The organism is Rhizobium sp. UFLA01-1127, from assembly GCF_059803845.1.
Window position 1 is genome coordinate 1 of record NZ_JAUQTZ010000011.1, and the last position, 57,671, is coordinate 57,671.

Genomic DNA, 57,671 nt, shown 5'->3' on the forward strand with positions numbered 1-57,671 from the left:
GCCATTGTCGTCGGGCTGGCTGCTGGAAATGCTGAAATTGCCATGCTCATTGTCGAGTGCCGCATCGCCCTCTATGCGCCACGGTCCGGCAAGCGACCTCGCCGACATTTGAGCATTCAGATCGGCGACATGTCGCGTGCGGCCTGTTTGCTCGTCGATAAAGAGGATATCGCCGTCTTCGACATGAATGCTTTCGAGCACCACGGACTTAGCGGGAATTTCCGGCTGGCTGCCGCGCATCCAGTCCAGCGTGCCGTCCTTCAGCAGCCGCAGCCGCACCTTGGGTTTCGAGACGCGCATATCGAAGATCAACGCTTCGCCGGAAAGGAAAGGCGCAAGTTCGGCGTCCATGGAGAATTCGGCGATCTGCACCAGCGGCTTGCCATCAGGCTCTTGACCGACGCGGACATCGTGCAGCGTCACAGACGGAAACGGTAGAAGACGAGCATCGACGGTACCGTGAACGGTCACCTTCTTGCCGATGATGCGGCTCGCCTGATCTTCGAAATTCTTGCGAAAATCGGTCCAGTCTATGAAGAGCGGAGCGAGCAGCGCCACGAACAGCACCACCACGAGCAATCCACCCAGAAAAACCAGGACCCTACCTAACAACGCGTATCGTCTCCAATCTTCATTCCCGATATACGCATGTGTCGCCTGTCAGAGCGCATACACGGCATACCTTAGAATATGCACAGTTCTACCTGATCCCTGCCTGCCACAGCAGCTCTTTTTAAGAGGTATGCCACCCATCTAGCGCATACATGCAGCTTTTCATGACAAAAACCGGAAAAGAACGGCTGCAGCCTAGCGCTATTCGCGCATGTAGCAAGCCAAGATCATGAAAATATTCCATCTTTCAGTGTCTGCGGAATATTTTTCCGGGATTGAAAATGGCATCCGGATCGAGCGAATCCTTGATCTGACGCATCAGATCGACGGCGCCGCCGAGTTCCTGCTCCAGAAACGCCATCTTTCCCTGCCCTATGCCGTGCTCGCCGGTGCATGTGCCGTCCATGGCAAGCGCTCGGGCGTTGAGGCGGGCGACAAAATCCTCGACCATGGTGATCCCTTCCGGGGTCTTGTCGTCGAACAGGACAAGTACATGGAAATTGCCGTCGCCCGCATGGCCGACGATCGGCGCCAGCAGATCATGTGCCTCGATATCGGCTTGGGTTTCCGCAACGCATTCGGCAAGCCGCGAGATCGGTACGCAGACATCCGTCGACAGGGCAGCCAGTTCCGGCGCCAGTGCGCGGCAAGCCCAATAGGCGTCGTGGCGGGCCTTCCAGAGCTTGTTGCGCTCCTCCGCATTGCTTGTCCAAAGGAATTCGCCGCCACCGCATTCGGCCGCAATCTCGGCAAATTGCGCCGATTGCAGTGCGACGGTCTCATCGGTGCCGTGGAACTCGAGGAAAAGCGTAGGCTTCTCGTCATATGTCAGGCCTGAATAGCGATTGCAGGCCCGCATCTGCACGGTATCCAGCAATTCGATACGCGCAACGGGCACACCCATCTGGATCGTCATGATGACGGCATCGCAAGCCGCCTTGATATCCGCAAAGGCACAGGCGCCGCCGGCGATCTTCTGCGGAATGCCCTGCAGGCGCAGCGTGATCGAGGTCAGCACGCCGAGCGTGCCCTCGGCGCCGACGAAAAGCCGCGTCAAATCGTAACCGGCCGACGATTTCTTGGCGCGGCGGGCGGTACGGATTTCCTCGCCGTTGGCGGTCACCACGGTCACGGACAGCACATTGTCCTTCATCGTGCCATAACGCACGGCATTCGTGCCCGATGCACGCGTCGATGCCATGCCGCCGATCGAGGCATTGGCGCCCGGATCGATCGGAAAGAACAGGCCGGTGTCGCGCAGATAGGTATTGAGCTGTTCGCGCGTGACCCCAGGCTCTACCGTGCAATCGAGATCCTCCGCATTGACTTCGAGAATGCGGTTCATGCGGCTGAAATCGATGGAAATGCCGCCTTGCGGCGCATTGACCTGCCCTTCAAGCGAGGAACCCGTGCCGAAGGGAATGACCGGAACCTTGTGTTCGGCACATGCCTTGACGACAGTCCTCACATCCTCACTCGTTTCGGCAAAGACCACGCCGTCCGGCAGCTGCGATGGGATATAAGTGGTGGTATGGGCGTGCTGGGCGCGAAAACTTTCGCCGGTCTGGAAACGCTCGCCCAAAGCCTGTTTCAGAACACCGAGAACGGCTAATATCCCAGCCTCGTTGCGTGTTCCCGCCTTTGCATCAGCCAGAACCATAATCCGAATCTCCCATCGCGGCCATCGAAGGACGTTAACCCTTTGGTCGGTTCTATGGGACATCGGCGCGGCGCTGTCCAGTGATGAAAGTCGACCGCAGCTATCGCACCCTCTCACCTCTCAATCTTTGATCTGGATCGTTCTGGGCGACACAGCCTGACGAATTGCCCATTTTTTCAGCAGCGCGCGTCATAAAGCGATCATCGGCAACGAACATCCCCTAGGTCTGGATCGGCAATCGGCGGAGCACCGGCATTGCCGCGGCGACTGGCACGCGTCTTGCGTTTTGCCTTCCAGCTTTCACACAGCCCGATTGGAAGGATATTCGATGAAGCGCAGACAAATGCTCATGGCACTCGGCATCGCGATGCTGGCGATGGGGTCGGTTTCCACCCCACACGCAGCTCGGGCGGATGCCCTGAGCGACATAGCCTCCCGCGGCACGCTCCGCGTCGCCGTTCCGCAGGACTTCCCGCCCTTCGGCAGCGTCGGCACGGACATGGCGCCGATGGGCTATGATATCGACATGGCCAATCTGATCGGCGAAAAGCTTGGCGTGAAGACGGAGCTTGTTCCGGTCACCAGCGCCAACCGCATTCCCTATCTGCAGACGAACAAGGTCGATCTGGTGATCTCAAGCCTCGGCAAGAATCCGGATCGCGAAAAGGTCATCGATTTCTCCGACGCCTATGCGCCCTTCTTCAACGGCGTCTTCGGCCCCGGCGATGTGGCGGCGGCCAAGCCGGAAGACCTTTCCGGGAAAACGATCGGCGTCACCCGCGGCGCGATCGAGGATCTCGCGCTCACCAAGGTCGCGCCGCAGGACGCGACGATCAAGCGCTACGAGGACAATAACGGCACCATTTCGGCCTTCCTGTCCGGGCAGGTCCAGCTGGTTGCGACCGGCAACGTCGTCGCGGCGGCCATTCTCGCCAAGAACCCGCCGAAGAAACCCGAGATGAAATTCCTCATCACCAACTCCCCCTGCTTCATCGGCCTGAACAAGAACGAAGCGGCACTGCAGAAGAAAGTCGACGACATCATTGCTGCCGCCAAGGCGGACGGAACGCTGAACAAGATGTCGCAGAAGTGGCTGAGCGCCGACCTGCCGGCCGGCTTCTGATCAACGCGGGACCGATCGTACCGTCATTCGGCGGCGTGATCGGTCCAAGCGAGGCTTTCTCCCATGCGCTATCACTTCGATTTCGGCTGGCTCGCCGAATACTATCCCACGCTGATCAAAGGCGTTCTCGTCACGGTGGAGCTCACCCTAATCGGCGCTGTACTCGGCATCGTCCTCGGAATTGCCTGCGCCTGGGCGCGCGCGCTCGGACCGGGCTGGCTCAAACCCTTCGTCGCGGCCTATGTCGAGCTGATCCGCAACACGCCGTTTCTGATCCAGCTCTTCTTCATCTTCTTCGGCCTGCCCGGTATCGGCGTTCAGATGAACGAGATGACGGCTGCCAATCTCGCGATGATCATCAATCTCGGCGCCTATAGCTGCGAGATCATCCGCGCCGGCATCCAGGCGACGCCGCGCGGCCAGTTCGAAGCCGGCGCCAGCCTTGCCATGACCCGGTTCGAGACCTTCCGGCATGTCGTCCTCGTTCCGTCCCTGCAGCGCATCTGGCCGGCACTGTCATCGCAAGTCGTCATCGTGATGCTCGGCTCCTCGGTCGTCTCGCAGATCGCCGCCGAGGACCTGACCTTCGCGGCAAACTTCATCCAATCGCGCTCTTTCCGCGCCTTCGAAGCCTATTTCGTCTCCACGGCGATCTACCTCGTGCTGGCGATCCTGCTTCGGCAAGTGCTCGCGGCCGTGGGCAAGCTGATCTTTCCACGCAGGGTCCGCCAATGATCCAGTTCACCACTTGGGATATTCTGCGCGGCCTGCTTCTGGCAGCGCGCTGGACGATATTGCTGTCGCTCGTCTCCTTCGCCGGCGGCGCCATCGTCGGTGCGATCCTGCTGTTCCTGCGCATCGGAAAGGCCAAGGCCGGGCGCATCGCCGTCAGATATTTTGTGGAATTGTTCCAGGGCACGCCACTGCTGATGCAGCTCTTTCTGGCCTTCTTCGGCCTGGGGCTCTTCGGCATCGACGTGCCGGCCTGGCTCGCGGCCGGCGTCGCGCTCACCCTCTGGTCATCAGCCTTTCTGACCGAAATCTGGCGCGGCTGCGTCGAGGCTGTAGCCAAAGGCCAGTGGGAAGCATCGGCAAGTCTCGGCATGGGCTATCTGCAGCAGATGCGCTACGTCATCCTGCCCCAGGCGCTGCGCATCGCCGTGCCGCCGACGGTCGGTTTCTCCGTGCAGGTCGTCAAGGGCACGGCCCTGACCTCAATCATCGGCTTCGTCGAGCTATCGAAGGCCGGCACCGTCATCACCAACGCGACCTTCCAGCCATTCACCGTCTACGGCTTTGTCGCGCTCATCTATTTCGCCCTGTGCTGGCCGCTGTCGAAAAGCAGCCAGATCCTGGAGAGGAAGCTCAATGTCGCTCATCGAAATCACTGAAGTCCGCAAGAGCTTCGGCGCTAACGAAGTCCTGAAGGGCATCAACCTCGATGTCGAGCCCGGCGAAGTCATCGCCATCATCGGCAAGAGCGGTTCCGGAAAATCGACCCTGCTGCGCTGCATCAACGGGCTGGAGACGATCAATGACGGCTCGATCTCCGTCGCCGGCGCCCAGCTTCTGCCCGACGAGCTCCATCTGAAGACGCTCCGGCTGAAGGTCGGCATGATTTTCCAGCAGTTCAATCTCTTCCCGCATCTGAGCGCGGGACGCAACGTCATGCTCTCGCAGATGGTTGTCAAGAAGACCAGCAAGGGCGAAGCCGAGGCAATGGCGCGGCGCATGCTCGACCGTGTCGGCCTCGGACACAAGTTCGACGCCTATCCGGACGAGCTCTCCGGCGGGCAGCAGCAGCGCGTCGCCATCGCAAGAGCGCTCGCCATGCAGCCGATTGCGCTTCTCTGCGATGAAATCACCTCGGCGCTGGACCCGGAACTGGTTGCGGAAGTTCTCGCCGTCGTGCGCGAACTGGCAAGCGAAGGCATGACGCTGCTGATGGTGACCCACGAGATGAAATTCGCCCGGGACGTCTGCTCGCGCGTCGTCTTCATGCATCAGGGCCGCGTGCACGAAATCGGACCGCCCGGCGAAGTCTTTGCCAACCCGCAGACACCGGAACTCAGGCAGTTCCTCGGACTTCATTGAGAGCCCGCAGGCCCCGCTAACTGGCTCTCCGAACCATGGTGTTCCAGGCGCCCGGCGCCATGCCGAACGCCTTCTTGAAATGCCGGGTCAGATGGCTCTGATCGGCAAAGCCGGTTGCGGCGGCCACCTCCGCGATCGGCTCGCCGGCGCCGATCATCGCCTTTGCTTGCTGCAGACGCCGCATCAGCAGAAAGCGATGCGGGCTTGTGGCGAAGGCGGCACGGAAATGCCGCGCCAGCGCAAAGCGATCGAGGCCGGTGATGCGCTCCAGCTCCTGCGAACGCACCCCGTGCGTGACATGCGCCTCGAGATAGTCCCGCGCAGTCTTTACCTGCCCCCACGCAATGCTGCTCAAAGGCCGTTGCGGCAGACGGGCATGCTGGACAAGTCCGTCGGTGAGCCGCGAGACGAAATCATCGACAAAGAGCTCATCCAGCTCGCGATCGAGCTCGCCAAGCGCAGCCAGCAACAAGCCGGCGAGACGATTGTCTTCCACCACGGGGTTATCGACGAAAGGCAGGCCGACACGCGCCGCTTCAAGGCATTGAAACATCACCGATGGCTCCAGGTACAGCATGCGGTAGACAAGGCCGTCCTCGGTCGCCGCCCCGCCGTCATGCAGCTCGTCCGGATGAAGAATGATCACCCTCCCCGGCAGGCTGTAACGCTGTTCGCCGCGATAGCGGAACGTCTGTACGCCCCGTATGGTGACGCCGAGCGCATAGGTGTCGTGCCGGTGCAGCTCGAAGGCATCGCCGCGAAACTGCGCCTGAATGCGCTCGATGCCCGGATAGGCCGGTGCGGACAGGATACGGTTGGCCTCCGGCGTCACGCACAAACGTTCAAGACCCTCGAAGATCTGTCCGGCTACATCCTCGTGCAATGTCCCATTTCCAGACTGCATGAAAGTGACCATCGATGTTCGACACCAAAATCGCGATCGTTCTGCGAAACGACCTTCAATCCTGGCAAAAGCTGAATGTGACGGCCTTCCTGTCGACAGGCATAGCCGGACAACATCCCGATATCATCGGAGAAGCCTATCGCGACCGCACCGGCAACGTCTACAATGCTTTGTCGATCCAGCCCATCATCGTGCTCTCGGCCGACAAGGAGAGCATCGCCGCCATCCACCGCCGCTCGCTGGAGCGTGGTGTCATTTCCTCCATCTTCATCGAGGAAATGTTTTCAACCGGCCACGATGTGGCCAACCGCGCCGTCTTCTCCGAATTCGCGCCCGGAGACGCCAAAGTCGTCGGCATCGCCTTGCGCGCCGACAAGAAAATCGTCGACAAGATCACCAAGGGCGCAAGCATGCATGCGTGATCGGAAGCATAAAAAAACGGCCGGATCGTGAGACCCGGCCGTTTTTGATGAGAAGACTTAACCGTTCTGCGTGATCGGCGCGATCTGGATCTCGACGCGGCGGTTCTGCGCGCGGCCAGCCTCGCTCGCATTCGATGCGACCGGCTGCGACGGGCCGAAGCCGATGGCCGACATGCGGCGCTGATCGATACCCTGGCTGCCCAGGTAGGAGGCAACCGATCCGGCGCGGCGTTCGGACAGATCCTGGTTATGCTGAAGGCTGCCGGTCGAATCCGTATGGCCGTTGACGTCGATCAGCGTACGGTTGAATTTGCGCAGAACGATCGCGACGGAATTCAGCGTCGGGAAGAATTCCGGCTTGATCGCATCCTGGTCGATGTCGAAGGTGATCGCCGAAGGCATGTTCAGGATGATGCGGTCGCCGACGCGGGTCACCGAAACGCCAGTGCCCTGCAGTTGCGCACGCAGCTCGGATTCCTGCTGGTCCATGTAATTGCCGATGCCGGCACCCGCGAGCGCCCCGACGCCGGCGCCGATCAGCGCGGCATTGCGGCGCGAAGCCGGCGAATGACCGATCAGAAGACCGGCAACGGCGCCGACGCCGGCACCGATCGCCGCACCGCCTGCGGTATTCGATACCTTCTGCTCACCCGTGTAAGGGTCGGTGGTCGTGCAGGCGTTCAAAAAGGCTGCCGCTAGGGCAAGAATGGCAATTTTCTTGATCATAGAATCGTCGCTCTCCGGTTCGATGGCCGCAGCAGATATGAAGCATTGCGGCAATATCATGAAGAGAAATCTTATCCGCGCCTTTGTTCCCTGTGCATATCGCGCATATGAAGCTTTGACGACATGACGTCACATCCGGATGCGCGGGAGCCGTGCACCCGCCGCGGTCCCGATGCTTCGTCCTGCGCCGCCCTGCCTGCAATCAGAGGTTCTGGAAGAGCTGCAAAACCGTGTTGTAGCTCGCATTGGCGATCGCCAGGGATTGCAACCCGAGCTGCTGCTGGGTCTGCAGCGCCAGAACCTTGCTCGATTGCTGCTCCATATCGGCATCCACAAGCTTGCCGACGCCGCTGGTCAGCGAGTCGCTCAGATTTTTGGCAAACTCGGTCTGAAGATCGATGCGTGATTCGAGAGAGCCGAAAGCCGACCCGATCGTCTTGAGCTGGTTCAGCATCGCCGTCACGGTGTTGACCATGTCGACGATCGCACCCCGCGTCGTATTCGCATCAAGCGAGATTTCCACCTGTCCGTTCGTGTTGCCGTTCTTGCTGCCGAGCAGCACGTAGTTTTTCGCGGAACCGGCTTCGGTCGCAAAGGCCGTCGAGGTCAGCACGCCATACCCGCCGGTCCCGCTCGATTGATCGTCTATCAGATAGCGGGCATCGCGGGAGGTGATCGGGCCGGTTGTCGAGCTTGCGCCCGCATAGTTCAGCATGCCGATCGTGACGGTTCCGTTGCTGCCGCGGATCAGGGCACCTGGAATTTCATGCGGCGCGGTCGGATCTGCGCCGTTCCGTAGCACAGTCCAGTTGACGCCATTGAAGGTCGCCGACTCCGCCGTGCTGCGCAGCTGTTGCTTGAGTTCCGTGATCTCGTCGTTGAGCTTCGTCTTGTCGACGCTGGTTTCATAGGCGCTGACAAGCTTCGTCCTGATCTCGGTCACGACGTCGATCGCGCTGCTGACACCTGTGGAGGCGGTGCTGACCGTCGAGGCGGCAAGACCGAGCGCATCCTGAACCGCCGAAATCGCGCCGATGTCGGCATGCGTCAGCGTCGAGATTTTCCAGTATGTGGCATCGTCCTTGACTGTCTGCACCCGTAGCCCCGACGACATTTGCCGTTCGGCATTGCCCAATTTGGCCTGGGTGTCCCTCAGCACTTCCAACGCCGAATTCACGGAAGGGCTGACCCTGATGAAGGTCGAAAAAATACTCACGGCACACGAACTCCGGACGCAACGATACGCAACAAATACAAGGAAACATTGGAACCTTGCCGCGGGCGCTCATGCGCGCGGGCCGAGAGTGTCGGCAACAGGCAGCGAGGCAAAAACGACGCCTGCGCTCCAGCGGTCACATGTCGCCATGATTAGCAAACATGCTTAAGAAAGCGCTAAGCGAAATACATAATTCACCATAAATGACCGCAAAGCTGACAGCGAACTCGGCATGATCCTGCCGCCCATTCCGCTGCCAGCAGATTGGCGGGCAGCGGGCGCAGTGCCGCGTCCGATATCCCGTCATGCAGGCGCTGCTCTTGGCGCGTTTGTGGCCTTCCTACGACCGCAGCGCCTGTGAATGTGCGCTTTTTGTTCTAGTTTCGGCCCGTTTCTTTTGCCTTTCGGGGTAGAATCATTACATTGGGCCGCATGACCATTGGACATGACGATATTCCCTTCTTTGACGAGGAGCCGGAGCACATTGCACCGCGCCGCCCTGCGCCGGCAGCCGGCGGCATTGGCGGCGGTATTGCCGCTCGTGCCATGGCGGCGCGCGATAGCGGCCGCCGGCCCGATTATCTTTCGGGACTCAATCCCGAGCAGGCCGAAGCCGTGGAAACGCTTGACGGCCCCGTTCTGGTGCTTGCGGGTGCAGGCACCGGCAAGACGCGCGTGCTGACGACCCGCATCGCCCATATTCTCTCCACCAACCGCGCCTTTCCGAGTCAGATCCTCGCCGTGACTTTCACCAACAAAGCGGCACGCGAGATGAAGGAACGTATCGCGCTGCTCGTTGGCGGTGCGGTCGAAGGCATGCCCTGGCTCGGCACATTCCACTCGATCGGCGTCAAGCTGTTGCGCCGCCATGCCGAGCTGGTCGGCCTCACCTCCAGCTTCACCATTCTCGACACGGACGACGTCATCCGCCTGATCAAGCAACTGATCCAGGCGGAAGGGCTCGACGACAAGCGCTGGCCGGCCAAGCAGTTTGCCGGCATGATCGATACCTGGAAGAACAAGGGCCTCAGCCCCGCCGATATTCCGGAAGGCGATGCGCGCGCCTTTGCCAATGGCAAGGGCCGCGAGCTCTATGCCGCCTACCAGAACCGCCTGAAGACGCTGAACGCCTGCGACTTCGGCGATCTCCTGCTGCATCCGATCAATATGCTCAGGCAGAATCCCGATATCCTCAAGGATTATCACCAGCGCTTCCGCTACATCCTGGTCGACGAGTATCAGGACACCAACACGGCGCAGTACATGTGGCTTCGCCTGCTGGCACAGCGGCAGAAGGGCGAGCCGCAGAACGTCTGCTGCGTCGGCGACGACGACCAGTCGATCTATGGCTGGCGCGGCGCGGAGGTGGACAACATCCTGTGTTTCGAGAAGGATTTTCCAGGCGCCAGGGTCATCAAGCTCGAGCGCAACTATCGCTCCACCGAACATATTCTCGGTGCCGCCGCGCATCTGATCGCCCACAATGAGGGCCGGCTCGGCAAGACGCTGTTCACTGAACGCTCAGATCCGAACGACATCAAGGTGCAGGTGCATGCCTCCTGGGATTCCGAGGAAGAAGCCCGCGCGATCGGCGAAGAGATCGAGCAGCTGCAGCGCAACAAGCATAATCTCAACGACATCGCGATCCTCGTGCGCGCCTCCTTCCAGATGCGCGAATTCGAAGATCGCTTCGTCACGCTCGGCCTGAACTATCGCGTCGTCGGTGGCCCTCGCTTTTACGAGCGCCTCGAAATCCGCGATGCCATGGCTTATTTCCGCCTCGTCTGCCAGCCGGCGGACGATCTTGCCTTCGAGCGCATCATCAACACGCCGAAGCGCGGTCTCGGCGATACGACCGTCCGCGCCCTGCATGATTACGCCCGCGTGCGCGATATCCCGATGCTGGCGGCCGCCGCCGATATCATCGAGACGGACGAGATGAAGCCGAAGGCACGCAAAGCGCTGTTCGACGTCGTGCAGTCCTTCCGCCGCTGGCAGGGCCTGCTCGAAAATACGCCGCACACCGATCTTGCCGAACAGATTCTCGAAGAGTCCGGCTATACGGACATGTGGAAGAATGACAAATCGGCGGAAGCGCCGGGACGCTTGGAAAACCTGAAAGAACTCATCCGCTCCATGGATAGTTTCGAATCCATGCGCGGCTTCCTCGAACATGTCGCCCTCGTCATGGATGCCGAGCAGAACGAAAATCTCGACGCCGTCTCCATCATGACGCTGCACTCCGCCAAGGGCCTGGAATTCGACACCGTGTTCCTTCCCGGCTGGGAGGAAGGCCTGTTTCCGCATCAGCGCTCGCTCGACGAAAGCGGGCGCGCCGGACTCGAGGAAGAGCGCCGCCTCGCCTATGTCGGCATCACCCGCGCCAAGCGCCGCTGCCACATCTGGTTCGTCTCCAACCGCCGCATCCACGGCCTATGGCAATCCACAATCCCCTCCCGCTTCCTCGACGAACTGCCGGAAACGCATGTTCAGGTTGCCGAAGTCGAGCAATCCTATGGCGGATATGGCCGAGGCGGCTACGGCCAGTCGCGCTTCGACAAGGCCGATCCTTTCGCCAACACCTATTCCACACCGGGCTGGAAGCGTGCCCAGGCAAACCGCAATGACGCGACACGCGACAATTGGGGCAGCCGCTCCGGCCACGCCGTCGAGCGCATCGGCTACGGCGAAAGCGGCCCCAAGGTGCGCACCATCGACGGCGAACTGGTGGCCAAATCCACCTCCACCGAACCCTCAAAATTCGCCATCGGCGACCGCGTCTTCCACATCAAGTTCGGCAACGGCAATGTCTCCGAGATCGAGGGCAACAAGCTGACGATCGAATTCGACCGCGCCGGGCAGAAGCGCGTGTTGGATGGGTTTGTGGAGAGGGTGTGATTAGGAACCGACATATGACTGGATGACCGCTTGAATTTGCGCTTTGGCTTTAAAGATATCCGTAGTCTGCGTTATGTCGAATCGAGACCCAGCTTTTTCCGCATCGAAGATCGTTAGAAACTTGGTCTTCGAGTTAAAATGCAATCTGACGATTGGCTTACGATTATTGTCATCGAAATTAATGCCGCAGTAGGATTTCTGATCGCGCATCACAATTCGCGAGACATCTGCGAACTCCGCTCCGATCGCTCGCACTATATTAAACCCGTCGATCTCCTCTTGAGTCGTTTCAATGCCATCCCCATCGTCGTTGATTTGGGTGACCGAATCTACGTCCTTTATCGTCGGAATATTCACGTTCTCATTGAATGCCGCACTCAATTTCCTTTGAATTTTTTGACGAACAAGATCTTCAAAGGCACGCTTGATTATCGGTTTGAACTCAGCAACAACAGCTGCTGTTAGCTTGCCATCATGTATTTCCTTAGAGATGAGCCGCACGAATTCGTCATCAGGATCATTAAACTGTGCTTCTATACAGCCGATTGTCGCCTTCATTCGCTTTAGCGTGCTGGCGGAACTCTTAATATCTTCAATAGAAAACTTTTCTTTGTGGAATTTTTCTAACTCTTTCAGATCATTGTCATCGTAATCAAAAAGATCAAACTTAAAGAACGGGTTACTATCAAGCTTGTTCGGTGCATCAAGATCAGTGAAAAACCAGATTTGCACGCCATTTGTTAAAATCGCAATCGAGCAATCAGTGGTAGAAAAATACCGATAAAGTTGACTGTATTGAGCCTGCGAGAGATTCGCACTGACAGCCTTTGCCTCCAGAATAAATTCGATCCTGTCGTTTATTTTGACAGCATAATCGACTTTCTCTCCCTTTTTCAAACCGACATCGGCTGTAAACTCAGGAACAATCTGCGTTGGATCAAAAATATCAAAACCAAGAGTACGCAAAAATGGCATAACAAGCGCGTTCTTTGTCGCCTCTTCAGTAAGAGCAATATTTTGCGCAGCAATTGCGCGCTTCGATAGTTCAGCAACTTGTTCCTTGAACGACATAATTAGCCCCCAAATCGATCTCCAAGCAAACAATATTATATTCGCCGCCGGATGCAATCGATGCGAGTGCATATTTTTGATTGAGTTTAGCTTTAGCGACTCGCCCTGCCCCGTGAGCTAATATGCCGGGAAAAATCGCAGAACCACTGGTGTCGACAATGGAAAATCGACCTACTTGAAAAGACAAATCCCGATTAGCGGGACTTATGCTAGCAGCTTTGGTAACGCCTCACGCATCGCGATGCCGCGCATTACGTCTCCTATTTCTGGGGCGGCGCCATGATCGGCCGCTTCGTCGGTTCGCTGATCATGCGCCACATCGATGACGGCAAGGCGCTCGCCTTCAATGCTGGTGCGGTCATCATCCTGTTTGTGGTCACCGTGCTGACAACAGGCCACGCCGCCATGTGGTCCGTGCTGGCGATCGGCCTGTTCAACTCGATCATGTTCCCTACGATCTTCAGCCTGGCGCTTCATGGCCTCGGCAAATATACGAGCCAGGGTTCGGGCATCCTATGCCTCGCCATCGTCGGCGGCGCCATCCTGCCGATCATCCAGGGCGGCCTTGCCGACACCATCGGCATCCACCTCGCCTTCTTGATGCCGATCATCTGCTACCTCTACATCGCCTTCTATGGCCTCAAAGGCCACAAGCCTGCTTGAGACTGACATAGCCGTTGCGCCTCGCCGGATTTCCGGTGCGGCGCAAAGGGCTTGATCCCAAGCGCGCCGCTTGGCATCGTGCGGCGCAACAAACCGGAAGGACGGCCTCATGAAAGCGCTGCTGCTCATCGACATCCAGAATGGCTTCTGCCCTGGCGGCAATCTCCCTGTTCCCGAAGGAGATCTGGTGGTGCCTGTTGCCAACAGGCTGATCGACAGCGGCAGATACGACCTGATCGTTGCGTCACAGGACTGGCATCCAGCCGGCCACGGCAGCTTCGCCTCCTCCCATCCCGGCAAGAAGCCCTTTGAAATCGGCATGCTCTCGGGCAAGCCGCAGATGATGTGGCCAGACCATTGCGTGCAGAACAGCGAAGATGCCGAGTTTCACCCGGATCTCCACATCGGCGCCGTCGATTTCGTCCAGCAAAAGGGCCAGAACCCCGCAGTCGATAGCTATTCCGCCTTCCGCGACAACGACCAGGCAGCCCTCACCGGCCTTGCCGCCTATCTGCGCAGCAAGCATGTCACCGAGCTCGATCTGTGCGGACTGGCGACCGACTACTGCGTAAAATTCTCCGCCCTCGATGCCGTCGAAATGCTGCCTGGCGTCAGTGTGCGTTTTATCGAGGATGCGAGCCGAGGAATCGACCCTGCCGGCGTCAAGGCGGCGATTGACGACATGCGAGCCCGAGGCGTTACGGTGATCGGCAGCAAGGACGCACTTGCGTAAAATCGCGCAAGTCCAGCTAAACCTTCTCTAAACAAAATGATGCAAGCTGTATCCGATCAATGAAATATCGGGTTTTTCGCGTGCAATCTATTGTCATCAATGGGCGTTTTCTCGGCCAGCCCTTGTCCGGCGTGCAGCGCTTCGCGCGCGAGCTGACGCTGGCACTCGACCGAAAGATCTCCGCAGGCGACCTGCCCGCTTCGCTGAAAGGCGCGCGCTGGCGTCTGGCCGTACCGCGAAATACGCCCATCGATATCAGGCTCTCGGCAATAGAAATCGATAGTTTCGGTTCCGCGCCCGGTCATGTGTGGGAACAGACATCATTGCTTTCCCGCGCGCGCGGCAGCCGCCTGATCGGCTTCGGCGGCAGCGGCCCCCTTCTGCATCGCCGCCAGGCCGTCGTCATTCACGACGTGACGATCTTCCGCCATCCGCAATCCTTCAAGCGCAGCTACCGGCTGCTGCACGGTGCGCTCGGTACCGTGCTGACCCGCACCGCCAAGATCGGCACCGTTTCCGCATTCTCGCGGCAGGAGCTTTCCTCCGTTTTCCGGGTTCCCTCGGCCTGTATCGATGTCGTCTACAATGCCGTCGATCATTTCGCCGCTATCGAACCGGACGATACGGTCATGCAGCGGCTTGGCCTGAAGACGCAAAGCTTCTTCCTGCTTGTGGGAACCATGAAGCCCAACAAGAATCTTGCCTTCGCCATCCGCGCTTTCGAAACATTGAAGGCTGAAGATCAGAAGCTCGTGGTCGTCGGTGGCTCCGCGCCGACCGTCTTCAAATCGGACAACCAGCAATCCGCCGGCAGCCTGCTCTTCCCGGGCCGGCTCAGCGATGCGGAAATCGCCGCCCTGGAACGTCATGCCACCGCATTCATCTTCCCCAGCCTCTACGAGGGTTTCGGCATTCCGCCGCTGGAAGCGATGACTCAGGGCTGCCCGGTACTCGCAGCCGATATTCCCGCCGTGCGCGAAGCATCGGGCGATGCCGCGCTCTACTTCGATCCCCTCCGGCAGGATGAACTCGTTTCCGCAATGCGGCGGATTGCGACGGACGAGGCCTTGCGCCAGGATCTGCGCCGGCGCGGCCATGAGAACGTCGCCCGCTTCTCCTGGGACGACAGCGCCGACTGCGTGCTCTCTATTCTCGAGGATCTCTGAGAGACTTCAGGACCGGGCTTGTGGCCGGAACATGGTGATGAAGTAGCTGTAGAGGCCGAGCAGGCAGAAGAGCGCGCCACCGACAACTCCAACCAATACCGATATCCAGAGCGAATAGCCGAAACCTGCGGTCGCCAGCACGGGTACGACGAGACCAATGGCGGAAAAGACGACGGGCGGCCAGACGAAATCGAAGGCAAGGGACATCATGACCTTCACGCCGATCGCCAGCGCGCACAAGGTGCCGATCATGCCGCCGGCCATAAGGGCGGCATCGTTGTAAGAGCCTAGATACCCCCCAGCCAATACGCCGGCATTCAACAACGCGCAATCCACAACGGCGAGCATGAAGATAGCCAGCAACCGATGCTGCAGATGCGCCGGCGTCGGCAGCATGTTGAACGTCAGCGCCCGACATGCCGCAAGACCGATGACGAAAGGCGCTGCCGCAAGAAATCCATCGCGCAGGCTGACGGCAATAACGAACTCTCCGACAGGCTGCAGCAGTGCAAAAATACCGGCCGCCGTCATCAACGTGAGACCTGTCAGCAGCGAATAATACTCTCCAAGCTGCCTTCTGAAGACCGGCGTTGCTCCTTCGCGATCATAGGTCGAAACGACATCGGGATATTGGATCGCCTGCAGGGCGGAAACGATCAGCACGAATGGCCGCTGCAAGAGATCGAGCGCCAGCAATGCTCCGGCCGCCGGCCCTGCTCCGAGGATGGCGGTCAGGATCGATTTCAATCCCAATGGCGACAAAATGCCGATGACGGATGCCGAGGCGGCAACACTGCCGTAAACGAAATGCTTGCGCACCAGCTGCGGCTCGAAGGATGCTGCCTCGCGCAAGCTGTTGCGGGTCAGAAACGCGGCCAGGAGGCCATAAGCGACATAACCGGCCATGAGGCCGATGACGGTGCAAGTAAAGGTCGGAGCGACGGCGGCGCCCGCAAGCGTGCCGATTGCGAGAATGGTGGCGCGCGAACCCTGCAGCCGGGAGAAGATGCGAAACTCCTGACGGAAGCGAAGCATGGTGAGATGCAAGTCGCTGCCGCCCTGCAGGATGGCAACCAGGCCGCCAAGGATGGCAATCTCTGCCGATACCGAAAAAAGGATCGAAACCGAGGCAGCGACCATACAAACCGCTGCACATGCTGCAAATTCGATCGTCAGCGCCTTGCGCTCCAGAGCTTCGCTTCCGGGGCCGTGTCCGGGATAGAAACGGCTGCAGGCAAAGCGAATCCATTCGAAACAGAATATGGAGCCGAATTGACTGATGGAGATGAACAGCGAATAGGCGGCGTAATCCGCCGGCGTCAGCAGACGCGCCACCGCGATCAGCAGCCCGAAAGCCACTGCCGCCTGATAGAAATATGCAGCCAATGCCACGATCTTCGCCATGGCGGCAGCTAACAGCAAAAGATTGAGGAAAGCGCTAACCCCGACGGGATATTTATAGAACAGGCTCGAAAACGGGTGCCATCGGTGGCCGAGGGCGCTCCATGTGCTTATGCACAGGCAGCATTTGTCTGGAGATTTCCGATCGCGTCTGGTGGCTTACGGGCAAGACTGATGCGATGCTTGCATCGCGAGCTGATGCGCAGATGCTCTTGCCGCGAAGACAAGCGGCCTTGAATTGCCTTTTTGCACCGCACACGCTAGAAGACCCCGCAAAACTCAAGGGATGGAGGCGGGCGGCGTGGGAAGGCGTTGCTTGCCGAGGGAGTGCCACAATGGAGATCGTCCACACGATAGCTGCCCTGCGCGAATGGCTCGGCGCACAGCGCAAGGCAGGCAGGAGAATCGGCCTGGTGCCGACCATGGGCTATCTGCATGCCGGCCATATGGAACTGGTCTCCCGTGCAAAAGCCGAGAACGACATCGTCGTTACCTCTATTTTCGTCAATCCGCTGCAGTTCGGCGCCAATGAAGATCTGGCGAAATATCCCCGCGATCTCGAGCGCGACAGCGCCATGCTGCGCGACGCTGGCGTCGATTTTCTCTTCGCACCCGGTGTGACCGACATGTATCCGCGCCCGATGGAAACGGTGGTCGACGTGCCGAAGCTCGGTGCGGAGCTGGAAGGCGCTGTTCGCCCGGGCCACTTCGCCGGAGTTGCCACCGTCGTCACCAAGCTCTTCAACATCGTCCAGCCCGACAGCGCCTATTTCGGCGAAAAGGACTATCAGCAAGTGACGATCATCCGCCGCATGGTCGAGGATCTGGCCCAGCCTGTCCGGGTCGTGCCGGTGCCGACCGTTCGGGATGCGGATGGCCTGGCGCTCTCCTCGCGCAACGTCTATCTCTCGAAGGAAGAGCGGACCGCCGCCGCCATTGTCCCGAATACGCTTGCGGAAGCCGAAAGGCTCTATGCCCTGGGCGCCGACGATCCTTCCGCATTCGAGGAGGCGCTGCGGACCTTCATCGAAAAGGAGCCGCTTGCCACCGCCGAGGTCGCCGCCGTCCGCCACCCTGAGACACTGGAAACACTGACGAAACTGCAAGGCCAGCCGGTGCTCGTCGCCCTGTTCGTGCGCATCGGCACCACACGCCTGCTTGACAACCGGGTCATTGGACACAGATCGTCCGCCGATGAAAGGGCCGCATAAATGAGCACCGTCGGACACGTCAAGCGCAACACGCCCGCCGCCATCGCGGCCATGAAAGGCACGCGCCCCATCGTCAGCCTGACGGCCTATACGACGCCGATTGCCCGCCTGCTCGATCCGCATTGCGACCTGCTGCTGGTCGGCGATTCCCTCGGCATGGTGCTCTACGGCATGGAAACGACCGTCGGCGTCACGATGGAAATGATGATCGGCCACGGCCAGGCCGTCATGCGCGGCGCGAAACATGCCTGCGTCATCGTCGACATGCCCTTCGGGTCCTACCAGGAATCGAAGGAACAGGCGTTTCGCAATGCCGCGCGCATCCTGAAAGAAACCGGCTGCGACGGCGTGAAGCTGGAGGGCGGGGAGGAAATGCGAGAAACAGTCTCCTTCCTCACCTCCCGCGGTATTCCGGTCTTCGGCCATGTCGGGCTCATGCCGCAGCAGGTGAACACGACCGGCGGCTATCGTTCGCTTGGGCGCTCGGACAGTGAAGCCGACAAGATCCGGCGCGATGCGAAGGCGATCTCGGAGGCCGGAGCCTTCGCCATGGTGATCGAAGGCACGATCGAGCCGCTCGCCCGCGAGATTACCGCCGCAGTCGCCATCCCCACCGTCGGCATCGGCGCTTCTGCCGCCTGCGACGGGCAGATCCTCGTTTCCGACGACATGCTCGGCCTGTTCAACGATTTCAAGCCACGCTTCGTCAAGCATTTCGCAGAACTGGCGCCGGCGATTTCCAAAGCGGCGGCGTCCTATGCCGAAGAGGTGAAGGCCCGCACCTTCCCGGCCTTGGAGCATACGTTCCAGCCGAAGAAGTGACGGTCCATCAATCCTTGGCAGGTTCCTTTTCCAGCAGATAGATCGCCTCGCCGAAATCCTCCATCTTGCTCATCAATGCGGCATGGGCGTCGCGCAGGCCCTGATTGTAATAGTACGGCCCAATCTCCGCGGTGAAGAAATCGAGCAGGAATTCGGCCGGCAGCGTACCGAGCGTCTGATCCAGTTCATCGGCGAAATAGCGCTTGACGCGAGCGACCATGGCCGCCTTCTCCTCTTTCGCAAAGGTGATCTTCTTCATCTTCGCTATCTCCCATTTTGCGAGCGAGCCCAAAGCTCTGGATCAAGGAAATCAATTGATCCATCAAGGAAATTCAATTGCTGGCTCCAAAGGCACGGCTTACACCTCCCGCCATTGAACAGCGCGGCAACAAATGCGCAAGGGTGCAACTATCGTTGTTTCCATGCGTGATCCGCGTCCCCGATACTTTCTCCGAGGCAATGCGGGTTTTCCACAAAGGACAAAGCGGACCATGAGTCGCGCGGAATTTCTTGAAGGCTTGAAGGGTGGCATTCCCGTCGGCCTCGCTGCAGCGCCCTTCGGCGCACTCTTCGGCGCGCTGGCGCGCGATCAGGGCATGTCCCTTGGCGAGCTGACCCTGATGAGCGGCACCGTCTATGCCGGCGCCAGCCAGATGGTGGGCATCGACCTCTTCGGCCATAATGTTCAGGCTTGGCTTATCGTGCTATCGATTCTCGCCGTGAACTTTCGCCATGTTCTCTATTCCGCGGCGATCGCGCGCTATATCAGGCACTTTTCCGCGGTGCAGAAGTTCTTTACCTTCTTCCTGCTGGTCGATCCGCAATTTGCTGAGACGATCAAGCGTCACGAAAGCGGCAAGCCCGTAACCTTCTCCTGGTACATCGGCTTTGCGGCGGTGATCTATATTCCCTGGGTGGTGGTGAGCCTGATCGGCGGTCTTCTCGGCAGTTTCATCGGTGATCCGAAAGCCATCGGCCTCGATATTCTGCTGCCGGTCTATTTCCTCGGCATCGTCATGGGCTTCCGCACGCGCGACAACTTTCTGCCGGTCGTGGCCGTCAGTGCAGTCGCATCAGCCATCGCTTATCGCTATGTCGGCTCGCCCTGGCATGTCAGTATCGGTGCATTGGCAGGCGTCGCGCTTGCCGCGATGCTGCCGCCGATAAAGGCGAATCGGAAACCCGATATCGCACATGAAAGCCACGAGGTCTGACCATGTTCGATTTCAATCCGCACATGGTTCTGCTGATTGCGGCTGCCGCCGTGGTGACCTTCCTGACGCGCATTGGCGGCTATATCCTGATCGTCAAGATGACCCGCATCCCGCCGCGCGTCGAGGCCGCACTTAATGCCGTGCCCGCCGCTGTCCTTACGACCCTCGTCGCACCCGCCTTCTTCATCGGCGGCTGGGATATCAAGGCGGCGATGCTTGCTGCCCTTCTCGTCTGCTTGCGCTATCCCTCGACTTATATGCTCGTGGCGGGATGGATCGCCGTCATGGCATGGCGCCATTCCATCGGCGCTTGAGATAATAAAAGACCCCATCCCACCTTCGCAGCAGGATGGGGCTCGTATTTCTCAATAGCTGACCTCAATGGCTGAGTTCGAGCGTGGCATTTTCCAGCCACGCCCGGACGTCATGATCATGAATCAGCGGCATCAGCGCCTCGCGAGTCTGGGCGTGATATTTGTTCAGCCAATGCAGCTCGTCATGCGTCAGCAGTTCCACGAGCACCAGGCTCCGATCGATCGGGCAGAAGGTCAGCGTCTCAAAGCCCAGCATCGGCATGTCGCCGCCCGAGATCTCCTCCGGATCGCGGATATAGATCAGGTTTTCGATGCGGATGCCGAAATGACCCGGACGATAGTAGCCAGGCTCATTGGAAAGGATCATGCCGGGAAGCAGTTCCTGCACGGCAAGCCGCGCAATACGTTGCGGCCCCTCATGTACGGAAAGATAGGATCCGACGCCGTGGCCGGTGCCATGGGCAAAATCGACGCCAGCCTTCCAGAGCGCGATACGCGCCAGCGGATCGAGATCGCAGCCGCGCGTCCCCTTCGGGAAACGCGCCGTGCTAATGGCGATCATTCCCTTCAGTACCAGCGTGAAGAGACGCTTCTGCTCTTCGGAAACAACACCGATGCCGACGGTGCGGGTAATATCCGTCGTGCCGTTGATGTATTGCGCGCCCGAATCGATGAGGAACAGCTCGCCCGCCTGGATCAGACGGTCGCTCGCCGTCGTTACACGGTAATGCATGATGGCCGCATGCTCGCCAGCGCCCGCGATCGTATCGAATGAGATGTCCTTCAGTGGGTTCTGCATGCTCTCGCCGACACGGGCGCGGCAAGCTTCCAGCCTTTCTGCGGCGGCGATTTCCGTTACCGTGCCCGGCTTGCTCGTCTCCAGCCAGTGGAGGAATTCGACCATGGCGGCGCCATCCTGCAGATGGGCAGCAGCGGAGCCGTTGATCTCAGCGGCATTCTTGCAGGCGCGCGGCAGCTTGGCGGGATCATTGCCCTCCACGACCTCTCCGCCTTCGCGGCGGATGATGTCGGTCAGGGCGTAGGAAACGAGATCTGGATCGACCAGGATCCGCCCACCATTCGCAGCCGCAGCGGCCAGGCGCTCGGTAAGTTCGGAAGGCGGCAGCTGCTTGCAGATCTGCGCTAGATAGGCTTCGGCCTCGACCTTGGTCTTGCGCTTGTCGAGGAAGAGTGCCGCTTCCCCTTCTGCGTAGATGATGGCGCGGGCCAAGGGGTGCGGCGTGTGCGGCACGTCGCTGCCGCGGATATTGAAGATCCAGGCGACAGACGATGGATCGGTAATCAGTGCCGCCTTGAGATTCTTTTCCTTGAGGCCGTTCGCGATCGCCGCAAGCTTGTCCTTGGCGAGGACGCCGGCCTGGGCGATGTCCTGAATGATAACGTTGCCCAGCGGCTCGGCCGGCCTGTCCGTCCAGAGCCTGTCGAGCAGATTGTGAGGCAGAAAGACGAGCTTGCCGTCTATCTCGGCCAATGCCTTTTCCAGACGGCGCACTTCCGCACCCGTATGCAGCCACGGATCGATGCCAAGCCGGAAACCTTTCTTCGCGTGACGCGGCAGCCAGACATGCGGCGGCTCGTTGACCAGATCGCCGCCGGTGAAGACGCTGCGGTCCACCTGCTCGGCAAGTTGCGTGACATAACGGCCATCCACGAAAACCATGGCCTGAGAGTGTGTCACAAGCGCAACACCTGCCGATCCCGTGAAGCCCGTAAGCCATGCGAGCCGCTCCGAGCATTTAGGCACATACTCTCCCTGATATTCGTCGGCACGCGGTACCAGGAAGCCGTCAATGCCGAGATCGCCGAAGGCGGCGCGCAAACCGGCAACACGCTCGCGCCCGAATTGCGGGGTGGAAGTGACGTCGAAAGACTGAAACATGAGTTGATCCGAGACTGGTGGAGAATCCGTGAAATTGAGTTGTGCCAGTATGTTAGAGCATGATTGCCGGAAGTGCGACGTGATTTTCGGCAGCAGGCGAAAACTGTCTGCGGGATGGTTGCTCGGGCTTGCCGGCTTGCCGGCTTGCCGAATTCAGCCATGATGCCGTTAACGAATCCGCCCATTTCATGAGCATCGCTTTTCAAATATGACAACTTCACGGCACAATGCATGCATGCTGCGCATAGCTCCCATGAAGCCTCCCCCCTGCCACGCCAGCCGGCGAGTCGCTATATCGCAGCCATCAAACGGGTTCACGAAGAACCAGCTCAAAACCAAGGACTGAAGACAATGCCTATCACTCGCTCCGCATATGTTAGCCCGGCGCTGGCTGGCGAGCGTCGTACCGTACGCCACTCCGTCGGCTCGCTTCGTCAGCTCGAAGTCGAAACCTCGCGGGCAATCGGCGCAAGCCGCGGCGGTCACCGCTAAGAAGTTTCCAAGCTACGCGTTCCAAATAGGTCGCGGTCCGGTTCTCCTCCTCCCATCCGGACCATGATCAGAACGCTAGAGCCTGCTCGAGCACTCCTCCTCCACACGCTCGCGGGCAAGATCGGCGAAAGCCGGTCTCAAGACGGTGCCTCGGCACCGTCTTTTTTTGTTTTTGCAATCGTAGATGCAGGAAGTGAGCGGCTCAGGGCCGGTCGAGGTGGATGGTAACCCAGCCGTTGCGCCAGATCGTGCGCACATGGCGCAGATTGACGCCGTTATAGGCTGCAAGCACCTTCCAGCGCTGTTCGGCCAGAATACCCGAAAGGATGACCGAGCCACCAGGCGCCAGATGAGCCACGAGCTGCGGCGCCATCTTGATCAGCGGGCGCGCAAGGATATTAGCGATGATAAGGTCGAAGGGGCCATGCTTGGAAAAGGCGGTCGAGTGAAATCCCGGCGCCGTCTCCAAGGCGATTCCGGAAGCGATCCCATTGCTGCGGACATTGTCGCGTGCAACGCGGACGGCGACCGGATCGATATCCGTCGCCAAAACCGGAATGTTGCGCAGCTTGCGCACGGCAATCGCTAGGACACCGCTGCCGGTGCCGAGATCGAGCGCATTGCGCACGCGGCGGCTGGCAAGAACCTTTTCGATCGTCTCGAGGCAGCCCGCCGTCGTGCCATGATGACCGGTGCCGAAAGCCTGCCCGGCCTCGATTTCGATGGCGATGTCGCTGGCGCCGACCTTGTCGCGGTCATGCGAACCGTGAACGAGGAAGCGGCCGGCACGCACCGGCTTCAAGCCCTCCAGCGACTTGGCGATCCAGTCGATATCGGGGAGCACTTCCCTTTGAACGGCGAGTTCGGCGAAAGCCGGCTTCAAAAGCGCCTCGAAACGATCGCGAACCTCATCTTCATCCACGGCATACAGATAGATCGACGCTTCCCAGAGATCGTTCTTCTCGTCGATCTCAGTCGTTGCGATCGGAAACTCCTCGTCCTCGAACACCGGTGTCATCAGATCCAGGATCTGCCCGGCCTTCTTCTCGGTCGTCGTCACATAAAGGCGAATTTCACTCAACTCGTCGCTCTTTCTCGTTCTTATTCGGCCCAATCGATCCAGGGCGGTCTTGGCGTGTCATAGCCGGCCACATTCTGAAGCAATATCCGGCGGGCTGGGCCGAAGCGCAGCAACAGCGGCGCAAACAGATTGCGCGCCGCTATTGCCAGCGGATTTGTCATGGTGATCAGTCGCGTCAGGGCATATGTCTGCTTCAACACCTGCTTCACGGCGGGAATTCTCAAGGCCGAATACTCCTGTTCTCGGCCTTCCGCAATGAGCCAGGCAAGCCAGCAGGCATCTTCGACGCCGAGATTCATGCCTCGTGCGCCGGCCGGCGAATGAATATGCGCGGCATCGCCGGCAAGAAAGACATTGCCCTTGGCCATGGGTTCGACATGCCGGAAGTTGATGCGGAACTGGGAGGCCCACGTCTTTTCAGCAATGGCGGCCGGATGAACGATGCGGCTTTCGAAATTCTCCAGCGTCGAAATATAGCGAATGATATCAGCCGTCACAGGCAGCCGCCCAACCATGCCGGGATCGAAAAGCGATATCTCGCCGAAATGCGTATCGACCGGCTCCGCATAACGGAAATCGGCAAGATAGAAATAAGCCTCCAGTGCCTCACCCGGGAAGCCGGCGCCGAGCGCCTTGCGCACCGCAGAATGAGCGCCATCGGAACCGATCAATATGTCCGGCCGCACCGTCTCCGACGTACCGTCAGTCCGGCGCAGCGTGACCTCCGGCTTTCGAGGGTCCGACATGGCTTCCGCGACCACGGCCGTCTGCCATTCAGGCGAGATGCCATAGACCGAAAGCGCCTCCATCAGCAGGCGCTCGGTACTGCCCTGCGGCAGAGCGCAAACAGCGCTGAAGCGGCCTTTTACCTCTCGAGTATCCAACTGGATGAGAATTTTCTTATCCGAGCGGACGCGAAAGCGCTCGATCGGCTGGGCAGCAGCGAGGATGTGGTTTGCAACGCCGGAAGGAGACAGAAGCGTCAGCGTGCGGGCGTTGACGCCTAGCGCACGACTCTCTTCCATAGGTGTCGGCCCACTGCCGTCATCGACGATACGTGGCAAGAAGCCGCGACGGGCGAGCTCGAGTGCAGCGGCAAGACCAACCGGCCCAGCCCCCGCGATTAGAATGGATCTGGATTTTCCCTGTTCGCCAATCCGCTCGCTCATCCAGCCATTACCCCTTCTTGATCAGGTTCTCCAGCTTCTTCACCGCCACGTCGGGATTCTCTTCATAAGCGATGGTCCCGGCAAAACGGCCTGCCGAATCCAGCAGGAAGACGGAAGCCGTGTGATCCATCGTATAGTCGCCGTTCGGCTGCTTCTCGTCCACCGGCACCTTTTTGGCATAGACGCGGAACCCCTTGACCATGTCCATCACCTTGGCGGGATCGCCGGAAATGCCCGTGATGCGCTTGGATACGTTGGAAACATATTGATCCATGACAGCGGGCGTATCACGCTCGGGATCGACGGTCACGAAATAGGCATTGAGCTTGCTGCCATCCGGATCGACCTTCTGCAGCCAGCCATTCAGCTCGAACAGCGTCGTCGGGCAGACATCCGGACAATGCGTATAACCGAAGAAGATGGCCGACGGCTTGCCGCGGAACGCCTGCTCGCTGATCGGCTGGCCGTTTTGCGAGACGAGCGCAAAAGGCACGCCATAAGGTCCGGATGCCGCCAGCTCGGGCGGCTTGCCGCCGCCGAAACTCAACCATCCCAATATTCCGGCAGCGACCAACACGACCACCCAGACTGCAATCCGCACGCTTCTCATGACTGCCGTTCCTCACCGATCCCTGCGGCCGCGCCCAAATGTGCGCGGCCAACCCACTTGCCGATGTACCGGCTCGAAGTGGAGGACGCAATTCAAGAAGATGTTCAGAGGCGGCCGAAATCGTCGCAGCATACAAATTCGGTCTTTCAAGCCCGATTGCCCCTGTTTCCCCGCTCTTTCCGGGTTGGCGGGGCAAAATCCGCATTCATGTTAAACCAATCCTAACCTGTCCGCGCGAACATCGCTGACAAAGACCGAACTCGATTTCGCTCGCCGCCCGAAAGCGCGGCAAACTACTTTATCTCAGAAGGGCATGACGCCCGCCGGACGCCAGGCACTTTGCCCCGAAGCTCCGGACGCTGCCGCTGCCCAAGCCGCTTCAGCCGATCTCATCTTTTCAATCGCGAGCGTCGCTTGCCGGCGATGCCAATCGGGAAGCCATCGAACATGACGAACGCCATCAAGCAATCGGGCGCCTATCTGGAGATCGTCTCCTTTCATCTCGGCGATCAGGAATTCTGCATCGACATCATGGCCATCCGCGAAATCCGCGGCTGGGCGCCGGTCACGCCGATGCCGCATACGCCGCCTTACGTGCTCGGCCTCATCAACCTGCGGGGCGCAGTGATCCCCGTCATCGACATGGCCTGCCGCCTCGGCATGAAAATGACGGAACCATCGGAGCGTTCGGCGATCATCGTGACCGATATTGCGGGCAAGCTCGTCGGTCTGCTGGTCGAACAGGTATCCGACATGATGACCATCAAGAGCGAAGATCTGCAGCCGGCGCCGGAAATCATCCCGGAAACACAGCGCGCCTTCTGCCGCGGCATCGTGGCACTGGAAAAGACCATGGTCTGTTTCCTCAACCTCGATACGGTCATCGCGGATCAGCTCGCCCAAGCCGCCTGATTTCAATAGTTTGGTGCATAAAAGCAGATCGCCCCAGAGCTCGGCTCCAGGGCGGTCGTTTTTTTGTAACCGACTTTGGCTGGGGTGTAGCCATGATGCCGGTCTTGCAGGCCGTGAACAGGGGCAAGAGTCGCCTCCGTGTCCGCATCCAGAATTGCATCAAAAAGGTGCAAACCGAAAGCAACTAAAAGGAACTCAGCAACCCAAGAGTAAGACTTTTTTTGGTATTATCCGTCCGCTGAGCATTTGTGAGGCATCAAAATACCTCTATTTCGGTTTGCCGTTCTTCCACGTAACCTGCTGACCAAACAAGGGGATTGTCGAAATTGCCATCTTGGCGGAGCCATCCGTCAGCTGGCGCGAATGGATGAGATAGACCAGCGTATCGTTCTTCTTGTCGTAGATTCTGGTTACGACCAGCTTCTTCCAGACGAGCGACAGCCCGGCGCGAAACACCTCTTCGCCGCTTTCGGAAAGACTGATATTGCCGATCTCGATCGGGCCGGTCTGGCGGCAGGCAATGGAACTGTTGGAGGGATCTTCGAACCAGTTGCCCTTGCGCAGCCGGTCGATAACGCTGCGATCGAAATAGGTTACATGGCAGGTCACGCCCGAGACTTCCGGGTCCGCCACGGCATCGACCAGAATATCATTGCCCGTCCAGTCTACACCGACCTTGCCGACCACCTCGGCGGAAGCGGAAACAGGCGCGAGTGCCAAAAGCGAAACGGCAATAGCGGCAAAGAATTTGGGTGAACGCATCGATCATTCTCCAACAAAAGCCGCCGGGAGCGCGAGCGGCACCGCTAAAGTAAGATGACCGATGAGCGATGCAAGATGGAGCGGATCATCTTGCCGCCTACATCGATCAGGAGGTGCGGGTGCAGCTGGCATGCGGGCGCTGCCGCCGAAGCAACGGCGCCCGCATCGAGAGTAGAGGGACGCCACCTCACTTCTGGCTAAATACGACCGCTCCGGTTTCCAGCAGCGATTTGAGGTTCGACAGGATCTTCGGCCAGCCACCGGAAACGGCTTCGATGAACTTGGAATTCTCGACCTCGATCGCATGGGTAACCGTCAACTTCACGACATCCTCCGCCGGCTCGAGCTCCATCACGCAGCGCGACCAGCCTTCGGCCTTCAGTTCCGGGCGCCACTCATTGCGCCATTTGATGGCAAGCCGCCGTGGCGGATCGAACTCGTCGATCTCTCCCGTGTCGGCGACACGGCCATCCGAAAAGAGCATCTTCCATGGCGACCCGACCTTCCAGTCGGTATCGTGGACCATGTCGAACCAATATTGCCTGATGAATTCACGCCCGGTCAGCGCAGACCAGAGCTTTTCCGGCGTGGTGCGGATGAAGGTGACGTAGACGAATTTGCTGCCAGTCATGTCATTTCTCCCTGTTTGATTGATCTGCCTGCCGGAGCTACCGGCCGCCCTCGTCTTCCAGCGCCTTCTTCAAAGCGGAGAGTGCGCTCAAATGCCGGCGTTCGAACTTGTTGATCCAGCGTTCCGCAATGCCGTTGATCGGGACCACGTTGATGAAATGCAGCTTCTCCCGCCCCTGCTTCTCGGAGGAGACGAGATTGGCTTCCTCCAGAATGGCAAGGTGCTTGGCCACCGCCTGCCGGGTCATGTCCAGATCTTCGCAGAGTGCGTTCAAAGTCTGCCCGTTGCGCTCGTAGAGCCTGTCGAGCAACTGTCGCCTGCTGACATCCGCCAGCGCCTTGAAGACTGCATCGTCATCCATTTATACGGAACTACCCAGTTGCCTTTTTTTCATTTTATAGGCAACCAAATGGTTGCCTGTCAAGCGATAAGTGGGAACGCTGCATCTTCTCTCGCCTTGATGCCCCGGCAGTTCGGGCAACGGATGCATGCAACGAGCGATTGACAATCTTTGCATCGCAGCGGATTATCCACCCATGATCGCAAACCGCGCCACTATGATGCACTTTCACACTATCTCTCCCTTTGCAGGGCGAGTGGAAGCTGTGTTGCGCTGAGCTGACTGCGATCCATCTCAACCCTGCCAAGGTGAGCAGGGTTGCAGCCTCCTTGCTCTCCTCATCAATATCAAGGAGAGCCCATGTCGTTCGAGGAGCAAGATCAAGCCAAACGACGGTCAGGCAAGATTGGTGCAGTCGAGATTCGCGCCGCATGCCCGTCCGATGCTGAAGGAATCGCGGCGATCGCCAATCTTCCCGGCTTCCGGGCCGGCACGCTTCGCCTGCCCTTTCAAAGCGTCGAGGAAACACGGCAATGGCTGGAGAAGTCGCCGCCCAACTCGACCGGCCTTGTCGCGGTGCTTGACGGACAGATTGTCGGCAATGCCGGTCTGAATCGCCTGGCCGGCCGGCGGATTCACAGTGGCAGCATCGGTATGGGCGTGCATGACGATTATACGGGCTGCGGCATCGGCTCCGCGCTGCTGGGAGCCCTTGTCGATATCGCCGACAACTGGCTGGCGATCAAGCGCCTGGAACTGACCGTCTATATCGACAATGCGCCGGCGATCGGGCTCTATGAAAAATTCGGGTTCAAAACCGAGGGCCGGCTCAGAGCCTTCGGTTTCCGCAACGGCGAATATGTGGATGCATTCACGATGGCGCGGCTGAGATTCTGAGCAATAAAGGAGCGGCGGATCGAGATTCCGCCGCTATCCGTCATCTGCCGATCAAGTCCAGCCACTCGTCCTCAGTCATGACCTGGACGTTGAATTCCCGAGCCTTGTCAAGCTTCGAACCGGCCCCAGGCCCCGCCACGACGATATCGGTTTTCTTCGACACCGAGCCGGAAACCTTGGCGCCGAGGCTCTCCGCCGTCGCCTTGGCCTCGTCGCGCGTGAACTTTTCCAGCGAACCCGTAAAGACGACAGTCTTGCCGGCTACGGGGCTGCCCGATGTCACCGGCTGTTCGGCCTCCTGCGGCTGCACCTGCTCCAGCAGCTTCGTGATCACGTCGATATTGCGCGGCTCCTTGTAAAATTCCACGATCGCCCGCGCCACCACCTCGCCAATGCCCTCGATATTGTTGAGGTCGTTCCACGCATCGCCAGCAAGCGGTGCGGCTTCCTTCATCGCCGTTTCGAAGGCTTCATAGGTGCCGTAGGACCGTGCCAGAAGCTTGGCCGTCGTCTCGCCGACATGGCGGATGCCGAGCGCGAAGATGAAGCGATGCAGGGCGATCTGCCGCCGCTCGTTGATTGCGGCATAGAGCTTGCCGACACTCACCTTGCCGAAGCCTTCGATATTCTCGAGCTTCGCAAGCGAAGCCTGCTGACGCTTTTCCAAAGTGAAGATATCCGGCGCAGTCCTGATCTGCAGGGCGGGATCTTCGCTCTCGAAAAAGAAGTCGATCTGCTTCGACCCCAGCCCGTCGATATCGAAGGCATTGCGGGAGACGAAATGCTTGAGATGCTCGGTCGCCTGCGCGCGGCAGATGAAACCACCGGTGCAGCGGGTGACAGCATCGACCTTGCCGGTCTTCTCGTTGATGTCACGCACTGCGTGGCTGCCGCAGACCGGGCACACCTTCGGAAATTCATAGGGCACGCTCGACGGCTCGCGCTTTTCCATGACGACATCGACGATCTGCGGGATGACATCCCCTGCCCGCTGCACGATCACCATATCGCCGACGCGGATATCGCGGCCATCGCGGATCGGCTCGCCCTTGTTGCCGATGCCCTTGATGTAATCGGCATTGTGCAGCGTCGCATTGGTCACGACCACGCCGCCGACGGTGATGGGCTCGAGGCGCGCGACCGGCGTCAACGCTCCCGTGCGACCGACCTGGATATCGATGCCGACCAGACGCGTGAACGCCTGCTCCGCCGGAAACTTGTGTGCCGTTGCCCAACGCGGCGAACGCGAACGGAAACCGAGCCGGGCCTGCAGTTCCAGGCTGTCCACCTTGTAGACGACGCCATCGATATCGTAATCGAGATCGGGCCGCTTCAGGCCTATCTCCTCGTAATGACCGAGAATGTCGGCGACCGAGCTCAGCCGCTCCATCAGCGGGTTGACCGGGAAGCCCCAGGATTTGAAGATCTGCACCATGCCATACTGCGTATCGGCCGGCATGTCCGACATTTCGCCCCACGCATAGGCGAAGAATTTCAGCTTGCGGCTCGCCGTCACTTTCGCATCGAGCTGGCGCAAGGAGCCTGCTGCGGTATTGCGCGGATTGACGTAGGTCTGTTTACCCTCGGCTTCCATCTGCGCGTTGAGCGCCAGGAAATCGCTCTTGGCCATATAGACCTCGCCGCGCACCTCGACGACATCGGGCGCGCCCGCAGGCAGCATCTGAGGGATCTCCTTGATGGTTCTGATATTGGCGGTGACATTTTCGCCCGTCGTACCGTCTCCGCGCGTCGCGGCACTCACCATCCGGCCATTCTCATAGCGGATGGACATCGAAAGACCATCGATCTTCGGCTCGGCGGTGAAGGCGATCGAATTGTCGGGCAGCCGGCCGAGGAAACGATAAACGCTGGATACGAAATCCTCCACATCCTCCTGTGAGAACGTATTGTCGAGCGACAGCATCGGCCTTGCATGAACGACGGGCGCGAAGGTCTCCGATGGTGCTGCCCCCACCCGACGCGAAGGGCTGTCGGCGCGGACCAGTGCAGGAAACCGGGCCTCGATGGCGTCGTTGCGCCGCTTCAGTGCATCATAATCCGCATCCGAAATCTCAGGCGCATCCTTGGCATGGTAAAGCGCGTCATTGCGCGCGATCTCCGCGGCCAGATAAGCCAGCGCTGCGGCCGCTTCCTCTTCGCTCAAATTTTCCACCGGCTTCTGTTCGGTGCTCATGAATCTACACTCCCCGATTTCGGAGATGTTTTAGAGCACTTCCGGGAAAAGTGCGAAGCGGTTTTCCATGCGGAGAACGTAAAAACAAATGGAAAAATACGGAACTCAATCGCGGCCGCGAATAATCGTTACGGTGGCATTCACGACAACTTTACGCCATGAACGCAATGTTATCACAAGGATGCCGGAAATATCAGCGTTCGGCCAGCCGTGATGGAAACCGTCATCGAATTCCTGCGGCCGGCAGCTCTTCCGCGTCTATCGCAAGGGATTTAAGGTAAGCTATCATCAGAGCAAGGTGTCTCCGGAAATGATCGGGTCGTCAGCAGAAATTCGAAATCGCGCATGAAGCATCGTCTTGCCGTTCTCTCTGTTTCTCTTGTTATCATAGTCGTGATCATGAGCTCGTTCGTCAGCCGCTCTGCTTTGGGGCTGGTCGTTAGTGCCTGCGAGGTCAATTCTACCCTGACGGGATCGCCGTATCCGTGCCTCAAGATAGTTCAGGCGCAGGATCCGTTGTCTTCCTACGTCGTTCTTCGCGAGCCGACCGATAAGGAGCGGACCATTCTTGCGCCGTTGGCCGACGTGCCCGGCATCGAGGATCCACGCCTTCTGACAGCCGGAGCGCCGAACTATTTTGACGAAGCATGGAGAGAGCTGTCGTCAATCGATCCGCGTGCAACGAAAGCTACGCGACCGAATTTTGCGCTGGCGATAAACGCTGCCAGTTGGCGCACGCAAGATCGGCTGCATATCCACATGGGCTGCGAGACGCCTCGCTTTCATGCGCTGCTGAAGACCCATGCTACGGAAATTGAAAATGACCGGTTCACAAGCCTGGGGACAAACGTCGGTTGGTGGGCGACCTTCCATGCGGCCGATGACCTCTCCGATTTGAATCCGTTGAAGCTTGTCGCAGACGGTGTCGATGGAGCCCGCTCGAACATGAAAAACTTGGTCGTCGGCGTCTTCAGCGCAACATTGCCGGACGGGCAGCACGGCTTCTATATTCTTGCGAGGATAAGGGGAGCAAACAAGTTCCACGGCTCCGCCGAGGATATGATTGATCCCAAGTGCCGACTCTGAAGCTGTTCCGGAAAAAGCGCATAACGGTTTTCCGTCCGGATTGCGCAAATGGGAAAGGACGGGCGTTTTCGCGATTTGAAGAAAAGCGGGAATGCTCAAGGCCAGTCACAGGTAGATCGCGTTTTCCGGGGCTTCAAATTTGCCTGAGCGCTGGCGTGGTGGGCATCCATTCCACACAGAATCTGAAAACCCGGCGACGAGAGCCCCTGGCGATCAGCCGTTGCCGGCCAGCAAGCGCTTGGCGGCGGCTCTAGCCTCTTCGGTAACAGAAGCGCCTGCCAGCATACGGGCGATTTCCTCGGTGCGGTCCTTCGGCTCCATCGTCGCAACGTGTGTGGAAATCTTTTCCGAGCCGTCCGCAACCGGTCCCTTGGAGATCAGCAGATGAGTCGCGGCGCGTGCGGCAACCTGCGGCGCATGGGTGACGGACAGCACCTGCACGCGATCGGAAAGACGCTTCAGCCGCTGGCCGATCGCATCCGCAACCGCGCCGCCGACGCCTGTGTCGATTTCGTCGAAGACGAGGGTCGGCGCCGAGCCGCGATCGGCGAGCGCCACCTTCAGCGCCAGCAGGAAACGCGACAGCTCTCCACCGGAAGCGACCTTGGTGATAGGGCCAGGACGTGTGCCGGGGTTGGTCTGCACATGGAATTCGACGACATCGATGCCATCGGCCGTCCCGGCTTCGGGATCGCTTGATATCTCCACCATGAACCGTGCCCGCTCGAGCTTCAGTGCCGGCAATTCCGCCATGACGGCCCCGGCAAGCGCCTCGCCGGCATGGCGGCGCTTCTCCGACAGGCCGCGCGCGGCCACATCATATTCCGCCTTGGCGGCGGCAAGCTCGCCGTCAAGGCGCGCCAGCCTTTCTTCACCGGCATCGACATCGGCAAGCTCCGAAACCATACGCTCGGCCAATGCCGGCAGCTCGGTGACCGGCACCGAATATTTGCGGGAGGCGGCCCGTAGTGCAAACAGGCGCTCTTCGACCCGCTCCAGCTCGCGCGGGTCGTATTCCGTCTTGCGCAGCGCGGCCTCTACTTCCATCTGCGCGTTGGAAAGCTGGTCGAGGGCGGCGTCGAGCAGCGCGACCGTATCTTCCAGCAGCCCGGGTGCTTCATGGCTCTTGCGCTCCAGCCTGCGCACCAGCGATGCGATATGCGGCACGGGCGATGCATTGCCATTGAGGAATTCGGAAGCCTCGGCGATATCGCCGGCGATGCGCTCGGCCTTCATCATCCGCGAGCGCTTCTCGGCAAGTTCATCCTCTTCGCCGTCCTGCGGTGAGAGCTTCTCCAGCTCCTCGACGGAAGCACGCAGATAATCCGCCTCGCGTGCGGCCTTCTCCACCTGCTCCCTATGCTTCTTCAAGGTGCGATCGGTGTCGCGCCAGACCCTGTAAAGCCGGCCGACCTCCTGTGCCTCGTCGGCAAGACCCGCGAAGGCATCGAGCAATGTACGATGCGCATCCGTATCGACGAGCGCACGATCGTCGTGCTGGCCGTGAATTTCGACGAGAAGCTGCCCGATCTGGCGCATGAGCTGGACGCTGAGCGCCTGATCGTTGACGAAGGCCTTGGTACGGCCATCAGCTGACTGGACACGGCGGAAGATCAGGTCGCCATCGTCATCGATGCCGTTTTCGCGCAGGAGCCTGCGGGCCGGATGCTGGGTGCCGACATCGAAAACCGCGGTCACTTGGCCGCGGTCCTCGCCATGGCGCACGAGACCGCCATCGCCACGCCCGCCGAGGGCCAGCGAAAGGCTATCAAGCAGGATGGATTTGCCCGCACCCGTCTCGCCGGTCAGCACCGAAAGCCCGGACTCGAAGGCAAGATCCAGCCGCTCGATCAAAACGATATCGCGGATCGAAAGCTGGATCAGCATCTGCGCTCAATCTCACGTCCCAAGAAGAAGTTTCTTGCCCGCTCTGGAAATCCACGAACCGGAGTTTTCGCTCGGCTCCACGCCACCCTTCTGCAGCAGCTGATAGGAATCCTTGTACCAGCGGCTGTCCGGATAATTGTGACCGAGAACGGCAGCCGCCGTCTGCGCTTCAGGCACGATGCCCATCGCATAATAGGCTTCGACGAGGCGCGCCAGCGCTTCCTCGATCTGGTTGGTCGTCGGATACTGCTCCACCACCACACGGAAGCGCGAAATGGCAGCAAGGTAATCCTTGCGTTCCAGATAGTAACGGCCGATCTGCATTTCCTTGCCGGCGAGCTGGTCGCGGGCGAAGCGGATCTTTTCCTGCGCGTCGCTGACATACTGCGACTTCGGATAATTGTTGACGAGCTTGGTCATTGCCTCGATCGTCTGCTGTGCTGCGCGCTGATCCTGCGTCACGTCCACGATCTGCTTGGCGTAGGAAGAGCCGACCAGATACTGCACGTAGTCCGCATCTTCCGACGCTGGATATTGCTTGAGATAGGCATTGCCGGTCTGCACCGCCTCGTCATAGCGACCTGTGCGGTACTTGACGAAGGTGCTCATAACGAGCGCCTTGCGAGCCCATTCCGAAAAAGGTTGCTGCTGATTGATGGCATCGAACTTCTTGCCGGCCTCAGTCATATTGCCCGCCTTGATGTTGGCAAGGCCCTGGTTATAGAGCATCTCCGGCGGATCGGTATCGACACCGAGCTTGGTGATGTCGATGTCCTTTTTCGTATTACAACCCGTCACCACCGCACCGGTACCGGCCAGAAGGAGCGATACGAGCAAAGCCCGTGCTGTGATATTCATGCGTTCAGACCTTGCAAAACCCATCGGATGACTGTCCCATAGCCGTCGTTGCGGAGACGGCGTTCTCTCGCTGGCGTTTCTAGCCGCAAAAACACTATCAGGGCAACGCATTGATGATGCATTAACGCATTTTTGTGGCAAAGGCGGCATATCCGCAGCCTTTAATGCCTGTTTTAACAGGAGATTCCCATATCGGTCCGCGTTATCGAGATATGATGCGATGGCCGACGGTAAACCATGCGAGTCTCCTGTCAAAAAAAAGCCGCCCTTCATCAGAGCGGCATTTTTTCTCGTTCGAACCTCGAAAGATTACGCCGACCAAGGAGCGAATTCGGGAGCGTTGACCGCGATGAATTCACGGCTGTGACCGCGCTGACGCGGCGCGGACGTCTCGACGACATCATAGGCGCTGGGATCGCCGAGCAACGCCTTCAGCGCATTCGCATTCATGCGGTGGCCGCCGCGATAGGAACGGTAGCAGCCGATGAACTGAGCGCCCGCCAGAGCCAGATCGCCGACGGCATCAAGCGTCTTGTGACGAACGAATTCGTCCTTTGCGTAACGCAGCCCTTCGACGTTGATGACCGTGTTGTCGTCGGAGATGACGACAGAGTTTTCCAGCGACGAACCCAGCGCATGGCCCGAAGCCCACAAGCGCTCGACATCACGCATGAAACCGAACGTGCGGGCACGCGAAAGTTCGGCCTTGAAAGTCTTGGCGGTCAGGTCGCCTTCCCACTTCTGGCGGCCGATCAGCGGGCATTCGAAATCGATTTCGACCTCGAAGCGCGTGCCGTCATAGGGGCGGAACTCGCACCAGGAGCCGCCGGCTTCGATCCGCACCGGCTTGGTAACGCGAATGTAGCGGCGCTTGACGCCGAGCGAAACGATGCCGGTCTGCTCGATGGCCTCGATGAAAGGATAGGAGCTGCCGTCCATGATCGGCATTTCCGCGCCAGTCACCTCGACGACGACATTGTCGAGGCCGATCGCATAGATTGCCGCCATGACGTGTTCGACCGTCGCGATCGAGCGCGCCGGAGAAAAGCCGAGAACCGTGCAGAGATCCGTATTGCCGACCTGCGAGGAAACGGCGCGCAGTTCGGTCACGTCGCCATTGTCGTGCAGGCGCTGGAAAACGACACCGGTGCCGGCCTCGGCGGGATAGAAGGTGATCGACACGTCGGCGCCGGAATGCACGCCGATACCCGAAAGTGTCACAGGGTTTGCAATGGTGGTCTGAAAACCAAGCAATCCGATTGCCATATAATTCTGCCTTCGTCTGTCTGATCCAGGCCGGGCGGTCATCTTCGGACCCTTACCCTTTATCGCCGGTTCAGTCTGTTAACTGTGCCGCGAATGTCACATGCATTCATTGCCGAATGTGATTCCGCAGGCTCGCTTGGTATCTACATACGCGCGGGATCACCGCATTCCAAATCACTGTTTCTTTCGGTTTGTTACGAAAGCAGTCAATTGAATTCGTTGGAGAATCCAAGATATGGCAACAGGTCTAAAATAAGGAAATCCGGGGTCTTTCGGCCCCGGATTTCATTAGTATGGTTAGCAACCTATTAAAAGGTCGTTCAGCATCGGGTCAGTTCGACTGGCGGCGCAGGAAGGCCGGGATCTCGAGCTGGTCGTCCTCGTGGCTCGCCATGCGTGCCTGCGGAGCCTGGCGGCCGTGATCGTCGAGCTGGCCACGACGTGGAGCGTAGAGGCTGGCCTCCGGCGATGGCGCACGACGCTGCTGCGGAGCGGCATTGTTCGTCGGAGCCATCATGTCGTCGAAAGCCGGATCTTCTTCGCGACGGCCGAGCGAATTGGTGATTCGCTTCAGCAGACCCATCGGGCCGCGCTCTTCGGTGGCCGGGGTGGCTGCCGGCTGGGCGCGGTGTTCCATTTCGGCCTTGACGACCGGCGGGAAGTCCTCGACCTTCGGCATGCGGACCTGCTCGGGAGCCTGACGGATGATCGGCTGCTGCTGCATGACCGGTGCCGGCTGCGGCTGAACCGGGGCCTGACGGACCGGTTGAGCTTCCGGAGCTGCGGCGAAGATACGGCTCTGCGGACGGAAGTTATCCTCCGCCGCCGGGGCCTGCTGCATTGCCGGCTGCTGCTGGACGTGAGCCTGGCGACCCATCTGGAATTCCAGCTCGCGCTCCAGATCGGCCTCTGCTGCACGAATGGTCTGGGCAACCGGATCCACGGTGCGGGGAGCCGGAGCGGCAGCCTGTGCGATTGGGGCCTGCGCGACGTGGGCAGGCTGAGCTGCGGCCGCTGCCGGAGCGGCGGCCGCGGAAGGACGCATAGCCGGCTTCGCGGCAGAGCGGAATTCCATACCTCTGTCGGCTGCTTCGTTCATCGCGCGGTCGATACCGGTTGCAACGACGGAAACGCGGATGATGCCCTCGAGCGATTCGTCGAAGGTGGCGCCGAGGATGATGTTGGCGTCCGGATCGACTTCTTCGCGGATGCGGGTCGCGGCTTCGTCGACTTCGAACAGAGTGAGGTCACGACCGCCGGTGATCGAGATCAGCAGGCCCTGCGCGCCCTTCATCGAGGTCTCGTCGAGCAGCGGATTGGCAATGGCAGCCTCGGCGGCCTGCATCGCACGGCCCTGGCCGGAAGCTTCGCCGGTACCCATCATGGCGCGGCCCATTTCGCGCATGACCGAACGGACGTCGGCGAAGTCGAGGTTGATGAGACCTTCCTTCACCATCAGATCGGTGATGCAGGCGACGCCCGAATAGAGAACCTGGTCGGCCATCGAGAACGCGTCGGCGAAAGTCGTCTTGTCGTTGGCGATGCGGAACAGGTTCTGATTCGGGATGACGATCAGCGTGTCGACCGACTTCTGCAGTTCCTGGATACCCTGTTCGGCGAGACGCATGCGGCGGCCGCCTTCGAAGTGGAACGGCTTGGTGACGACGCCGACGGTCAGGATGCCTTTGTTGCGAGCCGCCTGCGCGACGACCGGAGCGGCGCCCGTGCCCGTGCCGCCGCCCATGCCGGCGGTAACGAAGCACATATGCGTACCGTTGAGGTGATCGATGATTTCATCGATGCACTCTTCGGCAGCTGCACGGCCGACTTCCGGCTGCGAGCCGGCACCGAGACCTTCCGTGACATTGACGCCGAGCTGGATGATCCGCTCCGCCTTCGTCATGGTCAGCGCCTGAGCATCGGTATTGGCGACGACGAAATCGACGCCCTGCAAGCCTGCCGTGATCATGTTGTTGACGGCATTGCCGCCACCGCCGCCGACACCGAACACGGTGATTCGCGGCTTAAGCTCGGTGATATCTGGCTTATGCAGCTTGATAGTCATTGTACCCGTTCCTTCTCTTTATGGCCGCATCGCCACGCCGGCCAATTCACTCGATTTCACTTGCCTGACGCTTGCCCCGGACTGAATTCCGGGATCAGGCACTCAAAAACTCTCTTTCAGCCATTGGCCGACACGGCCGATCCGGCTGTTGTTACCTCCAAACGACGAGAGCAGACCGCTGCTCGGCGCATGTGTTTCCATGTCTGCGACCTGCGGATAGATCATCAGACCGACCGCCGTCGAAAAAGCCGGCCCCTTGGCTGCCGTCGGCAAACCGGACACGCCCATCGGACGACCGATGCGGACGTTACGGGCAAGAACGCGGCGTGCCACATCGGGCAAGCCGGTCAGCTGGCTCGCGCCGCCGGTCAGGACGACGCGCTTGCCGACGATCGGGCTGAAGCCCGAACGCTGGATGCGATCACGAATGAGCTCGAGGGTTTCCTCGATACGAGCCTTGACGATGCGCGACACCAGCGCCTTCGGCACCTGCGTCGGCTGGTCACGCTCATCTTCGCCGATCGGCGGGATGGAAATCAGTTCACGCTCTTCCGAAGAATTCGCCAGAGCGGAGGCATGGACGACCTTCAGCCGCTCCGCATCCTCGATGCGGGTGGAAAGACCGCGCGCGAGGTCCGTGGTGACGTGATGACCGCCGAGGCTGACGGCATCGGTATGCACCAGCTTACCTTCGGCAAAAACCGAAATCGTCGTCGTACCGCCGCCCATGTCGATCGCGGCGCAACCGAGCTCGACTTCGTCGTCGACGAGCGCTGCCAGACCGCTGGCATAGGGTGTCGCCACCATGCCTTCGACCGAAAGATGCGCCCGGTTGATGCAGAGCTCGAGGTTGCGAAGCGCCGCGCGCTCTGCCGTCACGACATGCATATCGACGCCGAGCGCGTCACCGAACATTGCCAGCGGATCGCGGATGCCGCGCTCGCCGTCGAGCGAGTAGCCCGTTGCCAGCGAATGCAGCACCGCACGCTCCTGGCGGATCGACTGCTGGCACGCCGCAGCCAGAACCTTCTTCAGATCGTTGGCTTCCACTTCCTGGCCACCGAGATCGATGGTCGCCGTGTAGATATCGCTGCCCAGACGGCCAGCCGAGACGTTGACGATCAGACTGTCGACGGTAAGGCCAGCCATGCGCTCGGCAGCATCGACGGCAAGCCGCACAACACCTTCCAGAGCGTCGAGATCGGCAATCACGCCGGTCTTGATGCCACGGGAACGCTGATGGCCGATACCGATGATCTCGATATTGTGCGTGCGGTTCGGCAGAACCTGGCTCTCCTCACGCGGAGTCAGCCGGCCGATCATGCAGACGACCTTCGTCGAGCCGATGTCGAGAACCGATACGATATGCGACCGCTTCGAGGACAGCGGCTTCAACCGAGGCAGGCCGAAATGGGACGAACCGAATAAGCTCATGTATCCTGCCCTGCTTTCTTCAAAGCTTTGTTTCTTGCGTCGACGGCGGCCTGACGGCGAGTTGCGGCATCCGAAGTCAATTCAATCGCGGTGCGATCATCGAGACGGAGATCGACGGCGGCGATGTCGCGCTGCAGAAGGTTCTCGTCCTTGTCGAGCTTAGTCAGTCGAGCAAGCGCACCGTCGACATTGTCCTCCGGCAATTTGATGATCACGCCATTGTCGAGATAGAGATCCCAGCGGCGGCCTGCGACGCGCACGAAGGCTTTCACATGGCTGCGGACATCGGGCCACTTGGCAAATTGATCATCGATGGAGGCAGCCGCAGTCTCGGCGTCGCGACCGACGAAGAGCGGCAGCTTTGCAAATTTGTTGTCGCGCAACGGAGCGATCACGCTGCCGTCCTTCTGGATCAGCGAAAGCTCGGAGCCATGCTGCCAGATGGCATAGGCCTTGCGCTCCTTCAGCTTCACCACCACGGTTCTCGGATAGACCTTGCGGACCTCGACATTCTGAACCCAGGGGAGATTCGAGATCTTCTGGCGGGCAGCATCGGCATTGAGAGCGACGAGCGAGGTCGTGCCGTCGAGACCGAGCAGCTGCAGGATCTCGATTTCCGAGGTCTCGTCGTTGCCGGAAACTTTCACATCCTCGATGGCGAAACCGGCAGCGGAGGTCGTCGCCTCCGCAACAGCCTGGCTGTGGCCGCCGACGGACATGCCGTAGAGGCCGGTCGCAGCAAAGAGGACGAAGGCCGAAACCGTGCCCGTGTGCGCGGGAATATTGATGCGGCCGGAACCAAGGCTGACCAAAAAGCGAACGGCGCGGCGCAGCGGACGCGGCAGGACGAACGCATCCTCGACGTCGTCGATGGCGAGCGGGACGCGATGACGGGACCGCCTCATATTTTTGACCGTCAGCGCAAACAAGACGCGTCCTCCACCATCCACCGGAGAAATTCACCAAAAGAGTAGCCGGCATGAGCGGCCATTTCAGGCACCAGGGAGGTAGGAGTCATGCCCGGCTGGGTATTGATCTCCAGCCAGACAAGTTCGCCCTCTTCGGAAAAGCGATCGTCAAAACGGAAGTCAGATCGACTAACACCGCGGCAGCCGATAGCTTCATGCGCCCTTAACGATAATGTTTGTATCTTTTGGTAAAGATTCGGTGAAATTTCCGCCGGCAAGACATGTTTTGACCCACCCTTGGCGTATTTGGCATCGTAATCATAGAAGCTGTGGCCGAGCGGCACGATTTCCGTAACGCCCAGAACCTTGCCATCCATGACGCCGCAAGTCAGCTCACGCCCATGGATATAACGCTCAACAAGCACCTCGTCGCCATAACGCCACTCCGAAGACGTAACGATCTGCGGCGGATGCGCCTGATCTTCCTTGACAATCACGACACCGAAGCTCGACCCCTCGCGCACCGGCTTGACGACGTAAGGCGGCTTCATCGGATGCTGGCCAAAGATACCGAAGCGGCTCATGACGATCGAGCCGGCAACCGGAACGCCAGCCGCAGCGGCAACCGTTTTCGCACGGGACTTATCCATCGCGAGAGCCGAGGCAAGCACACCGGAATGCGTATAGGGAATCTGCAGATATTCGAGAATGCCCTGAATGGTGCCGTCCTCCCCGAAAGGACCATGCAGTGCATTGAAGACCACGTCGGGCTTCAACTCGGCCAGGCGGCTGGCGACATCGTGATCCACATCGAGGCGGGTAACCCGGAAGCCTTCAGCTTCCAGGGTATCGGCGCATGCCTTTCCCGAGGAAAGACTGACCGGCCTTTCCGAGGAAAATCCGCCCAAAAGGACAGCGACATGCTTGCCACCCATCAATACCCCCGACCTCACGGTCTCTGCTTTGCTTTTGCGGGCCTCGCCTGAAAGCGATTCTCGCCCCGTTTTCAATAGGCTGATTAGAACGACATTAAGGTTAATGAAGCGTTTACTTTCGTTAACTTTCGACCGCTCTGCCGATGATCGAATGCTTCGAATCAAACCGGCTTAAAGAATTCTGCCATTAGAATCATGGAGTTGCTACTTTTGAAATCGCTACATTTAGATTTTTTTAAACAATGAGCCCCGCATCGATGGTTCGATGCGGGGCTCAAAGCTTCGAAATGACAACGATATCACTCGCTGTCGTCGACCAGTTTCCAGACAAGGCCGCCCAGCGCTCCGCCGACGATAGGAGCAACCCAGAACAGCCAAAGCTGCTGCAAGGCCCAACCGCCGACGAACAAGGCCTGCCCCGTCGAGCGGGCCGGATTGACAGACGTGTTGGTGATCGGGATCGAGATCAGATGGATCAGCGTCAACGCCAGGCCAATGGCGATCGGCGCAAAGCCGGCCGGTACTTTGCTGCTCGTCGAACCAAGAATCACGACCAGGAAAAACAGCGTCAGCACGATCTCGGCTACCAATGCCGACACCATGGAATACCCGCCTGGAGAATGCTCCCCGTAGCCGTTCGCTGCAAAGCCGCCGAGCTGGAAATCAGCCTTGCCGCTTGCAATCAGATAAAGCACCGCCGCAGCGACGATCGCGCCAATCACCTGCGAGATGATATAGGGGATAAGCTGCCCGCCGGGAAAACGGCCGGCAACCGTCAAGCCGACCGAAACAGCCGGGTTGAAATGCCCTCCCGATATGCCGCCGACGGCAAAAGCCATGGTCAGCACGGTCAGACCAAACGCAAAGGCTACACCTAGAAAACCGATACCGAGGCTCGGAAATGCCGCTGCGAAGATCGCACTGCCGCAGCCGCCGAATACGAGCCAAAACGTCCCAAGAAACTCAGCAATGAGTTTTTTCTGCATGAAAGCTTTCTCCTCAGCCCGCAATCCGAACGAGAATCAACCACTGGTGAAAAAGATCCGGCAAGGACTTGCCGGACGAGGCCCACCCAACAGCAAATATCCGCCCGATTGCTCACGAATCAACAATTACGGCAAAACGATAGCACGCAACCGCTGATTTCTTGCGCAGTTAACGTTTGCGTTGAACAAAAATTACGCTAAGGACAATTTTCATCCGCTAAGCGCGCCTTAGCTTCACATGAATTGGTGGGATCATGACTGACGCGATATCTCCTTTGTCGCCGACCCCCTCGTCATCGAACAACGCTGTTGCAAATTCTCCGGCGCGTGTTCTGATCGCGAGCCTCATCGGCACAACGATCGAATTTTTTGATTTCTATGTTTATGCAACGGCGGCGGTTATCGTCTTCCCGAAGCTGTTCTTCCCTGCAAGCGACCCGACCTCGGCAACCCTGCAGTCCTTTGCCACCTTCTCCATCGCCTTCTTCGCTCGCCCGATCGGCGCGATGATCTTCGGTCACTTCGGAGACCGGATCGGCCGCAAGGCGACACTGGTTGCAGCTCTGATGACCATGGGCCTCTCGACGGTCGTGATTGGCATGCTGCCGACCTACGAATCGATCGGCGTCCTCGCACCGGTTCTGCTGGCGCTTTGCCGCCTCGGTCAGGGGCTCGGCCTCGGCGGCGAATGGGGCGGCGCGGTATTGCTGGCGACAGAAAATGCGCCGGAAGGCAAGCGCAGCTGGTATGCCATGTTCCCGCAGCTCGGCGCCCCCATCGGCTTCATTCTCTCGGCGGGTCTTTTCCTCATCCTGCGCGAAAGCATGGCTGATGCGGACTTCCTCAACTATGGCTGGCGCGTTCCCTTCCTGATCAGCATCGTGCTGGTGGCTGTCGGCCTCTATGTCCGCCTGAAGATCACGGAAACCCCCGAATTCCAGCGCGCGATCGAGAAGGAGGAACGGGTTTCCGTTCCGATTGCTGTCATTTTCCGCTCGCACCTCCGCAGCCTGATTCTCGGCACCATCATCGCGGTCGCGACCTTCGTGCTCTTCTACCTGATGACGGCCTTTACGCTCAGCTGGGGCACGAGACCTCCGGGCAATGGTCCTCTGCCGACCGGTCTCGGCTACTCGCAGGCCCAATTCCTCGTCGTCCAGCTCGTCGGCGTCGTCTTCTTCGGTCTGATGATTCCGGTCTCCGGCCTCTTGTCCGATCGCTATTCGCGCCGTCTGGTTTTGATCCTAACGACGATCGGCATCCTGATCTTCGGCCTCTTTTATGCATCGCTGCTGACGGCAGGCCTCACGGGTGCCTTCGTCTGCTCGATCATTGGTCTTGCCCTGATGGGGTTCACCTACGGTCCGATCGGCGCTGCGCTGGCAGCCCCTTTCCCGACGACGGTGCGCTACACCGGCGCCTCGATGACCTTCAATCTCGGCGGCATCGTCGGCGCATCGCTGGCGCCCTATATCGCCACCTGGCTCGCAACCACCTACGGCCTCGTCTATGTCGGCTACTATCTGGCGGCCGCCGCCCTGCTTTCGCTCATCGGCATCCTCCTTTCGGGCAGCGACGAAGTCTGAGAAACGCGACGCAACAGACTGAAAAGGCCGGGTTTTCACCCGGCCTTTTTGTTGAATCATTTTATGAGGTTCGAGCTTTTTACATCGAACCTATTCCGTTGTGACACCCTGGAACGGCCGAACTTCCCGACCGGGCATGAAGTGTCCGAGACGCTTGATCTCCCATTCCAGCTTGACGCCCGACTTCTCGAAAACCTCGCGGCGAACCTGCTCGCCGAGATATTCCAGATCGTAGCCCGTCGCCTGCTCCATGTTGATCATGAAATTGCAATGCAGCGACGACATCTGCGCACCGCCGATGACGAGGCCGCGGCAGCCCGCCTCGTCGATCAGCTTCCAGGCTGAAAGGCCCTCCGGATTCTTGAAGGTTGAGCCACCGGTTTTTTCCCGAATCGGCTGCACGGTTTCGCGATGAGCGCGCACCGCATCCATCTCGGCACGGATCTTGGCGCGGTCCTCCGGATAGCCCTCGAAAAGGACATGCGTGAAGATCAGATCTTCAGAGGCATCGGAATGGCGGTAGCTGTAACCCATCTCCGCATTGGTCAGGACATGCTTGTCACCCTTGCGGTCGACCGCATGTACTTCGATGACGCGCTCCCGTGTTTCCGCGCCGTTGGCGCCTGCATTCATCCGTGCAGCGCCACCGATGCTGCCCGGAATGCCGTAGTAGAAGTGGAAACCGCCGATGCTGTTGTCCATCGCCATTGCCGCGACGTGCTTGTCCGGGCAAATGGCACCGGCCAGAATGCGATTCTCGCCGGCAAGCTCGACCGAGCCGAAGCCCTTGGCTGAAAGCCTGAGAACGACGCCCGGAATGCCGCCGTCGCGCACCAAAATGTTCGACCCCACGCCGACGACCGTCAGCGGCACCTCTTCCGGCAGGATCTTCAGGAAGGCGATGAGATCATCCGTGTCATGCGGCTGGAACATCAGCTCCGCCAGCCCGCCGGAACGGAACCATGTCACACGATCCATCGGCGCGTCCGGCGTCAGCCGGCCCCTGATGCCTTTTACTCCGTCGCCGAGCGACGCCAGAAGCTTTTCCCCATTTACCTGTTTCATGCGGACGTACCCGAAAGGCCTTCCAATTCCTTTGGCAATGATGCTGCCCAATATGTGATGCTGCCAGCACCCAACAAAACCACAAAATCACCCGGCCGTGCAATCTCTGCAACCATGGCGGCAAGATCTTCCTGTGACGGCAGATAGCGCGCGTCGCGATGGCCGCCGGCCTTGATGCGCGAAACCAATGCCTGCGAATCGATGCCTTCGATGGGGTCTTCACCTGCGGCATAGACCGGCGCCAGGAAGATGCTGTCGGCATCGTTGAAGCAGGCTGCGAATTCCTCGAACAGGCTCGACAGGCGGCTATAGCGATGCGGCTGATGAACGGCGATGATCCGGCCCTTGCAGGCTTCACGCGCAGCCTTCAGCACGGCCTTGATCTCGACGGGGTGATGGCCGTAGTCGTCAAAAACCTTCACCCCGTTCCATTCGCCCGTCAGCGTGAACCGGCGCTTAACGCCGCCGAAGGATGCGAGCCCCTTGGCGATCGCCTCGCTGGAAATCCCCAGCCGGTTGGCAACGGCAACGGCAGCCGTCGCATTGGAAATATTGTGACGGCCAGGCATCGGCATCACGAGATCCTTGATCTGAAACACCTTGCCCGTGCGGCGCCTGCGGATTTCGACATCGAACAGTGAACGCGTGCCGTCGATGCGCACATTCGAGAAACGAACGTCCGCCTGCGGATTCTCGCCATAGGTGATGACCTTGCGGTCCTCGATGCGACCAACGAGCGCCTGCACTTCCGGATGATCGATGCACATGACGCCGAAACCGTAGAACGGCACGTTCTCGACGAACTGCCGGAAGGCGGCCCGGACGGCATCGAAATTGCCGTAATGGTCGAGATGTTCCGGATCGATATTGGTGACGACTGCGACGTCGGCCGGCAGCTTCAGGAACGTGCCGTCCGATTCATCAGCCTCGACCACCATCCACTCGCCCTCACCCATGCGCGCGTTGGTGCCATAGGCATTGATGATGCCGCCGTTGATGACGGTCGGATCCAGCCCGCCGGCTTCCAGAAGCGTCGCCACCAGCGATGTCGTCGTGGTCTTGCCATGCGTGCCACCGATAGCAATGGCGCTGCGGAAACGCATCAGCTCGGCCAGCATCTCGGCACGGCGCACGACCGGCAGCAGCTTTTCGCGCGCAGCGACAAGTTCCGGATTGGTCTTCTTGATGGCGGTGGAAACGACGACGACTTCGGCGTCGCCGAGGTTCTCTGCCTTGTGGCCGATATGGACCGGAATGCCCTTGTCGCGCAGCCGCTGCACGTTGGCGCTTTCCGATTGGTCGGAACCCTGCACGCGATGACCGAGGTTATGCAAAACCTCGGCGATGCCGCTCATCCCGATGCCGCCGATACCGATAAAATGCACAAGGCCGATTGCCTTCGGCAGCTTCATGCGCCTGCCCCCTTGAATTGCTGAATTGAACGTCCCGCGGCAATAGCCTCAACCATGTCGGCAAGCAAGTTTGCCGCACCCGGCTTGCCCGCCTGCTTGGCAGACGCGGCCATTTTTGCGAGCTTTTCCGGCATGGTCATGGCGCCGCGCAGGATGGTGGAAAGTTTCTCCGGCGTCAGCTCCGACTGTACGATGACCTTGACGCCGCCGGTTGCCGCCAGTGCGGCGGCATTGGCCGCCTGATCGTGATCGAGCGCATGCGGATAAGGAACCAGGATTGCCGGACGCCCGATAACGGCAAGCTCGGAGACGGTCGACGCGCCGGAACGGCAGAGAACCAGATGCGCAGCGCCAATGCGCTCCGCCATATCGTTGAAGAACGGCGCGACGTCGGCGCCCATATTAAGCTTTCTCGCGCAGCTGTTGACCGTCTCCATGTCCTCGGGGCGCACCTGCTGCGTGATCCGCAGGCGCTTGCGCAGCGGCTCCTCAAGCAGGCTGATCGCCGTCGGCACGGCCTTCGAGAAATACTGCGCGCCCTGGCTGCCGCCGAAGACGACCAGATTGAACGGATCGTCTGCCCCGGACGGCACATAGGGACGTTTTGCAGCTTCGATGACGGCGGGGCGCACGGGATTGCCCGTGGTCACCGTCTTCTCGGCAAATGCGCCGTTCTCCGTGAGGAAGCCGCCGGCAATAGCGCGCACGCGCGTCGCCAGCATCTTGTTGGCGCGGCCCATGACGGCGTTCTGCTCATGCAGCATGGATGGCACGCCCATGCGCGTGGCGGCAAGAAGCGGCGGGACCGTCGGATAGCCGCCGAAGCCGACGACGCAGACGGGCTTGATGCGCTGGATCAGCCTGCGCGCTGCGCGCATACCGGTCCACAGCGTCCAAAGGGCACGCGCGACCTTCAACGGGCTCTTCGAACCGATCGTCGCCGAAGGCACGACATGGATCTCGTCGGCCGGAAACTTGCCGGCATAGCGTTCGGCGCGGCTGTCGGTGACTAGATGCACGGAATAGCCGCGCTCCTTCAGCTTATAGGCCAGCGCCTCGGCCGGAAATACGTGACCGCCGGTTCCGCCGGCGGCAAGAAGGACAATGCCTTTACTCATAATTTTCGCTCCCGCGAACACCCCACTGCTCGGGGCATCTCCCTAATATAGGAAGCCGCCCTGGCCGCTTCATCGACACAGGCCAAGCCCTCCTCATAGACCGGCACTTCATGAAAAGCGACCGGAGAATGAAGGACGAGCGGGAGATATGAAGAGCAAATGGCCGGTAGTCCCAAGACGATCACTCCGCCGGCAATCCATGCGTCACGCGGAACATGGTCCGGTCCTGCGCACGCTTCTCCGGCCTGTGACGTGTCAGCGCCAGGATGAAGCCTGCCGTCACGCAGATCGCGGTCATCGACGAACCGCCGTAAGAAATCAGCGGCAGTGTCATGCCCTTGGCCGGCAGCAGCTGCAGGTTCACACCGATGTTGATGATCGACTGGATACCGATCTGCAATACGAGACCGGCAACGGCGAAGCGGTTGAAATCGTTCTTTTCCTTATAGGCATGCGACAGGCCGCGCAGTACGACGAAGGCGAAGATCAGCACGAGCACCATACAGAAGACGGCGCCGAACTCCTCCGCCGCGACCGAGAAGATGAAGTCGGTATGGGCGTCCGGAATGATGCGCTTGACCGTACCCTCGCCCGGGCCGACGCCGAACCAGGTGCCATGAACGATCGCCTCCTTGGCGGTATCGACCTGGAACGTATCGCCCTCGCCCGTCAGGAACTTGTTCACACGCTGCGCCACGTGATCGAAGACATAGTAAGCGGTGACGAAGCCGCCTGCGCCGAGACCGCCGAGCACGATGATCCACAGCCAGGGCATGCCGGCCATGAAGAACATGCCGCCCCAGACCGCGGTCGTCAGGATCGTCTGGCCAAGGTCAGGCTGCGCGACAAGCAGCGCAACGACGATGCCGAAGAGGATAATGGCGAAGAGATTGCCGGGAATCTCGGGTTGGCGCGCATGTTCGGAAAACAGCCAGGCACAGACGACGACGAAAGCGGGCTTCATGAATTCCGAAGGCTGGATCGACAAGGCCGCAATATTGACCCAGCGCCGCGAACCCTTCACTTCAATGCCGAAGAAAAGCGCGAAGAGCATCATCGCCAGCGACACGATCAGCAGAATGACCGCGGTCCGCCGCACCTGCCTAGGAGTCATGAAGGAAATGCCGATCATCGCGGCGACCGCCGGGATGAGGAACAGCGCGTGGCGCTTGACGAAATGGAACGGCTCAAGCCCAATGCGCTCCGCCACCGCGGGCGATGCGGCGAAGGACAGCATGAAGCCGATGCCGATCAAGAGGATGAAAAGGGCCAGAAATACGCGGTCGATGGTCCAGAACCACTCGGCCAAGGCCCCACGTTCGACGCGGCTTACCATATTATTTGCCTCCAGCTGCTGAACCGACCAGCATGGTGACGCCATCGATCGCAGCGACATGGCTGACGAAGGCGTCGCCTCTGACCTCGAAATTCTTGTACTGATCGAAACTTGCGCAAGCCGGTGACAACATCACCGCAGCGGACTCGTGTTCGTCCTTGTCAGCGTCCGCGGCAGCATGCGCGACGGCACGCTCCAGCGTGCCGGAAATCTCGTATGGCACCCGATCGCCGAGCGTCGCCGCGAACGCGGGCGCAGCCTCACCGATCAGATAGGCTTTGGATATACGGGGAAAGAGCGGCGCCAGACTGGTGATCCCACCTTCTTTCGGCAGACCTCCGGCTATCCAGTAGATATTCTCGTAGCTCGAAAGCGCGGGGGCAGCCGCATCCGCGTTGGTCGCCTTGGAATCGTTGACGAAGACGACTCGGCCACGCCGACCGACCGGCTGCATGCGATGCTTGAGACCCGGGAAGGATTTCAGTCCGGCCCGGATCTCGTTGGCGGATAAGCCGACGGCGAGGCAGGCGGCGATTGCCGCCGCTGCATTCTGTGCGTTATGGCCGCCGCGCAGGGTCTGGATACCATCGAGGTCGGCAATCTCTTTCGCCGCACCGTTCGATGCCCGCATGATACGGCTGCCCTCGGCATAAAGGCCATCCGCCAGTGCATGCCGGCGCGAAATGCGCATCACCTTGCCGCCCGCACGTTCGATGCGATCGGCGATCAAGGAGGAATGGCTGTCATCGATACCGGCGACGGCGATATCGCTGCCGGCGACAAGCCGCTCCTTGATGTCGGCATAATGCTGCATCGTGCCGTGGCGATCGAGATGATCGGGCGTCAGGTTCAGCAGAATGCCGGCAGAGGGGTTGAGTGTCGGTGCCAGATCGATCTGGTAGGAAGAGCATTCGACGACGTAGAAGCGTCCGGCCTTCGGCGGATCGAGGGTCAGCACGGCCGTACCGATATTGCCGCCGAGCTGCGTGTCGCGGCCGCTCGATTGCAGAATATGGGCGATCAGCGCCGTCGTTGTCGATTTTCCGTTCGTTCCGGTAACGGCAATGAACGGGCAATCCGGTGCATGCGCACGCCGCTCCCGAACGAAAAGCTCGACATCTCCAATGATCTCGACGCCGGCGGCGTGGGCAAGATCGACGGTCCAATGCGGTTTGGGATGCGTCAGCGGAACGCCGGGCGACAGGACGAAGACCGAAAGACCATTCCAGTCGATCGTTCTCAGATCCGCGACCTTTATTCCCTCCGAGGCCGCCTTGGCCACGCTGTCCGGATTGTCGTCCCAGGCCGTCACATCGGCGCCACCGGCGACGAGCGCACGCGCCGTTGCAAAACCCGAACCGCCAAGGCCGAAGAGTGCGACCTTCTTTCCTTTCAGCGTGGTGACGGGGATCATCGGCGCCTCACCGCAGTTTCAGGGTGGAAAGGCCGACCATCGCCAGGATGACGGCGACGATCCAGAAACGCACGACGACCTGGCTCTCCGTCCAGCCCTTCTTTTCGAAGTGGTGGTGGATTGGCGCCATCAGGAAGACGCGGCGCTTGGTCATCTTGAAGAAGCCGACCTGGATGATGACAGAAAGCGCCTCGAGCACGAAGAGGCCGCCGATGATCGCCATGACGATCTCGTGCTTGGTGGCGACGGCGACCGAGCCGATCATGCCGCCAAGCGCCAGCGAGCCGGTGTCACCCATAAAGATGGCCGCCGGCGGCGCGTTGAACCAGAGGAAGCCGAGACCGGCACCAATGACGGCACCGAGAACCACCGCGAGCTCACCTGTGCCGGGCACGAAATTGATTGCCAGATAGTCGGCAAAGACGAAGTTGCCGGCGAGATAGGCGATCACGCCGAAGGAAGCCGCCGCAATCATGACTGGCACGATGGCAAGCCCGTCGAGACCGTCGGTCAGGTTGACGGCATTGCCTGCGGCAACGATGACGAAGGCGCCGAACAGCACGAAGAACATGCCGAGATTGAGCAGCAGGTTCTTGAAGAAGGGAAAGGCGATCGACGAGCCGAAGGTCGAGCCGGCCGGCCCGGAGGACAGCGCCGTCGTCATCATGAAGTAGACGGCAATCGCGGCAATCACGAATTCGATGCCGAGGCGCGCGCGGCCGGAAAAGCCCTTGTCGCTCTGCTTGGTCACCTTGAGATAATCGTCGTAGAAGCCGATCGCGCCGAAACCGAGCGTCACGAGCAGCGTGGCAACGACATAGACATTGGCGAGATCGGCCCAAAGCAGCGACGACACGACGATGCCGGCGAGAATCATCAGGCCGCCCATGGTCGGCGTACCGGCCTTTTTAAAGTGCGTCTGCGGACCGTCGGCACGGATCGGCTGTCCTTTGCCCTGACGCACGCGCAGGGAGGAGATGATTCGCGGTCCGAAGAGAAAAACGATCAACGCTGACGTGAACAGGGCACCGCCGGTACGGAACGTGATGTATCTGAACAGATTGAGGAATCTGAAGTGAGTACTGAAAAAATGAATATGGTCCGACAGTTCGGCAAGCCAGATCAGCATAAGAGCCCTTTCTAAAGCCCCTGATGGGTGTGGTGGCCCGTGTCGGAAAATGCGGGAAACTTGTCAAGCAAGCCCGCGACAATCTTTCCAAACCCCATTCCCAGTGACGATTTCACCATCAAGACATCGCCGGAGGCGACAGAATTGAGCGCGAATTCCGAGAGTTCCTCCGTCGTCTCACGATATTCGACATGAACACTTTCCGGCAGCTCATCCCTCAACGCCGCCATCTCCGGACCCGCCAGCCAGACATGCTCGATACCGGCCGCCAAAAGCGGTCCGGCAAGATTTGCATGCACGCGCTGGGCATAGTCCCCCATTTCCAACATATCGCCGAGCATGGCGATCCGCCTGCCCGCCCGGCCGCCTGGTCCCGCATGTGGCGACGTCGTCGCCAGCAGCGCGATGGCCGCGCGCATGGACGCAGGATTGGCGTTGTAGCTCTCGTCGATCAGCGTGAAATAGCCGCTGCCGATCGCGCGCTTGTGGCGTTGGCCCCTGCCTTTTTCCGGTTGCAGATCCGCCAAGGCGTCAACGGCCTGATCGAGATCGGCTTCCACGAGCATGACCGCACCGAGTACGGCAAGCGCATTTTCCGCGACATGGCGGCCCGGCGCGCCGAGCGCCACCTCCATGGTCTCGCCGCCGATCGTCAGCCAAAGCGTTGAATTCTCTTCCGAGGCATTGAATTCAGCGAGGCGTACATCGGCCTTGGCGTGCTGGCCGAAGCTGTGCACATGCTCGATGCCGGCCGCCACGGCAGCCTTCTCCAGCATCTCGAACTGATCGTTGTCGTGATTGAGTATGGCATGGCCGCCCGGTACGACACCGTCGAAAATTTCCGCCTTCGCGGCGGCGATCTCGCTGATGCTGCTGAAGTTGCCGAGATGAGCCGGCGCGATCGTGGTGATGATCGCTACGTGCGGCTGCACCATCTTGACGAGCGGTCGGATTTCCTCCGGATGGTTCATGCCGATTTCGAAAACGCCGAAGTCGGTGTCCTCGGGCATGCGCGCCAGAGTCAGCGGGACGCCCCAATGATTGTTGAACGAAGCAACAGAGGCGTGCACCTTGCCCGAAGGTGTCAGCGCCCGCCGCAGCATCTCCTTGGTCGTCGTCTTGCCGACCGAACCCGTGACCGCGATGATCTTAGCCTGCGTACGCTTGCGGGCGGCAACGCCGAGCCGTGCGAGCGCCGCCAATACATCGTCCACGACAACCTTCGGTACGGTCAGGCTGCCCATTGCCGGCAGGCGTGCCTCGCTGATGACGATGAACGCCGCACCGTTCGCCATAGCGACATTGGCATAGTCGTGACCATCGACGCGATCGCCCTTGATAGCAAAGAAAGCTTCGCCCGGCTGAATGGAACGACTGTCTATGGAAATGCCCGTAATGCCCGCGGGCAGCGATCCGACGAAGCGGCCCGAGATTGCAGCGATCAGATCCTCGGTTGTCCATAGCCAGCTCAAGACTTCAAATCCTCCAATGCTTTGCGCAATTCGGCATGATCGGAGAACGGCTGCGTCACGCCGCCGATCGTCTGACCTTCCTCATGCCCCTTGCCGGCGACGATCAGCGTGTCGCCGGATTTCAACAGGCCGACTGCCTTCCGGATCGCTTCGGCACGATCGCCGATCTCGGTCGCACAGACAGCCGCCGCCATGATTTCCGCGCGGATTGCTGCCGGATCTTCCGAGCGTGGATTATCGTCGGTGACAACAACGACATCGGCAAGACGGCAGGCGATCTCGCCCATGATCGGACGCTTGCCGCGATCACGATCCCCGCCACAGCCGAAGACGACGATGACGCGGCCAGTCGTGAACGGCCGCACCGAATTCAGCACGTTTTCAAGCGCATCCGGCTTATGGGCATAATCGACATAGGCGAGCGCACCATCATGGGTATGACCGACCAGCTCCAGGCGGCCCGACGCACCGACGAGCTTTTCGAGTGCCGCCATGGCGACCGGTGCGGCGACACCGGTCGAAATGGCGAGGCCTGCAGCGACCAGCGCATTGGCGATCTGGAAGTCGCCGGCCAGCGGAATATGGATCTCGAAGATATCGTCGCCGATATGGACCTCGGCGATCTGCTTGTGGCGGAAGTGCTCGACGCGCTTGAGCGTCAGGAAATCACCCTTGCGCCCTACGGTGCGAACATCTTGCCCTGCGTCGCGCGCGGCAGCGATTGCCTGAGGCGACCATGGATCGTCCGAAAAAATGACGGCCGGCGAACCTTTCGGCAGCAAATCCCGAAACAGCCGCATCTTGGCGGCCATATAGTCCTCGACCGTCGGGTGATAGTCCATGTGGTCGCGGCCAAGATTGGTGAAGCCGGCGGCAGCAAGCTTCACGCCATCGAGCCGGAACTGATCGAGGCCGTGGCTGGACGCCTCCATGGCCGCATGCGTGACACCTTCGTCGGCAAGCTCGGCCAGCAGCTTGTGCAGCGACACCGGGTCTGGCGTCGTCAGCGCGCCATATTCGTTGCGGGTCGGTGAAACGACGCCGGTCGTGCCGATCATGGCTGCGGGATGACCCGCGAAAGCCCAGATCTGCCGTGTGAAGGATGCGACCGAGGTCTTGCCGGCGGTTCCCGTCACGGCCACCATCGTTTCCGGCTGCCGTCCGTAAAAGCGCGCAGCGGCGACAGCGAGGAACAGGCGCGGCTCGGAGACCTGCAGCAGAGGCACACTGCCGGCATCGGCTTCATGGCCCGCAACGACAACGCGGGCCCCTCGCGAAACAGCATCGGCGATGAAACTCGCACCGTCAGCCTTCGTGCCGGCCACGGCGACAAAGGCCATGCCGGGCGACACCTTACGGCTGTCTGCGGAGATCCCGCTTATCTCAAGATCACCAAGCGCTCCGCCGATGTGTGTGTTGAGTTCCGGAAATACATTTCCGGCAATATCCCGCAAGTTCATCGAATGTACTTTTCGCCTTCTCGATCAGTCCGCCCCTCGCGAATCGACGTGTGTATTCTTTCACGCTTAATAAGACGCCAGCAAGGCCGAGTCATCTTTTCCAAAGCTGGGCTGCACCCCGAGAATCGGCGCCGCTCTGGCGATGATGTCACGGGCGATCGGCAACGCCGTAAAGGCTGAAATCGTCCCGCCGCCGCGTTCGCCGCTCTTCGGCTCGTCGATGAAGGTCATGACCATGTATTGGGGATTGTCGATCGGAAATGCCGCCAGGAAGCTGTTGAAGTTCAGATTATGCGAATAGCGGCCGTTGACGACCTTGTCGGCTGTACCGGTCTTGCTGCCGACGTTGTAGCCGGGAACGCGCGCATTGCGCCCCGAGCCTCTGGTGCCGTTGAACTCGAGCAGGTAGCGAATATCGTTGCTGGTACTCTTCTTGACCACCATCTTCGCGATGGCGTCGGCCTGGTCGCGCGTGCGAGGAAGAAAGGTCGGCTCGATCAGCTTGCCGCCGTTGACAAGGGCCGACGCGGCGACGGCGGTCTGCAGCGGCGTCGTCGAGACCCCGTGGCCGAAGGAAATGGTGATCGAATTGATCTTCTTCCAGACCCTAGGCTGGCTTGGCGCCTTCACTTCCGGCAGCTCGGTATCCATCTTGGTGAGCAGGCCCAAGCGGGTCAGGAATTCCTTGTGCCCATCGATGCCGACAAGATCGGCGATCTTGGCCGTACCGATATTTGATGAGTACTGGAAAATTTCCGGGACGCTGAGCACGCGGCGCTGACCGTGGAAATCGTGAATGGTAAAACCGCCGATACGTATCGGGTTGCTGGCGTCGAAGGCATCGCGCAGCGTCACCTTGCCGTCGTCGAGCGCCATCGCCATGGTAAACGTCTTGAAGGTCGATCCCATTTCGAACGTGCCGTTCGTCATGCGGTTGAGCCAGCCTTCGGAGGCACCCTCGCTCGGATAGTTCGGATCGAAATCGGGCGCCGAGGCCATGCCCAGCACCTCGCCCGTGTGGACGTCGAGTATTGCTGCGCCGGCACCCTTGGCCTGAAAATTCTTGACGGCGTTGACCACCGCATCGCGAACGATGCCTTGGACACGCAGATCGATCGAGAGCTTCACGGGCTGCAGCGGCTGATCGTTGGTCATGCCGGCGGCGGCCAGATCGGCGAGCCCCTGATCGTCGATATATTTCTCCATGCCCGCAACACCGCGATTATCGATATTGACGTAACCGAGAATATGAGGAGCGGTCGTGCCGCCGGGATAGAAGCGGCGCTTCTCAGGCCGGAAGCCGATGCCGGGAATGCCGAGCGCTAAAATCTGGCTCTGCTGCTTCGGCGTCAGCTGGCGGCGAAGCCAGGCAAAATGTGACGTCTTCGACGAAAGCTTCCTGTAGGTGGACTTGGCATCGAGATCCGGCAGGACCTTGCGCAGTTCCTCTACGGCCTCATCCGCATCGATGATCTTGTTCGGCTCGGCAAACAGCGAGACGGTGCGGATATCGGTCGCCAGCAATGCGCCGTTACGATCGACAATATCCGGACGAGAGGCCATCAGACGATCCGGCGGCAGAATGCTCGACGTTATATCCGGCAGAGTCATGGCGAATTGAGCCAGCCGACCGCCGATCACGCAGTAGATCGCGACGAAGCTTGCCACCAGCAGCACCACGCGGCTCTTGGCCTGATTGGATTTCCGCTTATGTGCACCCTCGAATGTCGAACGGGAAAAGCCATCGCTTGGGCGGTTGTTGCCGTCGGTAGAGAAGTGCGCCTTGCTCTTCAGGACCATGATGCGAGAAAGAAAAGACATTATTCCTCCACCGATCCCGTTGCGATGTTGTCGATATCCGGCTTCTTGCGTTTGGCGAGAGCCGGCTTCGGCCGCGGCGCCGGAGCGGCGGCCACATCGGCTATCGCCTTCCTGATCTGCGCATCGGTCGTATCGCCGCCCTTGGAGGCTACGGACGCACTCCCCTTAGCGCTGCCCGCCTTGCTCTTCGGATCATTCGATGCCGTTACAGGGGCGGGAGGAGGAAGCTGCGAGCGCAGCATCGGCAATTCGCTTGGCTGAACGATCGCGGTCGACAGCGTCGGCTGAAGCTGAAGTTCGCCGCTGTAATTGTTCACGAGACGCTCAAGACGGTTTGGCTGAGAAACGAGAGCCCAGTCCGCCTTGAGGAGATCGATCGTATCTCTTTCAAGCTTGATTTCGGATTCGAGACGGCGAACCTCCTCCAGCTTCAGCTCGGCACGATGCTTGATCGTATAGGTCACGCTGGCCATGGCCGTCATGACGCCGATCAGCACGATGTCAAAAGTCTTCAGCATTTTAGCCCCCAAGCTTTCCGAGACTGGCGAGACTGGGCAGATCGAAGATCGAGAGATCCGCCGCCTCCCCCGGCGCCAAGGTGCGAACCCCCGCACGCAGCTTGGCCGAACGAGCGCGCGGATTGACTTCCGCCTCAGCGTCACTCGCAGAAACCATCGACTTGCCGACCGGCTCGAAGGTGGCAGGCCGCTCGTTCACCATCGGCATGTGCCGTGACCCGACAGCACGGCCCGAGCGATCGGCAAAGAACTTCTTAACGATCCTGTCTTCCAGCGAATGGAAGGTCACGACGACAAGACGCCCGCCCGGCTTGAGGGCGCGCTCGGCCGCAAACAATGCCTGCGCCAATTCGCCAAGCTCGTCATTGACGAAAATGCGCAATGCCTGGAAGACCCGCGTCGCCGGATGAATCTTGTCCTTCGCCTTTCGCGGGGTCACGACCTCGATCAGCCCGGCCAGATCGCGGGTGGTCACGAAAGGAGCCTCGGCCCGACGTTTCTCGATCGCATGAGCGATGCGCGGCGCCTGCTTTTCTTCGCCGAGAAACACAAAGATGCGAATGAGATCGGCGAGCTTTGCACGATTGACCACATCGGCGGCCGACACGCCGCTTGCCGACATGCGCATATCGAGCGGCCCGTTCTTATTGAAGGAAAAACCGCGCTCGGCCTCGTCG

52 protein-coding genes and 1 pseudogene (1 of these 53 running past the window's edge) are annotated in these 57,671 nt (G+C 59.9%); 18 read left to right on the top strand and 35 right to left on the bottom strand.

The features are described 5' to 3' along the window. On the bottom strand, positions 1–642 hold a 642-nt coding region (locus Q4Q11_RS04405; protein WP_498568793.1), incomplete at its 3' end, for an AsmA family protein. 217 nt (positions 643–859) lie between these two features. Beyond that, on the bottom strand, positions 860–2,272 hold the full coding sequence (locus Q4Q11_RS04410; protein WP_498568766.1) for an FAD-binding oxidoreductase: 1,413 nt from the start codon (positions 2,270–2,272) through the stop codon (positions 860–862). A 349-nt stretch (positions 2,273–2,621) separates the two neighbouring features. Here Q4Q11_RS04410 and Q4Q11_RS04415 point away from each other — a divergent pair, with 349 nt between their 5' ends. The 4 genes from Q4Q11_RS04415 to Q4Q11_RS04430 all read left to right on the top strand — a co-directional run bounded on the left by Q4Q11_RS04415 (position 2,622) and on the right by Q4Q11_RS04430 (position 5,489). Next, positions 2,622–3,395, top strand: a complete 774-nt coding sequence (locus tag Q4Q11_RS04415) for a transporter substrate-binding domain-containing protein (RefSeq protein ID WP_498568794.1) — start codon at positions 2,622–2,624, stop codon at positions 3,393–3,395. A gap of 63 nt (positions 3,396–3,458) precedes the next feature. Continuing rightward, on the top strand, positions 3,459–4,130 hold the full coding sequence (locus tag Q4Q11_RS04420; protein ID WP_112510199.1) for an amino acid ABC transporter permease: 672 nt from the start codon (positions 3,459–3,461) through the stop codon (positions 4,128–4,130). Next, positions 4,127–4,786 (top strand): amino acid ABC transporter permease, encoded by a 660-nt coding sequence (locus Q4Q11_RS04425; protein WP_112510202.1) that lies wholly within the window; start codon positions 4,127–4,129, stop codon positions 4,784–4,786. The genes Q4Q11_RS04420 and Q4Q11_RS04425 overlap by 4 nt, the downstream gene beginning before the upstream one ends. Next, positions 4,764–5,489 carry an amino acid ABC transporter ATP-binding protein gene (locus Q4Q11_RS04430; RefSeq protein ID WP_112510205.1) on the top strand — a complete coding sequence of 242 codons (726 nt, stop codon included), beginning with the start codon at positions 4,764–4,766 and terminating at the stop codon, positions 5,487–5,489. The genes Q4Q11_RS04425 and Q4Q11_RS04430 overlap by 23 nt, the downstream gene beginning before the upstream one ends. A gap of 16 nt (positions 5,490–5,505) precedes the next feature. Here the strand turns inward: Q4Q11_RS04430 and Q4Q11_RS04435 are convergent, their stop codons facing one another. Continuing rightward, the gene (locus Q4Q11_RS04435; RefSeq protein WP_498568767.1) at positions 5,506–6,393 is read right to left on the bottom strand and encodes an AraC family transcriptional regulator; all 888 of its coding nucleotides are present in this window, start codon (positions 6,391–6,393) and stop codon (positions 5,506–5,508) included. Positions 6,394–6,407: 14 nt separating this feature from the next. On the opposite strand from Q4Q11_RS04435, the gene Q4Q11_RS04440 reads away from it, so the two are divergent. Then, positions 6,408–6,815: a DUF2000 family protein gene (locus Q4Q11_RS04440; RefSeq protein ID WP_112510208.1), complete on the top strand. Its 408-nt coding sequence runs from the start codon at positions 6,408–6,410 to the stop codon at positions 6,813–6,815. A 57-nt stretch (positions 6,816–6,872) separates the two neighbouring features. Here the strand turns inward: Q4Q11_RS04440 and Q4Q11_RS04445 are convergent, their stop codons facing one another. After that, a complete protein-coding gene (locus Q4Q11_RS04445; protein WP_112510373.1) occupies positions 6,873–7,541 on the bottom strand; it encodes a YiaD family glycine zipper/OmpA-like lipoprotein in 669 nt (222 codons plus the stop codon). Between the two features lie 202 nt (positions 7,542–7,743). After that, on the bottom strand, positions 7,744–8,757 hold the full coding sequence (locus Q4Q11_RS04450; protein ID WP_498568768.1) for a flagellin N-terminal helical domain-containing protein: 1,014 nt from the start codon (positions 8,755–8,757) through the stop codon (positions 7,744–7,746). Positions 8,758–9,189: 432 nt separating this feature from the next. Here Q4Q11_RS04450 and Q4Q11_RS04455 point away from each other — a divergent pair, with 432 nt between their 5' ends. Further along, positions 9,190–11,655, top strand: a complete 2,466-nt coding sequence (locus Q4Q11_RS04455; RefSeq protein WP_498568769.1) for an ATP-dependent helicase — start codon at positions 9,190–9,192, stop codon at positions 11,653–11,655. Here Q4Q11_RS04455 and Q4Q11_RS04460 read toward each other — a convergent pair whose 3' ends face one another. After that, positions 11,656–12,726 (bottom strand): type I restriction endonuclease, encoded by a 1,071-nt coding sequence (locus tag Q4Q11_RS04460; RefSeq protein ID WP_498568770.1) that lies wholly within the window; start codon positions 12,724–12,726, stop codon positions 11,656–11,658. A gap of 228 nt (positions 12,727–12,954) precedes the next feature. Here Q4Q11_RS04460 and gluP point away from each other — a divergent pair. The 3 genes and pseudogenes from gluP to Q4Q11_RS04475 form a co-directional block, all read left to right on the top strand. Further along, a pseudogene (gene gluP, locus Q4Q11_RS04465) lies at positions 12,955–13,389 on the top strand (glucose/galactose MFS transporter); the annotation flags it as partial. A gap of 109 nt (positions 13,390–13,498) precedes the next feature. Further along, positions 13,499–14,122, top strand: coding sequence for a bifunctional nicotinamidase/pyrazinamidase (gene pncA / locus Q4Q11_RS04470; RefSeq protein ID WP_112510220.1), 624 nt, complete (start codon positions 13,499–13,501; stop codon positions 14,120–14,122). Positions 14,123–14,202: 80 nt separating this feature from the next. After that, positions 14,203–15,288, top strand: coding sequence for a glycosyltransferase family 4 protein (locus tag Q4Q11_RS04475; protein ID WP_498568771.1), 1,086 nt, complete (start codon positions 14,203–14,205; stop codon positions 15,286–15,288). 6 nt (positions 15,289–15,294) lie between these two features. On the opposite strand, the gene Q4Q11_RS04480 is transcribed toward Q4Q11_RS04475, so the two are convergent. Continuing rightward, a complete protein-coding gene (locus Q4Q11_RS04480) occupies positions 15,295–16,680 on the bottom strand; it encodes a hypothetical protein (protein ID WP_498568772.1) in 1,386 nt (461 codons plus the stop codon). Positions 16,681–17,024: 344 nt separating this feature from the next. Between Q4Q11_RS04480 and panC the strand changes: the two genes are divergently transcribed. After that, positions 17,025–17,900: a pantoate--beta-alanine ligase gene (gene panC / locus Q4Q11_RS04485; RefSeq protein ID WP_498568773.1), complete on the top strand. Its 876-nt coding sequence runs from the start codon at positions 17,025–17,027 to the stop codon at positions 17,898–17,900. Continuing rightward, positions 17,901–18,722: a 3-methyl-2-oxobutanoate hydroxymethyltransferase gene (gene panB / locus Q4Q11_RS04490; protein ID WP_498568774.1), complete on the top strand. Its 822-nt coding sequence runs from the start codon at positions 17,901–17,903 to the stop codon at positions 18,720–18,722. It begins immediately after the preceding gene. 7 nt (positions 18,723–18,729) lie between these two features. Here panB and Q4Q11_RS04495 read toward each other — a convergent pair whose 3' ends face one another. Further along, complete coding sequence (locus Q4Q11_RS04495) at positions 18,730–18,981, bottom strand: DUF2164 domain-containing protein (RefSeq protein WP_112510231.1); 252 nt, start codon at positions 18,979–18,981, stop codon at positions 18,730–18,732. Positions 18,982–19,213: 232 nt separating this feature from the next. On the opposite strand from Q4Q11_RS04495, the gene Q4Q11_RS04500 reads away from it, so the two are divergent. Together Q4Q11_RS04500 and Q4Q11_RS04505 are read left to right on the top strand one after the other, a co-directional pair. After that, the gene (locus Q4Q11_RS04500) at positions 19,214–19,936 is read left to right on the top strand and encodes an AzlC family ABC transporter permease (RefSeq protein WP_498568775.1); all 723 of its coding nucleotides are present in this window, start codon (positions 19,214–19,216) and stop codon (positions 19,934–19,936) included. Positions 19,937–19,938: 2 nt separating this feature from the next. Then, positions 19,939–20,250 (top strand): AzlD family protein, encoded by a 312-nt coding sequence (locus Q4Q11_RS04505; RefSeq protein WP_112510237.1) that lies wholly within the window; start codon positions 19,939–19,941, stop codon positions 20,248–20,250. Positions 20,251–20,314: 64 nt separating this feature from the next. Here the strand turns inward: Q4Q11_RS04505 and Q4Q11_RS04510 are convergent, their stop codons facing one another. Next, positions 20,315–22,150, bottom strand: coding sequence for an aminopeptidase P family protein (locus Q4Q11_RS04510; protein ID WP_498568776.1), 1,836 nt, complete (start codon positions 22,148–22,150; stop codon positions 20,315–20,317). Between the two features lie 351 nt (positions 22,151–22,501). Between Q4Q11_RS04510 and Q4Q11_RS04515 the strand changes: the two genes are divergently transcribed. Beyond that, positions 22,502–22,642, top strand: a complete 141-nt coding sequence (locus Q4Q11_RS04515; RefSeq protein ID WP_498568777.1) for a hypothetical protein — start codon at positions 22,502–22,504, stop codon at positions 22,640–22,642. A 202-nt stretch (positions 22,643–22,844) separates the two neighbouring features. Here the strand turns inward: Q4Q11_RS04515 and Q4Q11_RS04520 are convergent, their stop codons facing one another. From Q4Q11_RS04520 to Q4Q11_RS04530, 3 genes are read right to left on the bottom strand one after another with little or no spacing between them, the layout of a single operon-like run. After that, a complete protein-coding gene (locus tag Q4Q11_RS04520) occupies positions 22,845–23,723 on the bottom strand; it encodes a 50S ribosomal protein L11 methyltransferase (RefSeq protein ID WP_112510242.1) in 879 nt (292 codons plus the stop codon). A gap of 20 nt (positions 23,724–23,743) precedes the next feature. Continuing rightward, positions 23,744–24,892, bottom strand: coding sequence for an FAD-dependent oxidoreductase (locus Q4Q11_RS04525; RefSeq protein ID WP_498568778.1), 1,149 nt, complete (start codon positions 24,890–24,892; stop codon positions 23,744–23,746). 7 nt (positions 24,893–24,899) lie between these two features. Beyond that, positions 24,900–25,502: an SCO family protein gene (locus tag Q4Q11_RS04530; RefSeq protein ID WP_112510247.1), complete on the bottom strand. Its 603-nt coding sequence runs from the start codon at positions 25,500–25,502 to the stop codon at positions 24,900–24,902. A 447-nt stretch (positions 25,503–25,949) separates the two neighbouring features. Between Q4Q11_RS04530 and Q4Q11_RS04535 the strand changes: the two genes are divergently transcribed. Beyond that, complete coding sequence (locus tag Q4Q11_RS04535; RefSeq protein WP_112510249.1) at positions 25,950–26,414, top strand: chemotaxis protein CheW; 465 nt, start codon at positions 25,950–25,952, stop codon at positions 26,412–26,414. Between the two features lie 267 nt (positions 26,415–26,681). Here Q4Q11_RS04535 and Q4Q11_RS04540 read toward each other — a convergent pair whose 3' ends face one another. From Q4Q11_RS04540 to Q4Q11_RS04550, 3 genes are all read right to left on the bottom strand, one after another. Beyond that, positions 26,682–27,176 carry a CreA family protein gene (locus Q4Q11_RS04540; protein ID WP_112510251.1) on the bottom strand — a complete coding sequence of 165 codons (495 nt, stop codon included), beginning with the start codon at positions 27,174–27,176 and terminating at the stop codon, positions 26,682–26,684. Positions 27,177–27,363: 187 nt separating this feature from the next. Continuing rightward, complete coding sequence (locus Q4Q11_RS04545; protein ID WP_113216282.1) at positions 27,364–27,807, bottom strand: SRPBCC family protein; 444 nt, start codon at positions 27,805–27,807, stop codon at positions 27,364–27,366. Between the two features lie 37 nt (positions 27,808–27,844). After that, on the bottom strand, positions 27,845–28,168 hold the full coding sequence (locus Q4Q11_RS04550) for a winged helix-turn-helix domain-containing protein (protein WP_113216283.1): 324 nt from the start codon (positions 28,166–28,168) through the stop codon (positions 27,845–27,847). A 339-nt stretch (positions 28,169–28,507) separates the two neighbouring features. On the opposite strand from Q4Q11_RS04550, the gene Q4Q11_RS04555 reads away from it, so the two are divergent. Further along, positions 28,508–29,044, top strand: a complete 537-nt coding sequence (locus tag Q4Q11_RS04555; protein ID WP_498568779.1) for a GNAT family N-acetyltransferase — start codon at positions 28,508–28,510, stop codon at positions 29,042–29,044. Positions 29,045–29,084: 40 nt separating this feature from the next. On the opposite strand, the gene ligA is transcribed toward Q4Q11_RS04555, so the two are convergent. After that, positions 29,085–31,238, bottom strand: a complete 2,154-nt coding sequence (ligA, locus tag Q4Q11_RS04560; RefSeq protein ID WP_498568780.1) for an NAD-dependent DNA ligase LigA — start codon at positions 31,236–31,238, stop codon at positions 29,085–29,087. Positions 31,239–31,583: 345 nt separating this feature from the next. Here ligA and Q4Q11_RS04565 point away from each other — a divergent pair, with 345 nt between their 5' ends. Further along, positions 31,584–32,324, top strand: a complete 741-nt coding sequence (locus tag Q4Q11_RS04565) for a CDP-diacylglycerol diphosphatase (protein ID WP_113216286.1) — start codon at positions 31,584–31,586, stop codon at positions 32,322–32,324. Between the two features lie 213 nt (positions 32,325–32,537). On the opposite strand, the gene recN is transcribed toward Q4Q11_RS04565, so the two are convergent. The 8 genes from recN to aqpZ form a co-directional block, all read right to left on the bottom strand. Next, positions 32,538–34,211, bottom strand: a complete 1,674-nt coding sequence (recN, locus tag Q4Q11_RS04570; RefSeq protein ID WP_498568781.1) for a DNA repair protein RecN — start codon at positions 34,209–34,211, stop codon at positions 32,538–32,540. 12 nt (positions 34,212–34,223) lie between these two features. Beyond that, positions 34,224–35,093, bottom strand: a complete 870-nt coding sequence (locus tag Q4Q11_RS04575) for an outer membrane protein assembly factor BamD (RefSeq protein ID WP_498568782.1) — start codon at positions 35,091–35,093, stop codon at positions 34,224–34,226. Positions 35,094–35,378: 285 nt separating this feature from the next. Further along, complete coding sequence (gene lpxC, locus Q4Q11_RS04580; protein WP_112510270.1) at positions 35,379–36,335, bottom strand: UDP-3-O-acyl-N-acetylglucosamine deacetylase; 957 nt, start codon at positions 36,333–36,335, stop codon at positions 35,379–35,381. A gap of 331 nt (positions 36,336–36,666) precedes the next feature. Continuing rightward, positions 36,667–38,400: a cell division protein FtsZ gene (ftsZ, locus tag Q4Q11_RS04585; protein ID WP_498568783.1), complete on the bottom strand. Its 1,734-nt coding sequence runs from the start codon at positions 38,398–38,400 to the stop codon at positions 36,667–36,669. Between the two features lie 102 nt (positions 38,401–38,502). Next, positions 38,503–39,834: a cell division protein FtsA gene (gene ftsA, locus Q4Q11_RS04590; protein WP_069612528.1), complete on the bottom strand. Its 1,332-nt coding sequence runs from the start codon at positions 39,832–39,834 to the stop codon at positions 38,503–38,505. Beyond that, positions 39,831–40,763, bottom strand: a complete 933-nt coding sequence (locus Q4Q11_RS04595) for a cell division protein FtsQ/DivIB (protein WP_113336977.1) — start codon at positions 40,761–40,763, stop codon at positions 39,831–39,833. The genes ftsA and Q4Q11_RS04595 overlap by 4 nt, the downstream gene beginning before the upstream one ends. Next, a complete protein-coding gene (locus Q4Q11_RS04600) occupies positions 40,751–41,677 on the bottom strand; it encodes a D-alanine--D-alanine ligase (protein WP_498568784.1) in 927 nt (308 codons plus the stop codon). Before Q4Q11_RS04600 ends, Q4Q11_RS04595 begins: the two co-directional genes overlap by 13 nt. Before the next feature lie 299 nt (positions 41,678–41,976). Next, on the bottom strand, positions 41,977–42,663 hold the full coding sequence (aqpZ, locus tag Q4Q11_RS04605) for an aquaporin Z (RefSeq protein ID WP_113336979.1): 687 nt from the start codon (positions 42,661–42,663) through the stop codon (positions 41,977–41,979). Positions 42,664–42,917: 254 nt separating this feature from the next. On the opposite strand from aqpZ, the gene Q4Q11_RS04610 reads away from it, so the two are divergent. Continuing rightward, complete coding sequence (locus Q4Q11_RS04610) at positions 42,918–44,249, top strand: MFS transporter (RefSeq protein ID WP_112510282.1); 1,332 nt, start codon at positions 42,918–42,920, stop codon at positions 44,247–44,249. Between the two features lie 90 nt (positions 44,250–44,339). Here the strand turns inward: Q4Q11_RS04610 and murB are convergent, their stop codons facing one another. From murB to rsmH, 11 genes are all read right to left on the bottom strand, one after another. Next, on the bottom strand, positions 44,340–45,314 hold the full coding sequence (murB, locus tag Q4Q11_RS04615; RefSeq protein ID WP_498568785.1) for a UDP-N-acetylmuramate dehydrogenase: 975 nt from the start codon (positions 45,312–45,314) through the stop codon (positions 44,340–44,342). Then, positions 45,311–46,726, bottom strand: coding sequence for a UDP-N-acetylmuramate--L-alanine ligase (gene murC / locus Q4Q11_RS04620; RefSeq protein WP_113216291.1), 1,416 nt, complete (start codon positions 46,724–46,726; stop codon positions 45,311–45,313). The genes murB and murC overlap by 4 nt, the downstream gene beginning before the upstream one ends. Further along, positions 46,723–47,844, bottom strand: a complete 1,122-nt coding sequence (gene murG, locus Q4Q11_RS04625; RefSeq protein WP_112510291.1) for an undecaprenyldiphospho-muramoylpentapeptide beta-N-acetylglucosaminyltransferase — start codon at positions 47,842–47,844, stop codon at positions 46,723–46,725. Before murG ends, murC begins: the two co-directional genes overlap by 4 nt. Positions 47,845–48,025: 181 nt before the next feature. Then, complete coding sequence (gene ftsW, locus Q4Q11_RS04630) at positions 48,026–49,180, bottom strand: putative lipid II flippase FtsW (protein WP_112510293.1); 1,155 nt, start codon at positions 49,178–49,180, stop codon at positions 48,026–48,028. A gap of 1 nt (position 49,181) precedes the next feature. Next, positions 49,182–50,594, bottom strand: coding sequence for a UDP-N-acetylmuramoyl-L-alanine--D-glutamate ligase (gene murD, locus Q4Q11_RS04635; protein WP_498568786.1), 1,413 nt, complete (start codon positions 50,592–50,594; stop codon positions 49,182–49,184). A gap of 7 nt (positions 50,595–50,601) precedes the next feature. Beyond that, entirely contained in the window at positions 50,602–51,723 is a 1,122-nt protein-coding gene (gene mraY / locus Q4Q11_RS04640) for a phospho-N-acetylmuramoyl-pentapeptide-transferase (protein WP_112510299.1), read from the bottom strand. A gap of 11 nt (positions 51,724–51,734) precedes the next feature. Next, positions 51,735–53,195: a UDP-N-acetylmuramoylalanyl-D-glutamyl-2,6-diaminopimelate--D-alanyl-D-alanine ligase gene (locus Q4Q11_RS04645; RefSeq protein ID WP_498568787.1), complete on the bottom strand. Its 1,461-nt coding sequence runs from the start codon at positions 53,193–53,195 to the stop codon at positions 51,735–51,737. Continuing rightward, complete coding sequence (locus tag Q4Q11_RS04650) at positions 53,192–54,655, bottom strand: UDP-N-acetylmuramoyl-L-alanyl-D-glutamate--2,6-diaminopimelate ligase (RefSeq protein ID WP_498568788.1); 1,464 nt, start codon at positions 54,653–54,655, stop codon at positions 53,192–53,194. The genes Q4Q11_RS04645 and Q4Q11_RS04650 overlap by 4 nt, the downstream gene beginning before the upstream one ends. Before the next feature lie 66 nt (positions 54,656–54,721). Further along, positions 54,722–56,476 carry a peptidoglycan D,D-transpeptidase FtsI family protein gene (locus Q4Q11_RS04655; RefSeq protein ID WP_498568789.1) on the bottom strand — a complete coding sequence of 585 codons (1,755 nt, stop codon included), beginning with the start codon at positions 56,474–56,476 and terminating at the stop codon, positions 54,722–54,724. After that, complete coding sequence (gene ftsL / locus Q4Q11_RS04660; protein ID WP_113216296.1) at positions 56,476–56,994, bottom strand: cell division protein FtsL; 519 nt, start codon at positions 56,992–56,994, stop codon at positions 56,476–56,478. Before ftsL ends, Q4Q11_RS04655 begins: the two co-directional genes overlap by 1 nt. Position 56,995: 1 nt before the next feature. Next, positions 56,996–57,671 carry the 3' portion of a 16S rRNA (cytosine(1402)-N(4))-methyltransferase RsmH gene (gene rsmH / locus Q4Q11_RS04665; protein ID WP_112510312.1) on the bottom strand. It continues 350 nt past the right edge of the window, so 676 of the gene's 1,026 nt are visible here — the last part of the coding sequence; its start codon lies beyond the right edge, outside the window; the stop codon is at positions 56,996–56,998.

Bases quoted from the DNA above. Each gene is read 5' to 3' on its own strand.
- Q4Q11_RS04410 (WP_498568766.1), bottom strand. From the start codon at position 2,272: ATGGTTCTGGCTGATGCAAAGGCGGGAACACGCAACGAGGCTGGGATA.
- Q4Q11_RS04415 (WP_498568794.1), top strand. From the start codon at position 2,622: ATGGCACTCGGCATCGCGATGCTGGCGATGGGGTCGGTTTCCACCCCA.
- Q4Q11_RS04420 (WP_112510199.1), top strand. From the start codon at position 3,459: ATGCGCTATCACTTCGATTTCGGCTGGCTCGCCGAATACTATCCCACG.
- Q4Q11_RS04425 (WP_112510202.1), top strand. From the start codon at position 4,127: ATGATCCAGTTCACCACTTGGGATATTCTGCGCGGCCTGCTTCTGGCA.
- Q4Q11_RS04430 (WP_112510205.1), top strand. From the start codon at position 4,764: ATGTCGCTCATCGAAATCACTGAAGTCCGCAAGAGCTTCGGCGCTAAC.
- Q4Q11_RS04435 (WP_498568767.1), bottom strand. From the start codon at position 6,393: ATGCAGTCTGGAAATGGGACATTGCACGAGGATGTAGCCGGACAGATC.
- Q4Q11_RS04440 (WP_112510208.1), top strand. From the start codon at position 6,408: ATGTTCGACACCAAAATCGCGATCGTTCTGCGAAACGACCTTCAATCC.
- Q4Q11_RS04445 (WP_112510373.1), bottom strand. From the start codon at position 7,541: ATGATCAAGAAAATTGCCATTCTTGCCCTAGCGGCAGCCTTTTTGAAC.
- Q4Q11_RS04455 (WP_498568769.1), top strand. From the start codon at position 9,190: ATGACCATTGGACATGACGATATTCCCTTCTTTGACGAGGAGCCGGAG.
- Q4Q11_RS04460 (WP_498568770.1), bottom strand. From the start codon at position 12,726: ATGTCGTTCAAGGAACAAGTTGCTGAACTATCGAAGCGCGCAATTGCT.
- pncA (WP_112510220.1), top strand. From the start codon at position 13,499: ATGAAAGCGCTGCTGCTCATCGACATCCAGAATGGCTTCTGCCCTGGC.
- panC (WP_498568773.1), top strand. From the start codon at position 17,025: ATGGAGATCGTCCACACGATAGCTGCCCTGCGCGAATGGCTCGGCGCA.
- panB (WP_498568774.1), top strand. From the start codon at position 17,901: ATGAGCACCGTCGGACACGTCAAGCGCAACACGCCCGCCGCCATCGCG.
- Q4Q11_RS04495 (WP_112510231.1), bottom strand. From the start codon at position 18,981: ATGAAGAAGATCACCTTTGCGAAAGAGGAGAAGGCGGCCATGGTCGCT.
- Q4Q11_RS04500 (WP_498568775.1), top strand. From the start codon at position 19,214: ATGAGTCGCGCGGAATTTCTTGAAGGCTTGAAGGGTGGCATTCCCGTC.
- Q4Q11_RS04505 (WP_112510237.1), top strand. From the start codon at position 19,939: ATGTTCGATTTCAATCCGCACATGGTTCTGCTGATTGCGGCTGCCGCC.
- Q4Q11_RS04510 (WP_498568776.1), bottom strand. From the start codon at position 22,150: ATGTTTCAGTCTTTCGACGTCACTTCCACCCCGCAATTCGGGCGCGAG.
- Q4Q11_RS04515 (WP_498568777.1), top strand. From the start codon at position 22,502: ATGCCTATCACTCGCTCCGCATATGTTAGCCCGGCGCTGGCTGGCGAG.
- Q4Q11_RS04525 (WP_498568778.1), bottom strand. From the start codon at position 24,892: ATGAGCGAGCGGATTGGCGAACAGGGAAAATCCAGATCCATTCTAATC.
- Q4Q11_RS04530 (WP_112510247.1), bottom strand. From the start codon at position 25,502: ATGAGAAGCGTGCGGATTGCAGTCTGGGTGGTCGTGTTGGTCGCTGCC.
- Q4Q11_RS04535 (WP_112510249.1), top strand. From the start codon at position 25,950: ATGACGAACGCCATCAAGCAATCGGGCGCCTATCTGGAGATCGTCTCC.
- Q4Q11_RS04540 (WP_112510251.1), bottom strand. From the start codon at position 27,176: ATGCGTTCACCCAAATTCTTTGCCGCTATTGCCGTTTCGCTTTTGGCA.
- Q4Q11_RS04545 (WP_113216282.1), bottom strand. From the start codon at position 27,807: ATGACTGGCAGCAAATTCGTCTACGTCACCTTCATCCGCACCACGCCG.
- Q4Q11_RS04550 (WP_113216283.1), bottom strand. From the start codon at position 28,168: ATGGATGACGATGCAGTCTTCAAGGCGCTGGCGGATGTCAGCAGGCGA.
- Q4Q11_RS04555 (WP_498568779.1), top strand. From the start codon at position 28,508: ATGTCGTTCGAGGAGCAAGATCAAGCCAAACGACGGTCAGGCAAGATT.
- ligA (WP_498568780.1), bottom strand. From the start codon at position 31,238: ATGAGCACCGAACAGAAGCCGGTGGAAAATTTGAGCGAAGAGGAAGCG.
- Q4Q11_RS04565 (WP_113216286.1), top strand. From the start codon at position 31,584: ATGAAGCATCGTCTTGCCGTTCTCTCTGTTTCTCTTGTTATCATAGTC.
- recN (WP_498568781.1), bottom strand. From the start codon at position 34,211: ATGCTGATCCAGCTTTCGATCCGCGATATCGTTTTGATCGAGCGGCTG.
- Q4Q11_RS04575 (WP_498568782.1), bottom strand. From the start codon at position 35,093: ATGGGTTTTGCAAGGTCTGAACGCATGAATATCACAGCACGGGCTTTG.
- lpxC (WP_112510270.1), bottom strand. From the start codon at position 36,335: ATGGCAATCGGATTGCTTGGTTTTCAGACCACCATTGCAAACCCTGTG.
- ftsZ (WP_498568783.1), bottom strand. From the start codon at position 38,400: ATGACTATCAAGCTGCATAAGCCAGATATCACCGAGCTTAAGCCGCGA.
- ftsA (WP_069612528.1), bottom strand. From the start codon at position 39,834: ATGAGCTTATTCGGTTCGTCCCATTTCGGCCTGCCTCGGTTGAAGCCG.
- Q4Q11_RS04600 (WP_498568784.1), bottom strand. From the start codon at position 41,677: ATGGGTGGCAAGCATGTCGCTGTCCTTTTGGGCGGATTTTCCTCGGAA.
- aqpZ (WP_113336979.1), bottom strand. From the start codon at position 42,663: ATGCAGAAAAAACTCATTGCTGAGTTTCTTGGGACGTTTTGGCTCGTA.
- Q4Q11_RS04610 (WP_112510282.1), top strand. From the start codon at position 42,918: ATGACTGACGCGATATCTCCTTTGTCGCCGACCCCCTCGTCATCGAAC.
- murB (WP_498568785.1), bottom strand. From the start codon at position 45,314: ATGAAACAGGTAAATGGGGAAAAGCTTCTGGCGTCGCTCGGCGACGGA.
- murC (WP_113216291.1), bottom strand. From the start codon at position 46,726: ATGAAGCTGCCGAAGGCAATCGGCCTTGTGCATTTTATCGGTATCGGC.
- murG (WP_112510291.1), bottom strand. From the start codon at position 47,844: ATGAGTAAAGGCATTGTCCTTCTTGCCGCCGGCGGAACCGGCGGTCAC.
- ftsW (WP_112510293.1), bottom strand. From the start codon at position 49,180: ATGGTAAGCCGCGTCGAACGTGGGGCCTTGGCCGAGTGGTTCTGGACC.
- murD (WP_498568786.1), bottom strand. From the start codon at position 50,594: ATGATCCCCGTCACCACGCTGAAAGGAAAGAAGGTCGCACTCTTCGGC.
- mraY (WP_112510299.1), bottom strand. From the start codon at position 51,723: ATGCTGATCTGGCTTGCCGAACTGTCGGACCATATTCATTTTTTCAGT.
- Q4Q11_RS04650 (WP_498568788.1), bottom strand. From the start codon at position 54,655: ATGAACTTGCGGGATATTGCCGGAAATGTATTTCCGGAACTCAACACA.
- Q4Q11_RS04655 (WP_498568789.1), bottom strand. From the start codon at position 56,476: ATGTCTTTTCTTTCTCGCATCATGGTCCTGAAGAGCAAGGCGCACTTC.
- ftsL (WP_113216296.1), bottom strand. From the start codon at position 56,994: ATGCTGAAGACTTTTGACATCGTGCTGATCGGCGTCATGACGGCCATG.